This is a genomic window from Stenotrophomonas sp. GD03819, assembly GCF_029841665.1.
Lineage (GTDB): Bacteria > Pseudomonadota > Gammaproteobacteria > Xanthomonadales > Xanthomonadaceae > Stenotrophomonas > Stenotrophomonas geniculata.
Map to the genome: position 1 here is coordinate 1 of NZ_JAOCEW010000008.1, position 57,671 is coordinate 57,671.

The following is a 57,671-nucleotide window of genomic DNA, read 5'->3' on the forward strand; positions in this document are numbered from 1 at the left end:
GGTTGGCCTCCCGCAGGGGTCATGAACCCGCAACGGAGAGCAGTCGAGCATGGCTCGACTCTACAAAAAGCGAAGGCCGGCGCAAGCCGGCCTTCTGCTTCTTTATTTCGCCTTGCCCTGGTTGGCCACGGCCTCAGCAGCCTTGCGTGCCGCTTCCGGGTCGCCCAGATAGCGGAACGACTGCACGGTCAGATCATCATTCAGTTCGAACAGCAGCGGAATGCCGGTCGGGATGTTCAGCTCGAGGATTTCCTCGCGCGAGACATTGTTGAGGTACTTGTACAGCGCGCGCAGCGAGTTGCCGTGAGCGGTGACCAGCACGGTCTTGCCGTCCTTCAGCTGCGGCGCGATGGCGTCATGCCAGTACGGCAGCACGCGGTCCAGGGTCGTGGCCAGCGATTCGGTGCCCGGCAGCGCGTTGCGGTCCAGGCCGGCGTAGCGGCGGTCGTGGATCGGGTGGCCCGGATCTTCCAGGTCCATGGCCGGCGGCGGGATGTCGTACGAACGACGCCACACCTTGACCTGGTCTTCGCCGTGCTTGGCAGCGGTCTCTGCCTTGTCCAGGCCCTGCAGGCCGCCGTAGTGGCGCTCGTTGAGCCGCCAGGACTTGTTCACCGGCAGCCAGTCCTGCTCCAGCTCGGCCAGCGCACCCTGCAGGGTGTGGATGGCGCGCTTGAGCACGGAAGTGTGGGCGACGTCGAACTGCAGGCCTTCCTCGCGCATCAGGCGACCGGCGGCAGCCGCTTCCCGGCGCCCCTGCTCGGTCAGGTCGACATCGACCCAGCCGGTGAAGCGGTTGTCCAGGTTCCACTGGCTCTGGCCATGGCGCAACAGTACGAGTTTACGGGTCACTGCAAGGTCTCCAACGCGAGGAAAGGCAGGCCGCCATTGTAGCCCCGGGCGCCACTCACCGGGCCGTGGCGCCGCGCATGCGATGCTGCGGTCAATGAATACGGTGATCGACCCCGGACGCTGGGAAGGCAGCGTCGCCACTGCCCGAGCGCAGCAGATCCAGCTGGCCGGCCGCGTGGAGCGCCAGGACCGCTTGCCCCGCGACATGCGCTGGCTGGCCGGGCTGGATGTCGGCTTTGAAGACAACGGCGCGATCACCCGCGCCGCGGCGGTGCTGCTGGATGCGAAGACGCTGCAGCCCGTGGCGCAGGAGATCGCGCGGATTCCTACGGTGATGCCCTACATCCCCGGCCTGCTCAGCTTCCGCGAACTGCCGGCACTGCTGGCCGCGCTGGCGCTGCTGCCGCGGGCGCCGGATCTGGTGTTCGTCGATGGCCACGGCATCAGCCATCCGCGCCGGCTGGGCGTGGCCGCGCATCTGGGCGTGGTCACCGACCTGCCGAGCATCGGCGTGGCCAAGTCGAAGCTGGTGGGCCGGTTCGTCGAGCCGGGCGCCGAGGCCGGTGCACATACGCCGCTGCTGGAGGGCGATGAACAACTGGGCTGGGTGCTGCGCAGCAAGGTGCGCTGCAAGCCGCTGTTCGTGGCCGGCGGCCATCGGGTCAGTGCCGATACCGCGCTGGCCTGGGTGCAGCGCACCCTGCGCGGTTACCGGCTGCCGGAGCCGACCCGGCTGGCGGATCGGCTCGCCTCGCGACGGGATGAATAGCTGCGCCGGGGATCTCCCGGCACGCGCGTCATCTACGATCAGCGATGCACGTGACCGCGATGGCCCTGCGCGTCCTCGCCGTGGTCATGGCCTTCATGGCCCTCGTGCTCGCCGCCCTTGGCCGGCACCGGCTCACCACAGGCTTCGCCGCAGTGGTCCGCTTCGATCTGCAGTGTCACGTGCTCGATGCCGAAGTCATCGTGCAGGCGCCCGCCCAGTTCACGGCGCAGCGCATCGGCATCGGTGCCGTCGCGCATCACGATGTGCGCGGTCAGCGCCGGCGTGCTGGAAGCAAGCGCCCACACATGCAGGTCATGCACATCCAGTACCGCAGCGTGGCCGGACAGGCTGTCACGCACCCTGGCCACGTCCATGCCCTTGGGCACGCCTTCCAGCAGCACGTTGATCGCCTCACGCATCAACACATAGGTGCGCGGCAGCACCCACAGGCCGATCAGCACCGCCAGGATGGGATCGATCGGCTTCCAGCCGGTCCACTTGATCAACAGCGCGCCGGCGATCACCGCCACCGAGCCAAGCATGTCCGCCCACACTTCCAGGTAGGCGCCCTTCACGTTGAGGCTCTCGCCGCTGCCGGCCTGCAGCAGGCGCATCGAGATCAGATTGATGACCAGGCCCGCTGCGGCAATCACCAGCATGCCCGACGAGGCAATCTCCTGCGGCTCGCGGAAACGCCCAATGGCCTCCCACAGGATGTAGCCAGCGACCACGAACAGCATCGCACCGTTGATCATCGCGCCCAGCGCTTCCAGGCGCGCATAGCCGTAGGTCCGGCGCGCGTCGGGCGGGCGACGGCTCAGCCGTACCGCGACCAGCGCGATCATCAGCGCCAGCGCATCGGTGGCCATGTGCGCCGCGTCGGACAGCAGCGCCAGGCTGTTGGTCCAGAACGCGCCCACCACCTCGACGACGAGGAAGGTGGAGGTCAGGCCGAGCGCCCACCACAAGGGTTTCTCGTGGCGGATCTCGGATGGCAGGTGATCGTGGTCGTGGCCCATGGCAACAGCTCCTTTGCGATGCGGTGCAGGCTACGCCGTGCTGGCGGGGGAGACTATTACGGTGTTTATAACATTGCAGGCGTACCGGTCCGGAGCCGCCAGGCATGCCTGGCGAGCCCCGTGGAACGACGCCGGCCTGGGTCAGAACCCGAAGCGCAGGCTGGCCCAGTACGCGCGGCCCGGCTCGTTATACGTCGCCGCACCAGCATCACTGCTGTTGGCCTCGCGGAACAGGCGCTTGTCAGCCAGGTTGTTCACACCGAAACCGAAGCTGACCGTGTCGGTGACCTTGTAGCGCGCGCTCACGCCCCAGATGTTGTAGGCGCCGCGATCCTGCAGCGCCACCGACGGATCGCACGTGCCGGTGCAGCGCGGGTCGTTGTTGATGTTGGTGGTGGCCGGCTTCTGCTTGCCGTAGAACGTGCCGGTCAGCAGCAGAGACAGCTTGTCGGTGGCCTGCCAGTCCAGCATCGTGTTGACGGTGTACTTCGGAATCACCGACAGCGGCTGGCCGGTGCTCTTGTTCTCGTTCTCCACCATGTAGGTGAAGTTGTTGCTCCACTTCAGGCGGTTGCCCTGCTCACCCAGCAGCGGGATCACCAGGTTGCCTTCAAGCCCCTGCACGATCGCCTTGGGCGCGTTCTCCCAGCGGAAGATGCGGCCCCTGGTGTCGGCAGTCAGGCCGATCTGGGTGTAGCCGGCCTGGATCTTGTCCTTGTAGTCGTTGTGGAAGTAGGTCAACGACGCCTGCCAGCCGCTCTGCGGTGCCCACTCGATGCCCAGTTCCTTGTTCAGGCTGGTTTCCGCCTTCAGGTCCGCGTTGCCGCGCATGTAGCAGCCGGCGCCCAGGCTCGGCAGTGCATTCGGGCAGCCATTGCCACGGGTGTAATACAGATAGTCCGGATTCGACTGGTACAGGTTCGGTGCCTTGAATGCACGGGCGATACCCCCCTTCACCACCCAGTCGCTGTTGATGCGGAACTGCGCATTGAGGCTGGGGCTGGTGTTGTTGCCGAACTGGCTGTGATGATCGAAGCGCAGGCCCGGGGTGACGATCCAGCGCTCACCCAGGTAGATATTGTCTTCCACGAACACGGCGGTGGTCTGCGCGTCGGACTTGCCGCGCGCGCGATCGGCCGACAATCCCGGGAGTCCGCCGCCACTGCTGCTGGACTGGCTCATCGAATACGGGTCGGTCAGGCGGCTGTCCAGGTACTCGAAGCCCAGCGTCCAGATGTTCTCGGCACCGCCCAGCGTGGTCGGGAAACTCACTTCGCCATCCAGCTGGTAGTTGCGCAGGCGCGAGGTCGACCAGTCGGTGCCGTTGAAGCTGCCCTCCGGGCCACCGGCCAGGCCTTCGTTGATGCGCGAGTTGTTCACCGCTTCCACCGCGGCCGTCACCCGCGAGGTGACATCGCCCCAGCGGCCACGATGGGTGATCGCGCCGGTGTTGCGGTACATGCGGTTGGTTTCCGCCTTGTCCTCGGCCAGGGCGGCCAGATCGATGCCGGTCGAAGTGCCGGTGGTGCTGACCGCGCGGTCACCCGCATAGATGTTGCCCTGGCGGCTGGTGCCGGCCTCGAACTCGACCACCTGGTTGGCGGTCACGTCCCAGCGCAGCAGCGCGTTGACATCGCGGTTCTTGACGCCCTCGCGGCCAGCCGGCGGCACTGCGTTCGGGTTGGTGGCGTACTGACGGTTGAGGTCCAGCGAGTCGGCGTCGGTCTTGTTGAGATTGCCGTACAGGCGGAACGACAGGGTATCGGTCATCGGCCCACTCAGCTGCAGGCCGACACGCTCGCTGCCACCTTCGGCGCTGTGCTCGGGCACCAGCCCGTACAGGTCGACCGCACCGGTCAGGTCGCCGGTCGGGCGCTTGGTGATGATGTTGACCACGCCGCCAGAAGCACCGGAGCCGTAGCGTGCTGCCGCCGGACCGCGCAGCACTTCGATGCGCTCGATCATCTCCGCCGGCACCCAGTTGGTATCGCCACGGGTATTGCGCTCGCCGCTGCGGCCCATGCGCACGGCATCGCGGGCACCGATGCGCTTGCCATCGACCAGGATCAGGGTGTTTTCCGGGCCCATGCCGCGCAGATCGATCTGGCGGTTGTTGCCGTACTGGCCCGAGGCACTGTTGCCGGTCAGGTTGACGCCGGGCATGGTGCGCAGCAGTTCGGCGATGTCGTTGGCCGGCGGGCGCCGGGCGATGTCCTCGGCGGTGATGGTCGAGGTACCCAGTGCCTGGCGCGCGATCTGCGAGGCGGTGACGTGCACCGTGTCGATATCGGTGGCGTCGGTTTCAGCCTTGGCGGTCAGGGCGCTGCCCGCCAGCAGGGCGGCAACGGCAAGCGCCAGCGGGCGCGGCGAAAGGACAACGGCAGGAGACATGATCAGGACCTTCTGGCAGGGCTACGGGGCCTCTGGCAAAGGGCTTGAGGCAACGACGAGGGGGGAGGCGGAGCAGTCCTGCAGGCACCTGCAGCCCGTTCCGTGCGCGCATTCTCCCACTAATGAGATTGATTCTCAAATGCGTTCACTCATTGCCGCAGCGGTGCCAATGTGGTTTGCGCACCGTGCAACCCTGCACCGCGCGTAAACTGGTCGGCTAACCCGCCATCAACCGTACGCCGCCGCGGCCGATACCCGTGGTTTGCCGTACGCAGTCAGAGATCGACGTGGAACCACCCCAACTGGACGATGCCAGCCAGCCGCTGGCCGAGGCCTGGCAGCATTGCCTGCTGCAGGCCGGCCCTGCCGCCACCGCGCTGCTCAGGGCCGCTGCCACCGATGCCCCACCCGCGCTGGCCCAGCGCTTTTACGAAGTGCTGCTGCAGGACGGGCGTGCCCGCCGCTTCCTGTCCCACGACCAGGTCAAACAGCGCCTGCAGCCGGCCATGCAGCGCTGGCTGGTGCAGCTGCTGACCACCGATGCCGACGGTATTGCCAGCACCGTTGCCTCACAGCGCGTGATCGGCGATGTGCATGCCCGGGTCGGCATTCCGGTCGATCTGGTCACCCGCGGCGCGCGCGTGCTCAAGCACGAACTGTTCGTGCGCCTGCGCGACGACGCGCCCGACAGCGCCACCGCGTTCGCCGCCATCGACTGCCTCAGCGCGATCATGGATATCGCCATGGAAGGCATGACCCTGGCCTACACCCATGCACGCGAGCGCTCCACCCGTGCCGATGCTGCGTACCGGCTGTTCTCGCTGGTGCAGAACGTCGGCACCGAACGCGAGCGCCAGCGCGCACTGCTGCTGGACTGGGAGAACGCCCTGCTCTACGCACTCGCCGGTCATGTGCAGGCCAGCGACAACGCCAGCCTGGCCACCTCGGAGTTCGGCCTGTGGTTCACCCACAAGGGCATCCCCAGCTTCGGCGAAAGCAGCGAAACGCAGCAGGTGGGCCAGTTGATGGCCCGCATTGACGGCCACCTGCAGCGGGCCAGCGGCGATGCCCCGGCACAGCGGCTGGCGGTGCTGCCGGCCATACGCGAGGACCTGGCCGCCATCCGCACCCTGATGACACTGCTGTTCGAGCGCATCGGCGAACTGGATGCCGGCAGCGATGCCCTGACCAATCTGCTCAACCGCCGCTTCCTGCCCACCGTGCTGCGCCGGGAAATCGAGCTGGCCACGCGCAACCGCACACCGTTCTCGCTGCTGCTGCTCGACCTGGATCATTTCAAGGCAATCAACGACGGCCATGGCCACGATGCCGGCGACCGCGCGTTGCAGCACGTGGCTGGCCTGCTGGGGCAGCTGACACGCGGCAGCGACTATCTGTTCCGCTATGGCGGCGAAGAATTCGTGGTGGTGCTGGTCGCGGCCAGTGAATCCCAGGCGGAAGTGATTGCCGAAAGCCTGCGCCGGCAGATCGCGCAGTCGCCGGTGGCACTGGCCAACGGGCAGGTGCTGGCCTTGACCGCCAGCATCGGTGTGGCCGGGCACGATGGCCATCCGGATTACGAGCGGTTGATGGCGCGTGCCGATGCTGCGATGTACGAGGCCAAGCGCAGCGGCCGCAACCGCGTGGTGGTGGCCAGCGACGCGTTGCAGGATGCGCCGGGGCGGCGGGCATTGCAGCGGTGAACCGGCGGAAATGAAAAATCCCGATGGTGGTGGATTCGACTGTTGGTCGACTACCGCGCGCAACGCGGGTTTTTTGCCGTCGGAACGAAGAGCAGTCGACTAACAGTCGACTCTACCGACAGTCGACTCTACCGCTTCGCACCGCGGCCGATGCAGTGAGCGCCGCCACTCGCCACGCCCCCCACCACAGCACTGCCAACAGCGCGATGCCGGCCCCCAGCATGCAGACCGCCGACCAGCCATGGCGCGCCTGCATCCAGGGCCCGGCCGCCGCGCCTGCACCGCTGCCCACGGCATAGAACAGCATGTACAGCGCCACCAGGCGACCATGCTGTTCGCCCGGCGCGCGCAGCAGCAGGGCCTGGTTCGCTACATGCAGCGCCTGCCCACCAAGATCCAGCACCACCACGCCCAGCAGCAATAGCGGCAGCGACTGCGGCAGGCCCAGCAGCGGCCACCACGCGGCAAGCATCAGCAGCAGCGCGCCGAGACTGACGCGATGTGCAAATCCGCAGTCCATCCAATGCCCGACCCGCGCCGCAAGCAGCGCACCCACCACGCCCGCCAGGCCCAGTGCACCGATGGCCGCGGTCGACCAGTGCAATGGCGGTGACGACAAAGGCAGCGGTGCCGCCGCCCAGAACACATTGAGGCCGGCAAACAACAGCAGTGCCAGCGGTCCACGCTCGCGCAGCGTGCGATCAGTGCGCAACATGCCCCACATCGAGCCCAGCAGATCGCGCCAGCGCGGCGGCACCACCGGCACCGGCAGCGCGGGCAGGCGCCGCCACAGCAGCAGCGCCAGCATCGCTGTCACGCTGGCAGACAACAGATAGACGGCGCGCCAGCCCAGCGCGGAGGCCACCCCACCCGATACAACGCGTGCCAGCAGCAGGCCGATGAACACCCCGCCCTGCACGGCGCCGACCACGCGCCCACGCTGCTCGACCGGCGCCAACGTCGCGGTGTACGCAATCAGGCCCTGCGTGAGTGCAGTGCCAAGCAAGCCGGCCAGCAGCATGCCCGACAGCAGCCAACCGGCAGTGCGCGCGGCCGCCAGCCACAGCACCGCCGCCACCAGCGCCAGCAGCTGCAGAAGCAGCAGGCGGCGACGATCACCGCGGTCGGCCAATGGCAGCAATCCCAGCAAGGCCAGCACGCTGCCGGCCTGGGTCGCCGCCACCACCGCGCCCGCCGCAGCCCGATCCAGTGCGAAGGCCTGCGCCAGCTGATCCAGCAGCGGCTGTGCGTAATAGACGTTGGCAACACTGGCACCGGCGGCAACCGCGAGCAGCACCTGCAGGGAACGGGGAACGGGGATGGCGCCCATGATTGTAGTTTCATTTTGCAACTTGATGCAGGTTAGTAGCATTGGTTTTAAACTGCAACCACATTCAGCGGAACCTGCCATGCACGCCAACAGCCCCTGCCCTGTCGCCCGCAGCGCCGACCTGCTCGGTGATCGCTGGGCCTTGCTGGTGATCCGCGACGCGTTCGACGGCGTCACCCGTTTCGGGGACTTCCAGCGCAGCCTCGGCGCAGCGCGCAACATCCTCAGCGATCGCCTGCGCAGGCTGGTCGAGGCCGGCATCCTGCAGCTGCAGCCGGCCTCCGACGGCTCGGCCTACCAGGAGTACGTGCTCACTGCCGCCGGACTGGAACTGTTTCCGCTGCTGGTCGCGCTGCGCCAGTGGGGCGAGCGGCATCGCTTCGGCGCTGGCGAAGCCCACTCTTCCCTGATCCAGCGTGACAACGGCTCAGCCGTGCCCTACATGCAACCGCTGGACACCCACGGGCAGCCACTGCCCGCGCACGCTACCGTGGTGCGCAAGCTGTAGACGCCCCCCCCGAATGGGGGACTCGACAGGGTCACCGGTGTCAAATAGCATTCAATTGCAATTGCATACGGTTCTCATTGACATCGGCGATGGCCGCTCCCACCTCTCCTTCTGCTGCCGGCGCTGCGCCGGCCAAGCGCGTGGCGCGCGGTAACGGCCATGGCCTGCTGTGGGCCCGCGGGCTGCTGGCGCTGCTGGGCGGTTACGCCGTGGCCGCCTGCTGGGCCGGCGCGCTGGCGCGTCTGCTGCCGGTCGCCAAGGCCGATGCCACCCTGGTGGCCACCATGGCCGCGTTCGTGGTCTACGCACTGGCCGCCATCTGGGCCTACGCCGCGCGCAGCACCCTGCGTGCCGCTGTGGGCCTGCTGGCCGCGGGCGCCCTCGCTGCGCTGATCGCCTGGCTACTGCGCGGGACCTACGCATGAGCAGCGCCGACAACCTGGGCGGCATCCGCCAATCGCAATCGGTGCTGCACACCTGGTCGGGCCTGGTGGTCGGCTGGGTGCTGTTCCTGATTTTCATTGCCGGTACCGCGTCGTACTGGAAGGAAGAACTGACCCGCTGGATGCAGCCGGAAATCGGCCTGCCCGCCGACGCCACGACCGCCGTCACCCAGGCCCAGCAGTTCCTGGCCCACACTGCACCCGACGCGCAGCGCTGGAGCATCGAACTGCCGGATTCGCGCAGCAGTGCCACCACCGTCAGTTGGCAGGCGAAGGGCGAAAAGGAACGCCGGCGTGGCCAGCGCAATCCCAACCAGGCCACGCTGGATGCCAACGGCACACCGGCGCAGGTACGCGAGACACGCGGCGGCAACTTCTTCTACCGCCTGCATTTCGATCTGCACTACGTGCCGGTGCTGTGGGCGCGCTGGTTCATCAGTGCCTGTTCCATGCTGATGCTGGTAGCGATCATCAGCGGTGTCATCACCCACAAGAAGATCTTCACCGACTTCTTCACCTTCCGCCGCGGCAAGGGCCAACGCACCTGGCTGGACGGCCACAACGCGCTGGCGGTGCTGTCGCTGCCGTTCCATCTGATGATCACCTACACCGGTCTGATCACCCTGATGACGCTGTACATGCCGTGGGCAGTGGATTCGAACTACCCTGGTGGCCGCGATGCGTTCTTCGCCGAGCTGTTCCCGCGCACGGAAAAGGTCGAGCCCATTGGTATGGCCGCTGCGCCGCCCGCGCTGGCCCAGGTGCTGCGCCGCGCGGAACTGCAGTGGGGCGGTGGCCATGCGGCGTCGCTGCAGATCGACCAGCCAGGTGATGCGTCCATGCGCATTTCCGTGCGCCGCCAGCAGGCCGACCAGATTGCCGGGGCCAACGACACGCTCACCTTCGACGCGCGCGGCGAACTGCTGGATGCTGCCCCACCACGCTCGGCCGCCGTGGTCACCCGCGACGGCATGATCGGGCTGCACGCCGCACGTTTCGCACCCACCACGATGCGCTGGCTGTTCTTCCTGTCCGGCGTGGCCGGCACGCTGATGGTCGCCACCGGGCTGGTGCTGTGGACGGTGAAGCGGCGCACCCAGTTGCCCGATCCTGCGCGTCCGCACCTGGGTTTCCACATTGTGGAACGCCTGAACATCGGCTTCGTCAGTGGCCTGCCGGTGGCCATGCTGGCCTTCCTGTGGGGCAACCGCCTGCTGCCGGTGGAACTGGCCAACCGCAGCGATGCCGAAGTGAAGGTGTTCTTCTACGCATGGGCGGCCTGCCTTCTGCACGCGCTGCTGCGCCCGGCCCGACGCGGCTGGGTGGAAGAACTGGCGTTGGCCGGCGTGTTGGCGCTGGGCCTGCCGCTGTACAACCTGGTGGTCTGGCAGGGTGGCGCGGTCAGTGCGCTGGCCAGCGGTGATGGCGCCCGGGCCGGCATCGACATCGGCCTGCTGCTGATCGGCGCCAGCCTGCTGTGGGCCGCGCGCAAGGTGCATCGTTTCGTGCCGGCGCAACGCAAGCCCCGTACCGCACGCGCGGCCCCGGCTGCCGAGGCCAGCGCATGAGCGTGCTCGCCCTGCTGCTGGCTGCCGTCGGCTTCGTCTGTCTGGCGCTGGCGATGGAACGCCACCACCGCGACGTCACCGGTCAAGCACCCGCTCCGGCGCGCCGCCGCGTGCTACGCCTGCTGGGCGCTGCCGCGGCGGCGGCCAGCCTGGCACCCAGCATCGCGGCGTGGGGCGTAGCGCAAGGGTTTGTGGGCTGGTGCGGCGTACTCGCCGCCGGCGCCGGGGCCATGGTGCTCTGGCTCAGTTTCCGCAGCCCAGCCAAGCCGGCGCCACGCCCGTCTTCCCGTTCCTGAACTAGAAAGGTCATTCCATGAAGCACACGCACTCTGGCGCCCTGCGCCGGAACGCCCTCGCCTTGTCACTCGCCTGTGCCGCCGCTCCGGCGTTCGCCCAGGAAACCGTGCCGACCACCACCGAACTGGACCGGGTGATGGTGACCCAGCGCACAGAGGGCTACCAGGTCTATGGCACCAACACCGCCACCAAGCTGCCGCTGACCCTGCGCGAAACGCCGCAGTCGCTGACCGTGTTCACCCGCCAGCGCATCGAGGATTTCAACCTCATCACGATTTCTGAGGTGCTGCAGCAGACGCCGGGCGTCACCATTCAGTCGTATGACAGCAACCGCACGCTGTTCAACGCGCGGGGCTTTGCCATCAACAACTTCATGTTCGATGGCATTCCCACCAACTACACCACCGGCGCCGGCGGCAACTCGATCCTCAGCGACACGTCCATCTACGAGCGCATTGAAGTAGTGCGCGGCGCCAGCGGCCTGGTCACCGGCTCGGGCAACCCGTCGGCCACGGTGAACATGGTGCGCAAGCGCCCGACCGAAACCTTCCAGGCCAGCACCAGCCTCAGCGCCGGCTCGTGGGATTACAAGCGCGCCGAAGTGGATGTGTCCGGCCCGCTCAGCAAGAGTGGCCGCGTACGCGGGCGCTTCGTCGGCGCCTACACCGACAAGGAAAGCTGGGTGCGCTTCCAGCATGACAAATCCCCCAGCCTGTACGGGGTGATCGAAGCCGACCTGACCGACAGCACCCGTCTGCGCGCGGGCATCGATTACCTGAAGACCGGTTCCGACGGCGGCGCCTGGAGCGCCTCGCCGCTGTACTTCCGCGATGGCAGGCGCGCGCACATGCCACGTTCCTACAGCGCCGCAGCGCGCTGGAACGAATGGAACCGCGAAAGCACCAACTACTTCGCCACCCTGGAACAGCAGTTCGGCGCCGGCTGGAGTGGCCGCCTGGCCTACAACCATCGCGCCACCGACACCGATTCGCTGCTGCTGGCCGGTTCCAACACCGGTAACTGGGCCGACCCGGTCACCGGTCTGGGCCTGCGCATTGCCGATACCTATTCGGTGTCGGAAACCCGCGAAGATGCCTTCGACCTGTACGCCTCCGGTCCGTTCCAGCTGTTCGGCCGTTCGCACGAGCTGGTGATGGGCATCAACCACTACGACCGCGACCTGGACACCATCCGCGCCGGCATCACCTCGCGCCCGTACGACGTGGCTGCCTTCCCCAGCATCTTCAGCTGGGACGGCAACATCGGCAAGCCGACCACCTTCAACTACGGCATTCCGTCGAATACGGTGAACACCACCGAGACCGGCTACTACGCCGCGGTGCGCCTGAACCCGATCGACCCGCTGAAGATCATCGCCGGCGCGCGCTATTCCGATTACCGCACCACCACCGACAGCTACAACACCGACGGCGTGTTCACCAGCCGCAGCGCGCGCACCAGCGCCCATGAGCTGACCCCGTACGTGGGTGTGCTGTACGACCTGAGCAGCAGCATCACCGCCTTTGCCAGCTATTCGGACGTGTTCCAGGCCACCGCCCGGCGCGATATCAACAACCAGCTGCTGGACCCCACCACCGGTGGCAACTACGAGTACGGCCTGAAGGCCGACTTCTTCGGCGGCCGCCTGTACGCGGCGTTGAACGGCTTCTACATGAAGCAGGACAACGTGGCCGAGCTGGACCCCAACGGCGGCGAGATCAAGCTGCCCGATGGCAGTTCGCCGTACATCGCCAGCCGCGGCATCACCACCCAGGGCGGTGAATTCGAAGTCTCCGGTTCGATCAACGACCACTGGAGCATGACCGGCGGCTACACCTACAGCTACAGCAGCAACCCCGATGGCAGCCGCTTCGCCAGCACCAGCCCGATGCACCTGGCCCGCTTCAACACCACCTGGACCCATGGCCAGTGGACGCTGGGCGGCGGCGTGAGCGTGCAGAGCGAGATCTACCAGATGCAGCCCATTCCCACCGGTCGCTTCAATGCCAACGGCACCCCGGTTACCGCCACCGGCAAGATGAGCCAGGGCGGCTACGTGCTGTTCGACCTGATGGGCCGCTACCGCATCAACGACAACCTGAGCGTCGGCGTGACCGTCACCAACCTGTTCGACAAGGTCTACTACCGCAACGTCGGCTTCTTCAACTCCGGCTATTGGGGTGAGCCGCGCCGCGTGCTGTTCAACCTGCGCGCGAAGTTCTGAGCAACGGCGCAGCATCAGAGGCGGGCCTTCGGGCCCGCTCTTTTTTGTTCAACGAATGGAGATTCTCAGAATCTGCGACTGCGCTGGTGGATGATTCTGCTTCATCCACTCAGCACATCCTTCATGACAGAACAGGATCATAAGCCAGCAGTCCCTCGCATCAGCTCCATGTTGGCGCGCATCAAGCGCCCGAAGGTGGCAGCACCTTTCAGTAGGACAGAGAACTATGTGGTCGCCGGAATGGTCTTGCTTTTCCTGCTCTGTGTTGGGTGCATACAGCTGGTGGAAGCTGGCTTGCTGTCACTGGAATCAGGCAGGTCGCTTGCGCTTCCTATGGCAGCGGTGATCATTCTGCTGGGCGCGGTCTTTGCTGTTGTTCAAGTCATCCAGGTTGCCCAGCTGGTGTTGAACGGCTGGAGCGACATGGCCGGTCGGATTGATGTGAATGTCGAACTTGACTCTGCTTTCGTCGAAGATCTTTCTCGTTGCGAGGCAGAAGAACTGGACCGGCACTCCAAGCTCATCGATCAGGAGGCAAAGTTTCTCTCCCGACGTGCCGGGCTGGCCTCAGGTGCCAGTACCATCAGCGCGTTGGTCATCAATCTGCTGAGCGTCGGCTCAGGAAACCAGGCTCTGGAGTGGGTTGATGGTGCAAAACTGATCATCACCTGCTGTAGCTTGGGCATGTTGATTGGCTCGGCAATGGTGATGATATTCGCCGGAAAGCTGGAGAAGATCTCCGGTCTGCTCAAGCTTGCTGCTGAGAGAAGCTCACTGCGGGAAGACCTCACTCGGTGACTCGCAACCAGCACGATTGGCACAGTGACCCCCACCTTCGGCGCATGCTGTCGGGGCGTGCAACGGCGTAGCATCAGGGGCGGGCCTTCGGGCCCGCCCTTATTAATTGCCCGCCAAGGAAACAGCCCATGCTGCACCGTGCCCTGTCCCGCCCTGCCCGCCTGCTGCTGCCACTGGCCCTGCTGCTGGGCACGCCGCTGCTGCAGGCCCGCGAGGTGGCCACACCTGCCGAGCACGTGGATGCCGATGGCCCGTATGTGTTCCGCGTGGGCGACCAGCTGCGCGCGAAGTGGATCTGTGGCGACCAGGTACAGATGCGCACCCTGCCCGCCACTGCCAGCGGCACCGATTTCAGCCCGCAGTGTGGCTACGCCCACAGCGTGCACGTGCCGCCGCCGGCGGCACCATTGGTCTCCGTACTGCCGGCGGTACCTCGCATCGTCGCGCTGTCCGACATCCACGGCCAATATGGGCTGCTGGTGCGCCTGCTGCGCGCCAACCGGGTCATCGACGCACAGGACAGCTGGGCGCTGGGCAAGGACACCCTGGTCATCGCCGGCGATGTGTTCGACCGTGGCCCACAGGTGACCGAAGCGTTCTGGCTGCTTTACGGCCTGCAGCAACAGGCGGCTGCCGCCGGTGGCGCGGTGCACTTCGTGCTTGGCAACCACGAGACCATGGTGCTGTACGACGACCTGCGCTACGTCAACCCGAAGTACCTGCGCAGTGCCCAGCTGCTGGGGCGCAGCTACCCGCAGCTGTATGGCGCCGACTCGGTGATCGGCCAGTGGCTGCGCACCCGCCCGGTGCTGCTGAAGATCGGCGACACCCTGTTCCTGCACGGCGGAATTTCGCCCGAAGCAGTACAGCTGGCGCTGGACCCGGCGCGCACCAATGCGGCCTACCAGGCCTCGCTCGGCCTGCCCAAGGCCGAAGTGAAGGCCGACCCGGACACCGCACCGCTGTATGACGGCAAGACCAGCCCGATCTGGTACCGCGGCTACTTCGATGGCCGCCTCGACACCGCAGGGGTGCAGAAGGTGCTCGACAGCCTGCAGCTCGCGCGCATCGTGGTCGGCCACACTTCGATGCCGCACGTCAGCAGCTTCCATGGCGACCGCGTGATCGCCATCGACAGCAGCATCAAGAACGGCGAGAACGGCGAACTGCTGTTCATCGAAGATGGCAAACTCAGCCGTGGCCTGCTGGACGGTTCGCGGGTGCCGCTGGCGCAGGGCGAGCCGGGCCTGCAGGACTGAATGGCCGGAAAGCGCGAGCGCGACCGACGGCGCCGGCGCGCTCCACCTTCACCCGGTTTGCGGCTACCCTCGGCAGCCGAGAGAGGCCCACCCCGTCCATCCGGCGGGCCAGACCGTTACAGGAGCCCCCGCGCATGCGCGTTCTGATTGCTGAAGACGACCCGGATATCGCCTCCGGCCTGTGCGCCTCGCTGCGCCGGCAGGGCCATGTGGTCGACCACGTCGACAACGGCGCGCACGCCGACGCCGCGCTGGGCTCGACCCAGTACGCGCTGCTGGTGCTGGACCTGGGCCTGCCGCAGCTGGATGGCCGCGACGTTCTGCAACGCCTGCGCCAGCGCGGCGATGGCCTGGCGGTGCTGGTGGTGACCGCCCGCGATGGCCTGGCCGAGCGCGTGCGCGTGCTCGACCTTGGCGCCGATGACTACCTGGTCAAGCCGTTCGCACTGGACGAATTCGAAGCGCGCGTGCGTGCGCAGCTGCGCCGGGTCACCAGCAATGGCAACCCGGACCTGCGCATCGGCCGCCTGCGCATCGACCTGGCCGGGCATCGGGTGTGGATCGACGACCAGTCGCTGGAACTGACCGCGCGCGAGTTCGGCCTGCTGTCGGCACTGGCGGTACGCGCCGAGCGCATCGTGTCGCGCGCGCAACTGGTGGAAGCGCTGTGCGACTGGGGCCAGGACCTCACCGACAACGGCCTGGACATCGCCCTGCACCGCCTGCGCCGGAAGTTGCAGCCCGGCGGCATGGGCATCCGCACCGTGCGCGGGCTGGGCTACATGCTGGAAGACGCGCAGGACGACGGCACCCCGTGATCAGTGGACCGCCCAGCCTGCGCCGGCGCCTGCTCGCCTTCCTGGCGTTGCCGATGCTGGGCCTGCTCACCTTCAACACGATTCTGGCCTATTACGTTGCGCTGGACTATTCCAACCGCATCCACGACCGCAACCTGATCGACGACACGCATTCGTTCGCGCAGATGCTGAGTACCATGCCGGTGACCAGCGACCTGTCTCCGCAGGCGCGCTTCCTGATCGAGTACGACCCCGACGGCCATCGCTATTTCAACGTCGACAGCAGCCGCATGGGTACGCTCAGCGGCAATGCAGACTTCAGCCCGTATGCCCCTTCGCAGGACTGCACCGGCGTGCATCCGGCGCTGTACGACGGCAACCTCAATGGCCAGCAGGTGCGCATGGCCACCGTCTGCACGCAGGCGATGAACGATCCGCAGGACCAGCTGGCGGTGACCGTGGCCGAGAGCATGGCCGACCGCCGGCAGCGTGCGCGCGAGATCCTGATGATCATCATCCCGCTGATGACCATGCTGGCGCTGGGCACCGCCGCGCTGGTCTGGTTCGGCGTGACGTACGGCCTGCGCATCCTGACCCCGCTGAGGACCCGCCTGGCGCAGCGCCGCGGCGAACTGGCACCGATCTCCGATGCCGACGTGCCGGAGGAGATCCAGCCGCTGATCAGCACCATCGACGATCTGTTCGCGCGCCAGGCGGAAATGATCACCCTGCAGAACCGCTTCATCGCTGATGCCGCGCACCAGCTGCGCTCCCCATTGGCGGGCATGGCACTGCACGTGGACCAGGCGCTGGCGCACGGCGACCCGGACACGGTGCGCGAGGCACTGCAGCACATCCGCCGGCTCAACCAGCGCACGGCACGGGTCAGCACCCAGCTGCTGGCGCTGAGCCGGGCACAGACCGTGCCGGAAACGGTCGAGGCATTGGATCTCGGCGTTCTGGTACCGCAGTGGGTCGGCATGCGGGTACCGGAAGCGATCCGTGATGGCATCGATCTGGGCTACCGCGGCAGCCCCCATCCGCTGCGTGTACTCGGCAACGGCGCCATGCTGCAGGAGGCGCTGGACAACCTGATCGACAACGCCCTTCGTTATGCCGGCCGCAATGCGACGGTCACGGTGGGCGTGCATGCGCTGGACGACAATGATGTCGAACTGTATGTGGAAGACAACGGTCCCGGCGTGCCCGACGACGTGATGCCACGGCTGGGCGAGCGCTTCTTCCGGGCGCCGGGCACCGCTGCCAGCGGCACCGGCCTCGGCCTGGCCATCGCGCATGAGGCGGTGGAGCACTTCGGCGGCCGCCTGAGCTTCCTGAACCGCCCCGGTGGCGGATTGAAGGTCGCCATCACGCTGCCGCTGCTGAAGGCGCCCTGACCCGGCCCGGGGCGCTGAAAGGCTGGCGAAAATCGCGCTTGCGATCCTGCCATCCCCACTGCCGTCCCGGAGCCGCCAGGTGACCGAATCGCACGACTTCTTCCTCCCCGGTGGCCCACAGGGCGTGCTGCTGGTCCATGGCCTGACCGGCACCCCGGCGGAAATGCGCATGCTGGGCAAAGGGCTGAACAACGCCGGTTTCACCGTGCACGGTGTGCAGCTGCCCGGCCACTGCGGCACCGTGGATGACCTGCTGGCGACCACCTGGGAACAGTGGTACCAGGGCGTGGAAGATGCGGCGGAAACCCTGCGCGGCAAGGTTGACCAGCTGTTCGTCGGCGGCCTGTCGATGGGCGCGGTGCTGTCGCTGGCCCTGGCTGCCCGGCGCCCGGAATGGGTGTCCGGGGTCGGCGTGTACGGCGCCACGTTCCGTTACGACGGCTGGAACATTCCCGCCGTAGCCCGCTTCTCGTTCCTGCTGCCGTGGTTCAAGCGCTTCAACATCGGCCGCGACCGCATGTTCATGGAAGAACCGCCGTACGGCCTGCGTGACGAGCGCCTGCGTGCGCAGGTGAGCGCCGCCATGCTGTCCGGCGACAGCGCCGCCGCCGGCCTGCCGGGCAACCCCTGGCATGCGCTGGCCGAGATGCGTGCGTTGAGCAACTGGACCCGACGCCATCTGCACCAGGTCACCGCACCATGCCTGGTGATGCACGCCCGCGAAGACGACGTGGCCAGCATGGGCAACGCCGAACTGGTGATGTCGCGGGTCAGCGGTCCGAAGGAACTGGTGGTGCTGGAAGACAGCTACCACATGATCACCATCGACCGCGAACGCCGCGACGTGATCCGCCGCAGCGCGCGCTTCTTCACCGAGATCGGTGAACGCACGGGCGTGCTCAAGGCGGTGGCCTGAAATGGGGGCACTTGCCACGCTGCTGTGGCTGGCCAATGTGGTACTCGATACCGGTGGCCAGCTCGCCTTCAAGGCCGCCGCCAGCGATCCGCAGGAAGGCGAAGGACTGCAACGCTGGAAACACATGCTCAGCCGCCCCTGGCTGTGGATCGGCATCGCCTGCTACGTGCTTGAGTTCGTCGCCTGGATCGCGTTCCTGTCGCTGGTGCCGTTGTCCAAGGGCGTGCTGCTCGGCTCGATCAACATCGTCGCGCTGATGATCGCCGGCCGTTTCCTGTTCCGCGAGAAACTCACGCCGCTGCGGGTGACCGGCATGTTGCTGGTCACGGCGGGCGTGGCGGTGGTGGGGGCCGGCTCATGAGGCGCCTGTATGTCATCGGCTTCCCGCTGCTGATGGCCTTCGACACGCTGGCCCAGCTGTGCTTCAAGTACGCCGGCGATGCCGCGCTGCCGGTCGAGGCCAACACTGCGTGGCTGCTGCGCGTGCTGTCGCAGCCGTGGGTGTACGGCGCCATCCTCGGCTACGTGGGTGCGTTCTTCACCTGGATGAGCCTGCTGCGGCATGCGCCGATCGGCCCCGCATTCGCCGCCTCGCACCTGGAAGTGATCAGCGTGCTGCTGCTGTCGGCGTGGCTGTTGAACGAGCCGCTGACGCTGCACCATCTGCTCGGTGCGGTGTTGATCGTGGCCGGCATCGTCTGCCTCGGCCGCGCGGAAGCCGACGACCCGCACAGCCCCGCCGAAAGCGCCGCGTGAGCACCCTGCGATGAGCCTGTTCGCGCGCGAACTGCCACCGACGGCTGGCCTGCCGATGCAGGCCAGCGATTTCCTGCCCGGTGGTGGCGACCTGCGCGCGATCCTGGCCAGCCAGCTCGGCACACCGCCGCTGCAGTTGACCTGTTCCGGCACACACGCGCTGCTGATCGCGCTGCGTACGCTGCGCAAGCGTGCGCCCAAGCGCGACACCGTGATCCTGCCGGCCTATACCTGCCCGCTGGTGCCGATCGCGGTGCACAGCCTGGGCCTGCGCGTGCAGCTGTGCGATACCCGCCACGGCCATTTCGACTTCGACTCCGGCCAGCTCAAGCGCCTGGCCGACGCACGCACGCTGGCGATCCTGCCGACCCACCTGGGCGGGCGCATCGCCGATGTCGAGCTGGCCTGCGAGGTTGCGCGCGGCGCTGGCGCCTGGGTGATCGAGGATGCCGCGCAGGCGCTCGGTGCACGGGTCGGCAGCAGCAGTGTCGGCCTGCGTGGCGATATCGGATTCTTCAGCCTGGCCGCCGGCAAGGGCCTGAGCTTGCACGAAGGCGGCCTGCTGGTCAGCCGCGATGACGAGCTGCGTGCCGCGCTGGCCGGACATGCCGCCGAACAGGTGCGTTCCAGCCTGCGCTGGGAACTGCTGCGCAGTCTGCAGCTGCTTGGCCTGGCCGCTTGCTATCGGCCATCGCTGCTGTCGTTGGTGTACGGCAATCCGCTGCGCAGTGCGTTGCAGCGTGGCGACCTGGAAGAAGCGGTCGGTGACATTTTCCCGCTGCAGATTCCGCAGCACCGGGTCAGCCAGTGGCGGCAGAACATCGGTGCCCATGCCGCGCGGCGCCTGCCGGCCTTCCTGCAGGCAGGGCGCCTGCGTGCATTGCAGCTGCGCGTGCAGCTGGCACAGCTGCCAGCCGTTGAGGTGGTCGACGGCCTTGCCGGTAGCGGTGGCACCTGGCCGATGCTGATGCTGCTGCTGCCCAGCCAGCGCGCCCGCGATGCCGTAATGAAAGACCTGTGGCCACGCGGGCTCGGCGCCAGCCGCATGTTCATCCATGCCCTGCCCGACTACGCGTACCTGCGCGGCATCGTGCCGCAGGACGACATGCCCAACGCACGCGACTTCGCCGCACGCATGCTGACCCTTGGCAACAGTGCCTGGCAGACCCGTGAAGAGACGGCCGAAATACTGCAGGTGCTGGCCCGCGCGTGACTTCAAGACGCACGGATGGACTGCACCTCACGCATTCATCCATGCACCTTCCTGAACGCTTTCCCAGCCCGTCAATGAAGCCTTTCAACAGGAAAGGAACGAGAAAGGCGGCCTGCCTACATTGAGTCTGCCCCGGCATCGGGCCGGGCGTTTCTTTCATCGACGGACCCGCCCATGCACTGGAGCATCCTGTGTGACTTCGATGGCACCATCAGCCTCGAAGATGTCATCGACTCGCTGCTGGAAAAGTACGGCCAGCCGGGCTGGCAGGAACTGGAAGACCAATGGAAGGCTGGAAAGATCGGCTCGCGTGAATGCATGCAGGGCCAGGTGCGGCTGCTGAAGCTGGACCCGGCCACGCTCGATGCGCACCTGGACCAGGTGCAGATCGATCCGGGCTTCGTCGCCTTCGTCGCCCGCGCCGAGCAGCTGGGCGTGCCGCTGCGCATCGTCAGCGACGGCCTGGATTATGCGATCCACCGCATCCTCGCCAACCATGGCCTGTCGCGACTGCCGGTGGTGGCCAACCACCTGCGCTGGTGCGGGGACCACTGGGAACTGGAATCGCCCTACCAGGCCGAAGGCTGCCGCAGTGGCACCTGCAAATGCAACTGCGCCGCGCAGGCGCGCGCCAACGAAGCACCGCGCGTGCTGATGATCGGTGACGGCAGCTCGGATTTCTGCGTATCCGAAGATGCCGACTTCGTGTTCGCCAAGCGCCGCCTGATCACCCATTGCGCCAATGCCGGCATCGGGCATGCCGCCATCGCTACCTTCCACGATGCAATCGCGCTGTTGCCGCGTCTGCTCGATGGCAGCCTGCTGCAGCCACGCCGCATCGACGCCAGCCCGCAGCCCACCGCACTGCCCCTGCTGCTGGCCACCGCCTGAGCACGCCCCCGCCACCTCTTTCGAACGTCCTTCACGGAACCGAACTGCATGAACATTTTTGACAAGAACGCCGACGCCGCTGCCTCCGACGCGCAGCTGCTGGCCGACGAAGCCCGCTACAGCTCCTTCGGCGACACCGTCCACTACGTCGACCCGCCGAAGATCTTCCAGCGCGGCGAAGGCAGCTACATGTTCGACGGTGCGGGCGTGCCCTACCTCGACCTGCAGATGTGGTACTCGGCCTGCAACTTCGGCTACAGCAACAAGCGCCTGAACGACGCGCTGAAGGACCAGATCGACACCCTGCCGCAGGTCGCCAGCCAGTACCTGCACCCGACCCGCGTGCAGCTGGCCAAGACCATTGCCGTGGACATGCACGAGAAGTTCGGCCTCGACGGCCGCGTGCACTTCAACGTCGGCGGCGCGCAGGCCATTGAAGACTCGCTGAAGATCGTGCGCAACGCGCGCGGCGGCAAGAGCCTGATGTTCGCCTTCGAAGGCGGCTACCACGGCCGCACCCTGGGTGCGTCTTCGATCACCTCCAGCTACCGCTACCGCCGCCGCTACGGCCACTTCGGCGAGCGTGCGATGTTCATCCCGTTCCCGTACCCCTTCCGTCGCCCGAAGGGCATGACCCCGGACGAGTATTCCGACCACTGCGTGTGGCAGTTCGAGCGCCTGTTCGAAAGCGAGTACAACGGCGTGTGGGATCCCAAGGTCGGCCAGGCCGAGTACGCCGCGTTCTACGTTGAGCCGATCCAGGGCACCGGCGGCTACGTCATTCCGCCGCGCAACTTCTTCACCGGCCTCAAGCGCGTGCTGGACAAGTACGGCATCCTGATGGTCGTCGATGAAATCCAGATGGGCTTCTGGCGCACCGGCAAGCTGTGGTCGATCGAGCACTTCGGTGTCACCCCGGACGTGCTGGTGTTCGGCAAGGCGCTGACCAACGGCCTGAACCCGCTGTCGGGCCTGTGGGCTCGCGAAGAGCTGATCAACCCGACCGTGTTCCCGCCGGGCTCCACCCATTCCACCTTCAACTCCAACCCGCTGGGCACCCGCCTGGGCCTGGAAGTGCTGAAGCTGGGCAAGGAAATGGACTACGAGCGCACCGTGCCGGAGAAGGGCGCGTACTTCCTCGACGGCCTGCGTGGCCTGCAGAAGCGCCACCCGGAAATCGGCGACGTCGACGGCCTGGGCCTGGCCCTGCGCGCGGAAATCTGCGAGGCCGACGGCTACACCCCGAACAAGGAACTGCTGGACCGCATGGTCGACATCGGCCTGGCCGGTGACCTGCTGCACGACGGCAAGCGCATGGGCCTCGTGCTCGACGTGGGTGGCTGGTACAAGAACGTGATCACCTTTGCGCCGTCGCTGGACATCAGCTACGAAGAAATCGACCTGGCGATCACCCTGCTCGACCAGGCGCTGACCAAGGCCAAGGGCTAAGGTCGATGCGCTGCTGGTTCCCGTGCCGATGGAGATGACGTCACGCGCATCCAGCACCGCGCTGGAACCGGCCGCGCTGCTGGAGGGCTTCCTGGCCCACCCGCCGCTCGGATTCGAGGCAGGCCGCCTTCCCAGCGGCCTGCCGACCTTCCGTGCACCGCTCGACCTGACCACCACGATGGACGACGAACTTCGCGGCAGGCTGCTCGGCCTGCCGCTGTCGCGCCTGTGGCGGCCGTGGATCACCTGGAAGACGCGCTTCGTCGGTGCCACCAGCACCGAGTACACCCCGCTGCCGGCACACGTCGCGCCGGAGGCGCTGGCCGAGGACGTGACGCGTCACGCGATCGGCGATACCCGGCTGCTGGTGGTGAAGGACCTCGCCATCGATTCACCGCTGCTGGACGACGCGGCCAATGCGCACAGCGCTGCCTTCCTGCAGGCATTGCTGGCGCGCGGCTTCGTTGAGCTGGAAGGCATGCCGCTGGCCTGGGTGGCGATCGATTTCGATTCGATCGACGGCTATCTCGGCCGCCTGTCGTCCTCGCGCCGCAAGAACATCCGGCGCAAGCTCCGTTCGCGGGATGACCTGCAGATCGACTGCATCGCCACGGGAGATCCGGCCCTGGCCGACCCACGGCTGCAGGCCGAACTGCATGCACTGTACCTGGGCGTGTATGCGCAGAGCGCGGTGCATTTCGACCAGCTCGACCTGCCCTATTTCCAGTACCTGCTGGCCGACAGCCAGGGCCAGGGACGGATGTTCCTGTACCGACACCAGGGCCAGCTGATCGGCTGGAACCTGTGCTACGTGCATGCCGGCAAGCTGGTGGACAAGTACATCGGCCTGGCTTACCCGCAGTCGCGCGAGCACAACCTGTACGCGGTCAGCTGGATGCACAACCTCGAGTACGCGCTGCAGCACGGCCTGAGCCACTACGTGGCCGGCTGGACCGACTCGCGGATCAAGGCCGAGCTGGGCGCCTGCTTCACCTCCACCCGGCACGCGATCCATGCCCGTTCCCCGCTGCTGCGTGCCGCCCTGCGCCGGCTGGCCCCGTACCTGCAGGGCGAACCTGATGGAGGTGGCTGAGCGATGCTGGTGCGTTCCCCGCTGATCCTGGACCTGGACGGTGGCGTATTGCCGCTGCAACAGGCGCAGACCCTGGCCCTGCCGCAGTGGCACGATCCACTGCGCTTCGCCTGCAGCAATGCCACCCTGGACCGTTTCGCCGCCGAAGTGCTGGCACCGCTGCCCGCGCAGCTCGGCACGGTCATGCTCGGCAGTGGTGACTTCCACCATCTCAGTCTGCCGCTGCTGCGCCGCATGCGCGCGCAGGCGTCGTTCCAGCTGGTGGTGCTGGACAACCATCCGGACAACATGCGTTTCCCGTTCGGCATGCACTGCGGGTCGTGGGTCAACGCCGCCAGCAAGCTGCCGCATATCTCGCACATCCATGTACTCGGCATCACCTCCAGCGACATCGGCCTCGGCCATGCCTGGGAGAACCACTGGCGTCCGCTGATGGGCGGGCGCCTGACGTACTGGTGCATGGACGTGGATGTCGACTGGGGCCATCGCCTCGGCATGGGCCACGCCTTCCGCCGCTTCGAGCACCCCGAAGCCCTGGTGGCCGCGTTCGCTGCCGAACAGGCCAAGTCGCCACAACCCACCTACCTGTCGATCGACAAGGACGTGTTCGCCGAGGACGTCGCCCGCAGCAACTGGGACCAGGGCCGCTTCCAGCTGGAGGACGCGCTGGTGGTGATCGAGGCACTGCGCGCCGGCGGCCTGGTCGGCAGTGACATCACCGGCGAAGTGTCGTTGGCCAACTACCAGAGCCGCTTCAAGCGCTGGCTGTCGTCGCTGGATGGCCAGCCGGACGTCAGCGCCGATGATCTTCCTGCCTGGCAGGCCCGGCACCAGCAGGTGAACCGCGAACTGCTGGCGGCAATGGCTGCCGTGCCGACGGCCTGCTGACCACTGTCCGGCAATGCCAACCAAGGTTGGCAACTACCAGAGCCGGGTAGAGCCGAGCCCACGCTCGGCTGGCGCCTTCTGTAGAGTCAAGCCATGCTCGACTGCGGGCACCGCGAACAGCAGCCGAGCATGGCTCGGCTCTACACTGGGTTCCCACCTCGGAGCCCTCGCCATGCCCCAGACCGTCATCCCGCAGCTGCGCATGCGCCACGCCGACACCACCCTGCCGTTCTACGTGCAGGGGCTGGGATTCGTGGTCGACTGGGAACACCGCTTCGAACCCGGCTTCCCGCTGTTCGCCCAGCTCACCCGCGACGGCCAGACGATCTTCCTCACCGAACATAGCGGCGACTGCGAGGTCGGCGGCGCGGTGTATTTCATCGTCGACGACGTCGACAACCTGCACCGCGCCTTCAGCGCCGCCAACGTGCCGATCGAACAGCCGCCGCATGACACCGAGTGGGGCAGCCGCGAGATGCTGCTGCGCGACCCGGACGGCAACCGGCTGCGCTTTGCCACCCACGTGGACTGAACGACACCGGCTTGAGAGGGATATACGAAACATATACGCTTCGTATATTGAACCCTCCAGGACCGCCCATGGGCATCGTCAACATCGATGACACCCTGCACGACCAGCTGCGCCGTGCCTGCACCGTCTCCAGCCGTTCGATCAACGCCCAGGCCAACTTCTGGATCCGGGTCGGCATGCTGTGCGAGCTGAACCCTACGCTGAGTTTCCAGGACATCGTCGCCAGCGAGCTGCGCGCGGCCGGCGTGCAGCCACCGTTGCTGCCCCCGGGCCAGGTCTGAGCCGATGGGCATCATCAAGCGCCCCGACGAGATCGCGCTGATGGCCGAATCGGGTCGCCTGCTGGCGCAGGTGTTCGCCGCACTCGACCAGCTGCCGCTGCAGGGCCGCAGCACGATGGAGATCAACGATTTCGTCGAACGCATGATCGTCGATGAGCTGCAGGCGCGGCCGGCCAGCAAGGGCCAGTACGGCTTCCCGTACGTGCTCAATACCTCGATCGACAACGTCATCTGCCACGGCGTGCCCAGCACCACCGACGTGCTGCACAACGGTCAGATCGTCAACCTCGACATCACCCTGGAGAAGAACGGCTACATCGCCGACTCCAGCACCACCTACCTGGTCGGTGAGGTCGACTACGCCGCGCGCCGGCTGGTGCAGACCACCTACCAGGCGATGTGGAAAGGCATCGCCGCGGTGCGCCCCGGCGCACGCCTGGGCGACATCGGCCACGCCATCGCCCGCCACGCGCGCAGCCACGGCTACAGCGTAGTGAAGGAATACTGCGGCCATGGCATCGGCCAGGAAATGCACGAGGAACCGCAGATCCTGCACTACGGCCATCCCCACACCGGCATGGTGCTGGAAGAAGGCATGGTGTTCACCATCGAGCCGATGCTCAATCAGGGCAAGCCGGCCATCCGCCAGCAGCCGGACGCATGGCCGGTCTACACGCGCGACGGCAAGCTGTCGGCGCAGTTCGAACACACCGTGGCAGTCACCCGCAGCGGCGTGCGCGTACTGACCCTGCGCCCCGGCGAGACGCCGTTATGCGCGGTGGATGGCGCCTAGAGTGGCCGTTGCTGCATCCCGGCGTCCTCATGCACGGTGCGCTTGCGCGCCGTCAGCGGCTCGCGCACCCGATGTGCCACATAGCCGACGCTGGCTGCGAGAATGAAGGTGTAACCAAGAAGCTCGGTGGTCTCCTCGATGGTGTTCTTGAACACACGGATGTACTGATCACCCAACAGTCCGGTCCACAACGACGTCATGCCGATCAGGCGCGAATAGAACAGCAGCAGGACCAGACCAATCGTCATCACGGTACCCGGCCGGGATACGAGAAAACGCACCAGCGCCTGCATGGCCCGGCGCCAGTCGCGGCTGGCCCAGGCCAGTGAGCCGATGATCAGCACACCCACCGGATACTTCCAGAAGCCGTGTGCGATCAGGTCCAGCGCCTCATCCATCTCACGCAGGAGCATGCAGGCGAACAGCGCTGCCGCCAGCACGGCAAAGGCCCGATCATCGGCACGCCGCAACGCAAGCCGGACGAAGGCAGCCACGCTGGCGACCAGGAAGCCTTCCTGGGTCAGTTCGACCAGCGACCACTCGCCGACGGCATTGCCCAGCCAATGGATGTCGAGCCAGGCCAACGCAGGCGGAAGCGCCATCATCAGGCCGAACAGGGAGGTGCGCCCCAGGTGGGACAGGAGCAGCTGTAGATTGTCTTTCATGCAACACCGATGCCGCACCGTGGCGGTCGTACAACGAGAACACAGGCGACCGGGGGGCTGCCGAACAACGGCATGCGCGGCGGGGTCGCGACCAGGCGCGCATTATCCGCGCTGTATCCGGCCACGTGAACTGTATCGGTGGAACACATACGCAACACCGGCGTGCGTCACGCACTCATGGCGATAAAGGACGCAACGGCAGCAGCGTGGCCAGGCAGAACATGAAAACCGCCACGCCGGCGTCCAGCATCCGCCAGGCGCCCGATCTGCGGAACACCGGCTGCAACAGGCGCGCGCCATAACCAAGAGAACAGAACCAGGCCACGCTGGCCACGCACGCACCGGCGGCGAAGGCCCAGCGCAGATCGCCCGGGTAGCGCGTGGACAGACTGCCCAGCAGTACCACCGTATCCAGATAGACGTGCGGGTTGAGCAGGGTGAAGGCCAGGCAGGTCAGCAGCACCTGGCGCCCACTGCCGCCCTGCGCCTCGGCGGCGGCCAGCGCACTGCCACCGCGCCACGCGCGCAATCCCGCCTGCAGGCCATACCAGAGCAGGAAGGCCGCACCACCGAAACGCAGCACCTGCAGCAGCAGCGGCCACTGCAGCACCAGCGCCCCCATGCCGCCGACACCGGCCAGTATCAGCGCGATGTCCGCACCGGCGCAGGCCAGCACCACCCTCCCCACATGACGCTGCTGCAGACCCTGGCGCAGCACGAAGGCGTTCTGCGCGCCGATGGCGATGATCAGGCCGGCACCTGCGAACAGGCCGGCGGCGGTAGCGGCGATCCACATCAGGACAGGCCAGGCAGCGGGGGGACGCGCAGGGTGCGGCCAACGGACACGTTAAGACAAACTGATTATTCTTTATCCTGTGCAGAAATACTGAAGAGGTGCTGGTGGACCTGGTACATCCGCAACTGTCCGCATTTGCCGCAGTGCTGGAAGAAGGCAGCTTCGAGGCTGCGGCGCGCCGGCTGTCGATCAGTCCGTCGGCACTGTCGCAGCGGATCAAGGCCCTGGAGGACCGGCTTGGCCAGGTGCTGGTGGTGCGCCAGGCACCGTGCCGGCCCACCGCCGCCGGTGAGGCACTGCTGCGCCGCGTCCGGCCGATGCAGGCACTGGAGGCCGAGGCAGTGGCCGAACTGCTGCCCGAACGCGGCAGCGACGCCGCACGTACGCCGATCCCCTTGGCGGTCAACGACGACTCGCTCGATACCTGGTTCGTGCCGGCCATCGCCGACCTGCACCAACGCCATGGCTACCTGTTCGACCTGCGCATGGACGACCAGGACCACACCCTGCAGCTGCTGCGCGACGGCAGTGTGCTGGGTGCAGTGACCGCCGAAGGACAGCCGGTGAAGGGCTGCAACGTACACCCGCTCGGCGCGATGCGCTACCACGCCATCGCCTCGCCCGGCTTCGCCCGCCAGTACTTCAGTGACGGCATGCAGGCCGCGGCCCTGGCGCACGCCCCCATGTTGGTGTTCAACCGCAAGGATGAACTGCAATGGCGCTTCGTGCGGCGCCTGACCCGCGCGCGGCTGCAGCCACCGCTACACTACCTGCCCTCCTCCACCGGTTTCGTCGAAGCCGCCGCGTGCGGACTCGGCTGGGGCATGGCCCCGGAAACGCTGGTCGCACCCGCCGTGCGCGCCGGCCGCGTGGTGGTACTGGAACCCCGCCGCTGGCTCGATGTGCCGCTGTACTGGCAGCATGCCGCCGTGCGTTCAAGCACGCTGCAGCACATCACCCAGGCGCTGCGCACTGCGGCCAGCGGCACCCTTCGTTGAGGACAATCCGATGACCGCAGACCCGGGCTTCACGCCGCGCGCACTACCGTTTGCGCACTTCTTCACCACTGGGACGGCATGGGCGTGATCGGCCGACGTACAAGGATGCACCGCGCGAAGCCCGCGCTGGCGCTGGCGCTGGCGACCTGCCTGCCATTCGCTGCGTACGCGCAGAACAACACCGACGCACCTGCATTGGACTGGGAACAGGCGCGGCAACGCCTGGAGCAGGTCTCCGATGCACTGGCGGCCGCTGACGCAGCGGTACGCAACAAGCAGGACCTGCAGGACGCGACCCGCCTGCTGCGCCTGCCGGAGATCACCGGCGAAGTGCGCCGCCTGCAGTTCCAGAAGACCCTCACCCTGCCACTGGGCTCGCTGGCCCCCGTGGCTGAAGCCTTCGGCATCGATTCGCCGCTGTCGTTCACCGAGCGCGACTGGAGAACGCGACCGGTGGTGACGGCTGTGCTGCCGCTGTACACCGGCGGCGTGATTCCGGCCGCACAACGTGCCGCCAGCGCCGCCCACGAACAGGCCAGTGCCGAACGCGAAGCACAGCGCCAATCGCTGACCGTGCAGCTGGCCCAGGCCTACTTTGGCCAGCGCCTGGCCGAGCAGGCAGTGGACGTACGCCGCGACGTGCGCGATGGCCTCAACCAACATCTGTCCGATGCGGAGAAGCTGGAGCGCGAGGGCTTCGCCACCCGTGCTCAGCGCCTGCAGGCCACCGTGGCCCGCGACAAGGCCGAGCGTGAGTACCAGAAGACGGTGAACGATCTGGCCACGTTGAAGGCTGCGCTGGCCACGCTGCTGCGCAGTGGTGGCGAAGTACAGCCCGTATCGCCGTTGTTCGTGCAGCGCGTGCCGCTGGAGCCGGTGGCCAGCTTCGAGCGCACCGCGCAGGCGCGCCAGCCGCAGATCGCACGCCTGCGGGCGATGGTGGCGCAGGCCGAACAGGGCGTGCGCGTGCAGCAGGCCAAGCTGAAACCGCAGATCTTCGCCTTCGGCCAGTACGACTTCCGCCGCCGCGACGAAATGCTGACCGACCCGGACTGGGCGTTCGGCATCGGCCTGAAGTACACCTTCCTGTCGCCGAACTCGCGGCCGGCGCAGATCAGCGCTGCGCGCGCGCAGCAGGAGCAGGCCGAAGCCGGCCTGCGCGAGGCCGAAAACCAGGTCGCACTGGGCGTGCGCAAGGCCTGGAACGAACTGGAAACCGCGCGACAGCAGTTCGTACTGCTCGACAGCAGCATCGCCCAGGCACAGGAAAACCTGCGCCTGCAGGAGCTGGCGTTCCGCGAAGGCCAGGCGACTTCGCTTGATGTAATCGACGCGCGGCTCGGCCTGGGCGGTGCCCGTGTCGAGCGTGCGCAGGCCGCCTACCAATACGATATTGCGCTGGCACAGTTGCTGGAGGTCAGTGGACAGATGGACCGTTTCGAAGAGTTCCGGCGGCGTGCGGACGAGGTGATCGACCATGAGTGATGTGCTGCACGACGAAGCGAAAACGCCCCCCGGCAAGCGCCGCTTGGGCCCGATCCTGATAGTGGTGCTGCTGATCGTGGTGGTGCTCGGCCTGTGGCTGGCCTGGCGCAGCCCGGCCGACCAGATCCAGGGCATGGCCGATGCGGACACCATCAACGTGGCCGCCAAGATCACCGCGCGCGTGGCCGAACTGAAGGTGCGCGAGGGCGACCGTGTACAGCCCGGCCAGGTGCTGTTCCTGCTCGACAGCCCCGAAGTGGCCGCCAAGGAACAGCAGGCGCATGGCGCATTGGCCGCCGCGCAGGCGGTGGCCGACAAGGCCGACGAAGGCGCGCGCAGCGAGGACATCCGCGCCGCCGAAGCCAACTGGAAGCGCGCCGAAGCTGGTGCGACGCTGGCCGAGGCCACCTACCAGCGCGTGCAGAACCTGTTCAACGAAGGGGTGATGACCCGGCAGAAGCGCGATGAAGCGCATGCCCAGGCCACCAGTTCGCGTGAACTGGCCCGTGCCGCCCGTGCGCAGTACGACATGGCGCTGGCCGGCGCACGCGAGCAGGACAAGCGCGCCGCGCAGGGCCAGGTGCAGCAGGCACAGGGCGCGGTGGCCGAAGTCAACGCTGCGCGTGTCGAAGTCGAAGGGCGCGCGCCGGTGGCCGGCGAGATCAACAAGCGCATGGCCGACCCGGGCGAGCTGGTGCCAGCCGGCTATCCCGTGTTCACCCTGGTCGACATCGACCGCATGTGGGTGGCGATGAACCTGCGCGAATCGCAGATGCAGGGCCTGAAGGTCGGCAGCAAGCTGCAGGGCAGCGTGCCGGCACTCAACCAGGACGGTGAGTTCGAGGTCTACTTCATCAATCCGGCCGGCGACTATGCAACCTGGCGCACCACCCGCCAGTCGTCCGGCTACGACGTCCGCAGCTTCGAGGTGCGGGTGCGCCCGGTACGCCGCATCGAGGGCTTCCGCCCCGGCATGAGCGTGCTGTTCGCATGGCCCCAGCACTGAGCCCCGACCGCAACGGCTTCGCCGCTTCGTGGCGGCGCGAGCTGCAGTCGCTGCGCGGTAACCGTGCCGACCTGCTGCTGGTGACCCTGCTGCCCCTGCTGATGCTGGCAGTGATGGCGTGGATGTTCACGCCGTCGGTGATGCGCGATATCCCCATTGCTGTGGTCGACCTCGACCACAGCAGTGACAGCCGCCTGCTGCTGCGCATGCTCGATGCCAGCCCGGGCGTGCGCATCGCCAGCCAGCCCGTGGACATGGAAGACGCCCGTTCGCAGCTGCGCCGCCTGGATGTGTTCGCCATCGTACTGGTGCCGCGTGATGTCACCCGCCAGGCGCTGCGCGGGCGCCAGGGCACGGTGTTCGCCTATTACAACGCCACCTACATGACCACCGGCCAGTCGGCGGCACGCGATATCGGCGATGCGGTCGCGGCCTGGAACGCGGGCCTGCTGCGCGAGCGCATCGGCCTGCAGGTCGGCCCGGGCAAGCTGCGTGCGGCGCCGATCGCGGTGCAGTCGGACATCCTGTACAACCCGGCACGCAGCTACGAACTGTTCCTGCTGCCACTGATCTTCCCGGCGGTGCTGTCGCTGGTACTGGCGCTGGCCGTAGCCGGCAGCCTTGGCCGCGAGATCCGCGACGGCACCCTGCCCGCCTGGCTGGGTCGCACGCCGTGGTCGGCGATTGCCGGCAAGGTCGCGCCGTACACTCTGCTGTTCTCGTTGTATGGCGCGCTCGGCATTGGGTACCTGGCCTGCCTGCGCGGCGATGGTGTGGCCGGCAGCGCGCTCGTGCTGCTGCTCGCACAGCCACTGTTCTACCTGGCCACGGCCGCCTACGCGTTGTTCTTCGTCGGCGTCACCCGCGACATGGGTACCGCGCTGTCCGCGGTCGGCCTCAGCATCGGCACCGCACTGGCATTCTCCAGCGCCACCTTCCCGGTGCTGGATGGCCCCCTGTTCACCCGTATCTGGCATCAGTTGCTGCCACTCAGCGCCTACATCAAGCTGCAGACCCAGCAGCAGTTCATCGGTTCGCCGCTGCAGGTTTCGATATGGCCGCTGACCACGCTGTTGTTGATGTCAGTGGTGGCTGGCGGCATCGGCGGCCTGCGCCTGATCGCCTTCGCGCGTACCCCAGAAGCCGCACAGCCGGCGGGGGGCGACGCATGAGCGCACTGTGGCGCAGCCTCCGGCAGACCCTGATGGCGGTCCTGTGCGACCGCTACGCGATCGTGGTGATGGTCGGCGCGGTGATCCTGTATTCGTTCTTCTACCCGGCCGCGTACCGCCACCAGGTGGCCGGCAACCTGCCGGTGCTGGTGGTGGACGAAGACCACAGCGCGACCAGCCGCGCGCTGCTGCGAAAGCTCGATGCACTCCGCGTTGCACGCGTGGTCGGGCAACCGGCAGACATCGACAGTGCACGCCAGCAGCTGGAAGCCGGCCACGCCGAGGGCATCGTACTGATCCCGGCCAACCTGGAACGCGACATCCTGCGCGGCCATCCGGCCAAGCTGGTGCTGCTCGGCAACGGCGCCTACCTGGGCCGTGCCAGCTGGGTGCTGGGCAGCGTGGCCGATGCACTGGGCGCGTTCGGGCGTGAGGCGGTAGTCGGCCAGGCGGCCTTCATGGGCGCACCGCAGGCACCGCCGGTCACCCTGGTGCAGCGCCCGCTGTACAACACGCAGGAAGGCTATGGCAGCGCCATCGTGCCCGGCGTGGCCGAGCTGATCGTTCACCAGACCCTGTTGATGGGCATCGGCGTGCTGCTCGGTGGCCGCCGACTCGCGCTGGGCCGGCGCCTGCGCTTCGACCTGCCAACGCTGGCGGGCATGGCATTGGGCTTCAGCCTGATCGGCCTGTTCGGTCTGTTCTGGTACGCCGGCTTCACCGCGTGGGTGCAGGACTATCCGCGCGGCGGCAATCCACTGGGCCAGTTGTTGGGCGGCCCGCTGTTCATCGCCGCCACGGTGGCGTTCGGCCTGTTCGTCGGCAGCTTCTTCCGCACCCGCGAACGCGCCTTCCAGTACATCATCGCCACCTCGATCCCACTGTTTTTCCTGGCCAACCTGTCGTGGCCGGCGGTGATGACGCCGCAACCGCTGGTCTGGCTGGCGCAGCTGCTGCCGACCACCTCGGGCATCAACCTGATGGTGCGCCTGAACCAGATGGACGCCCGCCTGGCTGAAGTCGGCCACGAACTGATCACTCTCACCGTCCTGCTGCTGCTCTACGGCAGCCTCGCCGCCTGGCGCCTCCTCGAAAAAAAGGGGACGAAGGGGATTGAGTCGTAAACGGCAAGGTCGGGGGATGCGGCTCAATCCCCTCCGCCCCCTTTTCAGGGGTCGGGCGCGTACCAGAACGGGATGCGGTACTCGCGGCGTCGCTCCGGGCCGCGTTCGCCCCCTTCGGCATTCCAGACCAGGCTCAGGTCATGGCGACCCGGTGCCAGCGTCGCCATGGGCAGATAGCCCACCAGGCCACGCATGTCGAGATCGCGGCGCTCCATCGGCATGAAGGCGTGCAGGTCAACCGGCGTGCCATCCAGCTGCACCCGCCACAACCGGGACAGGCACTCCACCGCTGCGCTGGCAGCCTTTGCGCCAGTCGCTTCATTGCGTGCGGCGGGCAAGGCGGTGCAGTGCTGGCGCGCCAGCGGGTTGTCGCGCTGGGGGCGGTGTGGAATGAACACACGCAGGCGTGAACCACTGATAGTGTCCGACGGGATCATCGGGTACGGCAGCAGCTGATCGTGCGCCGAACGCATCGATTCGTAATGCGCGCTCAACATGCCGTGTTCGACGGCCTCGTCGGTCATCACCTGGTAGCGGTTGAACAGCGAGAACTTCACCGAACCCAGCACCTGCACCCCGCCCAGCACCATGGCCACCATCACCGCCAGCAGATAGACCGCCATGAACGAACGCGAGCGCAGGTTGCTCTGCAGGGTCAACTGCATGGTCTGCATCAGGCGCAGCAGGGGAATCCGTTGCAGGCCCGCCAGGAAGCGCTGCAGCCACCGCTGCACGCCGTCATAGGGCTGGTCGCGCCGCTGCCGGCGCGCAATGACACGCTCCAGCAGTGCAGGAACCAGTGCGAGTACAAGCAGGCTGGCCAGCACGGTACCGACCACGATCATGGCCACACGATCGGAACCACCGGCAAGCGCACTGATCGCCATCGCCACGCACAACGTCAGCACGGCCATCACCAGGGTGCCGGCCAGCGTCTGTACCGCCAGCAGCGTGGTGGAGAAGAGCATGGTGGCCAAACGATCAGCGCGTTCGATGCTGCCGTCCAGGCCACCGTCGCGCGCCTTGAGGAAAGCGCGCGATACCGGGCCCATCTGCGGCAGCCGTTCCCAGTCGATGCCCTTGGGAAAGTGCGATTTCAGCCCGATCAGGCCTATCCAGTACCCGCGCACGGTCAGGTGCGCGATCAGCGCTACCGCCAGCACGTAACACATGCCCACGCTGATGCTGAAACCAAACCACAGCACCTGGAAGTACATGCCTTCCGTGTGCAGGCTGCTGCGCGCCCACGCATCGAACAGGTAGCCAGGCACCGCCAACAGTGCGAACGCCAGCAGGCCGGAAATGAACAGTTCCAACTCATCGGTACGCTCGCGCAGCCGACCGAAGCGCGTGCTCGCCTCGGGTCCGGGCTCGGCAACGGGCACGTGCGACTCTGCGACGGGCAATTCGTTCACAGGGCATTCATCCTTGGAGGTCGGCGCAGTATAGGCGCGACACAGCGGCCGGCGATACGGGGCCCCACAACGAGGAACGCCGGCACGAGGCCGGCGTTCGAGGAACTGCGTTGCGGAAGGGGGATTACGCTGTGGGCATCATCGGTCAGCGGTAAACGCGTTCGCAGCGGCGCTCGACCACGCGGTCGCCGTTCTTCTGCTGGCTGTTGCCCTGGATCTGGCGGCCGGCAGCGCCGCCCGCTACGGCACCGGCCACGGTGGCCAGCTTCTTGCCGTTGCCACCGCCCACCTGGTTGCCCAGCAGGCCACCAATCACGGCGCCAGTGGCGGTACCGGCGATGCGGTTGGGATCGCGCGAATTACGCTGCACTTCCACGTTCTTGCAGACCACGCGGCTGCCGTCATTGAACTTGCGTCCCTCATCGCGCGGCCCGTAGGTCTGCGCGCCGGCCACCGACGAAGCCGCCAGCAGGGTGCCCAGCACAAGCAATCGGGTCGAGGTCTTCATGGCCATCTCCTGAGTTCCGGTATGGCATCAGTGTCCTCCCGCGGTTGGCAACCGGAAGTGAAATGCGCGTGTCCGCCACTTCATCGGCCATCGCACGTTCAGGAAGAAGATCCTCGCCCATCGCGACCAGCCGTCGCGATGGGCGCCGTCTCCCTGCCGGCATTGCCCTCTGCTAGAACTCTTCCCAACCACCCGCATTGGCGGCCAGCGTCGGCTCAAGCCGCGGCGACAGCACCGCAGGCCGGCGTACCGGCGCAACCGATGCCGCCACGGCTGCCAGCGCCGGGCGTACTGCGGCGGCGGCGGTCACCGCCCCCGTGCGGAACACCGACACGGCTTCGGCCAGCAGGTTCGCCTGCTCCTCCATCGAGCGCGCTGCGGCACTGGCTTCTTCGACCAGCGCGGCATTCTGCTGGGTGGTCTCATCCATCTGCACCACCGCCTGGTTGACCTGTTCGATGCCCGAGCTCTGCTCCTGGGAGGCAGCAGAGATATCGGCCATGATGTCGGTCACGCGCTGCACCGAGGCCACGATCTCGCCCATCGTGGTGCCGGCCTGGCGGACCAGCGCCGAGCCGTCTGCGACCTTGCCGACCGAATCCTCGATCAGGCCCTTGATCTCCTTGGCCGCGCCCGCCGAGCGCTGCGCCAGCGTACGCACTTCGCTGGCCACCACTGCAAAGCCTCTGCCCTGCTCGCCAGCACGCGCAGCTTCGACCGCCGCGTTCAACGCGAGGATATTGGTCTGGAAGGCGATGCCATCGATGACCGAGATGATCTCGGCGATCTTCTTCGACGCGGCTTCGATGGCCGACATCGTGGTGACCACCTGCCCGACCACTTCACCGCCCTGCGAGGCAACACCATGCGCGCCGATGGCCAGCTGGTTGGCCTGGCGTGCATGCTCGGCGTTCTGCTTCACGGTAGAGGTCAGTTCTTCCATCGACGCTGCCGTTTCTTCCAGGTTCGCCGCCTGCTGTTCGGTACGCCGCGACAGGTCGGTGTTGCCCGAGGCGATCTCGCCCGCTGCCAGGTTGATGCTGGAAGCACTGGCCTGGATACGGCCCACGATCTGCTTGAGCTGATCGACGGTGGCGTTGCAGTCATCACGCATGCGCGCGAACACGCCGTGGAAATCCCCCTGCATGCGCACGGTCAGGTCGCCGCGCGAGATGGCCTGCAGCAGGGTCGAGACCTGCACCAGGTTCTCGTCGGTGGTCTGCATCAGGCGATTGAGCCCTGCCACCATGTCGCGGAAATCGTAGGCGAAGCGATCTTCATCACCGCGCAGGCTGAAGTCGCCTGCCGCGGCCGCCGTCGCCAGCCGGCGGATCTCGCTGTTGATCGCCGACAGGCTGGACTTGGTTTCGTCCATCGCCTGGGTGATCGCCGCCTTCTCGCCGGGCAGCGGGTCCATGTCCACCGACAGATCGCCGCGTGCGTAGTGCTTCATCACCTCGATCAGCCGGTTCTGTACCTGCACGTGCGATCCAACCAGCGCATTGGTCTCATGCACCATGCGCCCGTAGTCGCCGGGGAATGCGCTCTCGTCCATGCGGTAGCTGAGGCTGCCGGCATCGTGCTGGCGTGCCAGCTCGCCCTGTGCCGCCATCACCGACTGCAGCTGTGCCTGCATGCGCTGCATCGACTTCAGCAGCTGGGTCACCTCGTCGTTGCCGGTGGCGTCGATGCTGCTGTCCAGGCGGCCACTGGCGATGCCGTCGGCCAGCTTCACCGCGCCTTCCAGCGGACGGGTCAGGCTGCGGGTGATCGCCCAGGCCGCCAACGTGCCCAGCAGCAGGCTCAGTGCCCCGAACGCGATCGACAGCGTGCCGGTCCACGATTCGGTTGCGCGGTACTCTTCGCGGCTGCGTTCGGTCAGTGTTTCCTGGTGGCGCAGCAGGGCCGAGATGGATTCATTCCAGGCCGTTGCCAGACCGTGCTCGGCCAGCAGCTCCTTCGCTGCCCCATCAAAATCCCCCACCTTCATGCGCTCATGCAGTTGCTGGGTTGATGCATCGGTGGCCTTTCGTGCCGCCTCGATGCGCGCGACCAGGGTATCGCCGGTGGCGTCACGCGGAATCTTGATGTACTTGGCCCAGATACCGTCATAGGTCCGCGACAACTCCTGGGCATGCTGGTAATCCCTGTCGAACTCATCACCCCGCTTGATCACCATCAGGCGGCGATGCATCAGCACCGCGTTGTTGGTATCAAGCATGTCATTCAACAAACGCATCTTGACCATGTTGACGTCCACCACTTTCTCGAACTGGGCGGATTTCCGCTGATTCCCATACAGCACCAGGCCAACGATGGCCATGATGAACAGCAGCAGCAGACCGAAGCCGGCGCCAAGCCGGGATCCCACACGGAGATTACGTAAGGCAAGCATCTCAATTCCCTTGATCGTGGCCGTACGTTCGATGGCGGCGCAGCGAAGGGAAACTTTACGGGACTTTATATATGGACCGATCCAAATATATGGAACTGTGCAGGCAGTCAGAAAACAAGGCGACAGATAATGGCGCCATATCATTATCGAATACCGCTGACACGCCAGCGCCCGATGAAAATCACGCAGGTTTAACACCATAATCATGCCAACTCCATCCGAAGCGGCCCTGGATTATCTGCGCCGGACACAACCGCCGCCCGGGAGGGCTACAGTCTGCAGATGACACGGATCCTGCACATCGAAGGCGCGTCCATCAACGACATCGCCAGCCTCTACGTGGAAATCAATCGCGTGTTCATGGCCGACGAAGACTGGCAACTGGGCGCAAGCCTGGATGCGCTTGATGACCTGCTTCACGGCGGCTACGGCGCTCTCGCAGGCCATGCCATCGCCACGGTGGTGTGGCGTGACATCGCCCACAGCCGCGATGCACTGGGCCGCGAGACCACGCGCGCCTGGCTGCAATCGAAACTCGCTCAGGGCGGCAGGTTCAACGGTGCGGCCATCCACGCTCAGTTGACGGCACTGGCGCTTGGCCAGGGACAGACCTACTTCGAGATCGTCATGGAGATCTTCGGCAGCCATCCGCAGATCACCCTGGTGCCTGGCTGAGCGGGCTGCAGCGACCAGCCCCACATCAGCTCAGAGCTCGGCCAGGGCATCGCCCAGACGGCGCGGGAACGCCACCTCGCTGGCCAGGTGCCATGCGCGTGCATTGGCGCCCAGCCGGGTCCACTCGGCCTCATCCATCGCCAGCGCGCGCTCGACGGCCTGTTCCAGCGCCTTCTCATCCACATGCCAGGTCCTGGACAGATGGCAGGGCTCGCCCTCGTGCGCGGCAACCAGGATGCCGCGGCTGTCGTCGATCATCTGATTCATCGGCGCGCCGTCACAGGTGATCACCACCGCCCCGCAGCTCATCGCTTCCACCAGATAGTGGCCCCAGCCTTCGGTCTGCGACAGGCACAGGTGGAACGCATGTTCGTTCTGCAGGCGCTGCACCTCCTGGTCGGGCAGCCGCTCGCGGACGATTCTCAGGTTCGCGGCACCGCCCTCATCTTCGTCCGAAGGGCCGCCGCGCAGGATGGTCAGCAAGGGCCATTCGGGGTGCCGTTTCCAGACATTGACGAGTGCAGCCGTTCCCTTCATACGGCTGGTACCGGCCGCATGCAGGAAGCTGCGCGGCCTGCGCGGCACTGCCGGGTCGTAGCGGTCACGGCTGCAGAAACCGACTTCCAGCGCGCGCATGCCCAGCGCGTTGAAGATGCGCGTGGCTTCTTCGGTCTTGGTCAGCAACGCATCGAACCGCGGCAGGATCCGCAGGCTGCGTGCGGACACCCATTCCGGATTCGGGATCAACAGATTGACGTTGGCCAGTCCGAAGCTCGCCGGCCGGACATGTTCCAGCGAGATGTTGACGTCGAACCGGGCCGGCGTGCGCCCCAGGCTCAGCCACGAGGCCAGCAGCCTGCGCAGGCGCATTCCGCGGAGTTTCCAGGCGCCACCATTGCGGACCGCGTCCAGGCGGCTGACCGTCACCGTGTGCCCGAGCTGCTGCAACGAGCGCTCGATCACCTGGATGTCATGGGACAGCCCACGCTGGTTGTCGGCGGCCAGCAGATGGATATGCGCCATCAGGAGGGACTCCCTGGCCGGAGCAGGTCACGCGCCGGCAAGGCGGTCGCCAGCATGAAACCCAGCACCAGGTAGAAATAGAACGAATGCGGCATCGCCCGGTAGAACACGTTGTCCGTGAACGCCGAAAGCGCATAGACGATGACCACGGCAAGTCCGGCGGTGGCGATCATCGCGGTGATGTCGTCGGCGTGGCCGAGACGTCGCACGAAATGGATGCCGGGCAGGATGAAGACCAGCAGCATGATCAGCAGCAACGGCACGCCACCGGTCACCGCCGCTTCCAGGTACTCGTTGTGTGGGTGGTTGTAGCGGAAGATCGACTCGGACACCTCGCCGCGGGCGATGCCCTCACGTGCATAGGTACCGAACTGGTTCAGGCCCACCCCCGCCACGGGATGCTCGGCGAAGGCGTCGACCGCCACGCCCCACATGGCGATGCGCTCGCGGACCGAGCCGACCTCGTTTTCCTGGTTGAAACCGGAGATCTCGCCACTGACCTCACCGAAGCGCTGGATCACCTCATGGTTCAGCACCGAGGTGGCGCCGACCACGCCAATGACCAGGGCACCGACGAAGGCCAGTGCCCCCCGCCAGCGCCGGGTGCGACGGACGTGCACCGCAATCACCATCAGCATGGCGGGAATGAACGCCAGGATCGGCCCGCGGCTCTGCGCCAGGATCGAACCATAGACGCCGACGGCGATGGCCACGCCGTGCAGCCAGCGTTCGGCCGGGTGGACATTGGGCTGGATCAACCGGATGACCGAGAACAGCGCCATGCACAGCGTCACCATGGTGAACTCGATGGCCGTCCATTCGCCGCCACTGAAACCGTGCGCGCGTTCAAGGCCCATCACGTGGTGCTGCACGATGCACGACCCGCCGAAGACCAGGGTGGACAGGGCGAAGATCTTCCAGATCAGGCGCCAGTCCAGCGCAGTGGCGAACACCGCAGCGGTGCCCAGGTAGAGCAGTGTCTGTGCCGGAAGGTCCAGTTCGTTCCAGCGCAGCCCGTGCCAGAGGATGCTGTAGAAGGCATAGGCCAGGCGCAGGAAGCAGACGATCACGATGAACCGGGCGATGCGGTAGCGCAGGCGGACATCGGGCTGGCGGCGGATCAGAACCACGCCGGTGACCAGCAGGGCCAGCAGCAGCACCGCCTTCAGCAAGGTGTAGGGTGCGGAGCCGGCAAGCGGAACGATGGCGACCAGGATGCTCAGCAGGACGGTACGCCAGGTGTAACGAGGTTCGGCGGCCATGCAGGCTGCAGTCATGCTTGTTCTTTCCATCAACGCCCGCCCGGGATGAGTCGCCCCGGTTTCCATGGAGGCCGCTTGGCGGAAATCGCCGGGGCTGACACTACCGTGGGGCCCCGTGGAAATCAACCAAACCGCAGGTGTACGGGGGCCTGCGTTGGCGTACGGACAGTCGCGGGCAACCGCCCTTGTCTCTGGGCTTCCGGTCGGGATCATCGACCGCCCCAGGTCGCTACACTAACGATCTCTCCGGCCATGCCTGCGCGTGGCCACGCCCCGACGCCCTGCCAAGACGCGAAACGCCCCAAGTGACTGATACAAAAGACAACACCAGCAACGCCAAGGCGTCCAAGGACCACACCCCGCTGATGAAGCACTATTCGCGTGTGGTTGCGTATATCCTCAAAGCCCTTGAACTGTAAGGCTTTCGCTGACCTTGTGTCCAGCTAAACAACCCATGGACACACGATGGACACACTTTCTGCCGCCTTGTGTCCCAACCTGTCTTAAGACGCCCCAGGCTCTTTCTTAACCCCTCAAAGGCCACTTTCCCGTGGACACAGCAAACTCCCTTTGGTCGCTCGGGTGACCATGCGGACGTTTAATCGTTGACGCAGAAACGATCAATTGTTTAATGCGCCCAATTGAATCAGCTTGCCAAAAGTAAAAAGCCTCGTAATGTGATTTCAATTGAAATTATTTTTATGAGGGCGCAATGACACAAAGAGGCTTTAATTTATTTGAATTGACCCTGGTTATGGCGCTCATTGTCGGACTGGGGGCAATGACCTATAAGTTGTTCAAGCCATCAGCTTCAATGGCTGCGGTCCGCACAGAACAAACACGTGCAGGACAAATCGTCCAATCGCTGACGGATCTCTACGTACTGCAACCCTCGTACGCCGGCTTGTCCACGGCGACCCTTGAAAGCACGTACAACTCAAAATTCATTGTGCGCAACGACACATTGGACACGCCATCAAGCATTGGCGCCTCGGCCGTTGTGCAACCCGGTACAGCTTTTGGAAACAACGACTCAATTGACCTGATTTATCAGGCCGTACCAAGTGGCTCGTGCGTGAAGCTGGCAACAGCATTGGCCCGCTCGGCGGATTTTGTCCGCATCAACAGTATTGAGGTACAAAAGCCCTACTCCAAATTGCGTGAGGACTTGTTGGCAACGCAATGCGCCACACGTGATCGCAATGAAGTTCTGTTTCGCTACACCAACAAGAATGTTTCGACTCAAGCAACAGACATGTTGGCTTGTGAGTGTTCGCCTACGATTGAAACCCAAACTTTAGCCTGCGCGGACAACGCCAGCGGTTCTATTACCCAACGGCGCAACGCCACATGCCCTGCGACGACCTGCCCTAGTCGCCAATGGACATCGTGGGTGACCACAAGCAACACATGTGCGGCCAATGCTGCGCCTATACCCGTCATTGATCCCCAAGTCCCACAAGCCATTTGCACGCCAATCACCGAGCAGCGTGTATCGAACTGTCCAAGCGATCAAATTGGATTTGTTGTTGAGGGACGTACCCGCGCGTGTCCAAGTCAACAATGGGGAGCGTGGACGCTTGTTACTCGGAATTGCATCGATCCGACTCCACCTCAAAGAACGTGCGAATTTGACCCTGCAACGGACAAAGGCATGGAAACGACTGCCTGTCCTGCCGGTCAAGGCGGAAACATCATTCGTGAGCGCTACCGCAATTGCAAAGCGGATGGAACAAAAGAATGGGGTGAGTGGCAGACAATGACAAACACATGCAGCGCGTCGTGCACAACAACGGGCACCTGCTGCGCGCCTGGACGCATGCAACGCGCCACAGCAGTTGCCTGTCCTATTCGCACATATGGCGAGCGCAATGGTGTTGAACAGCAATTCTCCCGATGCACCAACGCAACATCTGCTCCTGTGTGGAGTGGCGTGTGGGAATTGAATGCGTCTACGGTTGTCGGTCAATGCAACGCATGCCCCGCTGACACCTCCACGACATTGACCCGCACAGAACCCCGCTCGGGCTCCTGCCCTGCTGGAACGTTTGGTACACGCACGTGGCAAGCGGTCTTTACTCAGACCGTGGGCGTTTCGTATGCCTGCAATTCTTCGGCAGGGCACACGACACCTGGGCGAACTGAAACCACATCAGCATGGCGGGAAACTGGCACCATTGGGCTGACTGAGAATTGCAGCGGTTGCCCTGCATCGACATCAGAAGCTCAAGAACAGTGGGTGGGTGTAAACGTTGGCTGCCCCAGTGGCCAAAGCGGTCAGAACACGTATGAGAAGCGCCAAACCCGCACCCGCACGGTGAGCTATTCCTGCGCTGTTGGTCAGACAACATCTCCTTCCCCGCAATACGGCGAATGGACCGGATGGGCGGACACGGGGGCCACACGCAATGCAGTTAACACCTGTGTCAACGCCGATACCTACCCAACGCCCCTGCCCGCTCGCACCATTCGTGGCGCCTGGGCGCGAGCTGGTGAGGGTGGCTTTGGATGGGCGGTGCCGTGTGATATCCCAACCATGATGTCCACATACGGCAATCAGTCGTACAACGCTGGATTGTGTATCCGCAATCCCAATATGAGTGAGAACTTTGGCGACGCAACATGGGCGCCTGAATATTACGGCCCCATAGCGTTCAAGCGTTCGGGAACAATCACACCCGAAGTAACGGCCTGCCTCAACACACTCACCTCGCAAAACTACGGAAAGAGTATGAGCGCTATTGGGGGCGCACCCATGGCATGGCCCGCGCAATGCTCGTGTCAAAAATTGAACAACGCCAGTGTGGTTGTTTACAGCTACATGATGATGGGTTGGGATGGTGACGGTGCCCGCATGGAACTGCACGAATACACGTGCAACTAGAAGAAAAGGGGCCAAATGGCCCCTTTCTTTTATCGTTCAATTTCGCTCACTTTTTGTGTCTTACCTCGTTCGTCTTTTCGCAACAAATTGCGGCCAGCAACCAACCAACTCACACCCGGATACTGGTAATCGACTTTGGAGAAGCCAGAGGTGCCGTCATTGCGCACCGTTGTGGATCCAATGGAGTGGCGGTGTTCACTTGCCCAATTGCGCTCAGCCGATCCTATTGTGAGAATTTTTTGGGTTGGATGCGAATGAATGATTTCACCCGTAAATGACGTTTGAGGTTCAATGTCCGCTGTGTTGATCGTGCATCCAATGGACACCCCATCAGTAAAGACTTGAACGCTGTACGCATTGGTTTTGTCGATTGCTATGGCCGCGCAAGCTTCATGACCGGTCCTGTCTGTATATGTCCGAAGCTTGGCCCCGACCACTTTAAGAAATTCACTGAGTTCTTGATTGGGCTCAGAATGGATGGTCTCAATTTTTTCGCGGGCTTGGCAGTGCATGATGGACGCCACACTCAATGCCATTACAAGACTTGTTGACACAATTAGCTTCATAGTTTCCCCAAATATGGAAGAGATATATTTGGGTTAACAAAAAATCCAATTTAGTCAATACATCAAGCTTGATTATTCATTTTGATTTGCTAGTTTGAATGTGCCGGCAGCGCCCACCCCCTTCGCTGCTCAGGCAAGCCCCCACAATGGGGGCTTTTTATTTGGAAAACGTGCTGACAAAAGCTGTCGATAGTGGACTATCTCCGTCGGTATTGGACTAGCCGAGTCACTTTTTAGATTCAGTAATGGAAAAGAAACAGCATCTTCTGATAATGGGCCTTGACAAAGCTGCAATGTCTGTTTTCCTAAATTCACCATTAACCCAAAGGAGGCTCAATGAAACGCCGCAAGAATTCATTTATTTTAATAGCTCTTTGCATTGCTACAGCATTGAGCGGACCGGCGCTTGCCCAGTCCACAATCAACCTCGGTGGAGGAAATAGTTCCACCGATGACTCACCGGGGTACGCGTCCGGAACCATATTGATTGGGTATGACAACAACAATAGCGGAGTTCAAAACAATCTTAATGGTTTTGGTAACACAAGTATTTGGTCGTCAACAGTTGTTCCAGATCCATCGATCATGTACGGACTCACGCGAAACACCGCGCTTGGAAATTTCAATTACTTGCAAGGATACGGCTTGTACGCATCAGGAATATCAAACCGTGTCTTTGATGGAACCAACATTTTCGTATCGGGCCGTGAAAATACTCTGCGAGGACAAAATGTCTTCGTGTCAGGTGATCGAAATGTCAGTGACGCCTCTAGCAATGGAGCAACCGGGTACGGCACGGATAACGGGCTGTACGGAAACGCAGTGGTTTATGGATCAAGCAATAATGGTCACAGCGGCTTCATCGCAGGAACAAACAACTTCATTCTTTCGGAAAATGGAGGCGCAGTATTCGGCATATCGAACTACGAGCGCGGAAACAGGAACTACATTCTGGGGTACGAGAATCGTACTACCGAAACGGCCAGTGCCAATCTGTTGGCCGGCACGTACAATCAAGCCAGCGGAACAAACAGCACCTTGGTTGGCCACTTCGGAAACGCTGTCGGTACTGGCGGTTTGGGATTGGGCAACAACACCCAGGTCAACGGCCCTTGCGTGTCACTCGGAAACTATTCTGAGTGTAATGAAGCCAACACTGTGTCGTTCGGCAATGAACGCGCAAACGGCACAAAACGTTTGTTATATGTGTCAAATGGAATTAGCAGCACCGACGCAGTAAACCTCGGCCAATTGTCTGCTGTAAGCCAATCACTTGGCGGCACTGCTGGCTTCACCAACGGCGTTTACAACGGCTGGAGCGTGAACCTGGGCGGGTCAACCTACGGCAACGTTCACGACGCCTTGGTGGGCCTGGACGGCCGCTTGACGGCTGTTGAAAACAAACCCAATGGCGGAGCAGGAACGCCAGGTCCGAAAGGTGATAAAGGCGATCCCGGAGTGCCTGGCACACCCGGCCGTGACGGTGTTGACGGGGTTGCCGGACCCAAAGGCGATAAGGGCGACAAAGGCGATCGCGGCGAAACTGGTTTGGCTGGTCGGGATGGCAAGGACGGAATTGACGGTTCTACCGATCCGTTGGCTGTGAAATACGACGACGAAAGCAAATCCATAGCCACGCTGCAAAGCGCTTCCGGTGGATCCACCCGCGTGAGTGGCGTTGCTTCGGGGCGTATTGCTCAAGGATCCACAGACGCGGTGAACGGTGGGCAGTTGTGGGATATGGAAAACCGCTGGAACGATCGTTGGGAAGACACCAACCGGCGCATCTCGCAGCAAGACAAGCGCATCAACAGTCTTGGGGCGCAATCGATGGCGATGTCTCAGATGGCAATGTCCAGCCAAAACCTGCCGATCGGCAAGGTCTCGATCAACGTTGGCGCGGGCTTCTATCGTTCTGAGCAAGCTATCGCCGTTGGGTTCAGCACTCAGTACAACGAGCGCATCCGGTTTAACGGTGGCTTGACCGGTGGAAGCGGTGGAGCCGGTTTCGGTGGCGGTGTGGGCGCATCGTTCGTTTTTGATTGATCAACCCTTGCGGGTGACCCCCGCGTACAACTCGGCAGTACCAAAGGGGGCGCCGAAAGGCGCCCCTACTTTTTTCTTAGAACAAAAGGAGATTACTTATGATGAAAACAATAATTCTTACGCTGGCGCTTATGCTGTCTGCAGCTTCGGCGCAAGCCGCACACGTTCTTGCATCCGATATCACAGGCGTAGTTGTGGACGGTCAGGGCAAGCCGATTGCCGGCGCTGTGGTGCGGGCCTACCACCACGACACCAACAGACTGATTGAACGTCGAACCAACAACAAAGGACGCTACCACTTCAACAATCTGCGTCCGGACGGTGAGTACACCGTGTCGCACGCTGCTACGTCGTATACCGGCCGTGTCCTGTTAGGACAGACGCACCGCCAAAACTTCGTTGGAGAGCCCTTGCGCGCCGACTCACCAAGCGTTCTCTACTCCTGGATTTGGAGAGGGCCACGAAGTGAACGACAAACAATCACATGGTTATCCAATAAGGAGGGGTAATGGTTCAATACTTCAACGTCCCTTTCAGCGAAAAGGATAAAGCATATGATTTAGGAGCACGTTTCGACCGAGACTGTAAAACGTGGTTCGCCGATCAACAGCCCGTGATCGACTCCATGAAGCTCCACTTCGCCCCCGTCACCAACCCCAATCCCATTACCGATCTTGAGGGTGAAGACCGCACTTTCGGTGGAAACCATTTGTACATCCATTTGGTTCCCATGTCGTGCTGGTTCCACAAACTTCGACCAAACATCGATCCCAGCGATTGGAAACGATTGAACGCGGGATTGCTTTTGCGCTCTGAGCACAAGTGTGAAATCTGCGGCGCACAACAAGACCCCAAACGGGAAGAGTTCTTGGATGTGATTTTGCGTTGGGATTACTGCGATTCAAGTAAGACTCAGATTTTAAAACGCTTGGTGAGCGCGTGTCCTCTTTGCGTCAAGGCAACAAACTACGGCTACTCCAAACTTGTCGGTGAAGAGGATATTGTTCGCCAACACTTCCGCAAGGTCACATCAACGGACGATGTATTTTTAGATCAACACATCGTTGAAACTTTCGGCTTGTGGGCGCAACGGTCGGCCAACCATCAAAAGTGGTCGCTGGATTTGTCGTTGTTGACCAACAACGGCATTCGGTTGGCGCGTCGGGAACGGGTTGCTCCCGCGCATGTCTCGGACGCTCAGGGGGACAGTTGACGGCGCAGCCGGCCCGGTACGGCCGGTCTGAAAAGTACCATCCACGGGAGCGGCATTTGTATGCCCTCCTGTTTGAAAATGGATGCTGCTACATCGGGCAGTCCACCGATCTAAAACGCCGAGAGCATCAGCACCGGCACCACAGTGGAGGTTGGCTTGGACAACCCTTCACCATGGTTCCACTGTCCACTATCAATGGAACCAAAGCTCAGGCTGAGGATCATGAGTACGCGTGGCGTTACGTGGCCGTGCGCAATGGCTGGCGGGTGTACGGCAAGCCGCCGAACATCCGAGTCAACACAGTATTGCGTATGAACTCCCGTCGCCATGCGATCGCTCGCCAGTGCTCCTGGCCGGCCCAACAGCGTGGTGGTGGGTTCTTCAAGTGGATTGCTCTGGCTGCGGGGCTTGTCGGATCTCTGATCTTCCTAGCCCGCTTCTAACACACTGCGAGAGCAAACAAAATGGCCCCCGATGGGGGCCGATTTGCTGAGTGTGGTCCAGTCAAAAATAGGAACGTTCGGCGGCGTCTCGGCGCCGCTGCTGCTCTTCCTCGGACGGGAAGCCGCGATGCCGTCGTGAAACGTAAACCAAACCAATGAGAGCTAGAACAATCATCCCAGAAATTAAAAGCATGGCCGTTCCCCCTGTCATATCGATCTTCCCGGCAAGCTAGCACGCCGCTTCTGCCCACTCAAGCTTTGTTCTTTGTTGGCGTCAAATATTTTTGCAATATGCATATTGACCCATTCTTCCATTTCACTGGATTGCTTGATCTTACGCTTGTTCGCCACGTCGGGATTTGGCGGTTTACGTGAGGAAACCTGAGGCTTTGGGGCTTCCTTCACCATTTTGTCAAACATCTCTTGCACCTGGTCGCCCCAGTCGCCTTCGATCCCCGCGTGCAGAAGGTTTTCCTTGTTTCGGTCCAGCCCCATGCGATCGCGGATCGTCTCGGCGTCGTCGCTGCTGACGTACATGCAGTAGCGGCCTTTGGTCAATCGCGACAAGGCCACCATCATGGAACTGTTGTCGGTCATTCCCGGATTGCCCAAATGGAAAATGTCGGTCTTGCCCTGCCCTTGCGCGCCGTGAATGGTGGTCGCGTAGTTGTGGCGGATGGCGTTCCACTCTTCCGTATTAAAGGTTAACTTCCGCCACTTGCCACCCAACTCCGGGATCTCAACAGCGACATCGTATCCACCGCGCTTGTGGTTCGGCTTGATTGCTGTGATCTCGGCCGTTGTTCCGTTGATCACGCCCATCACGCTGTCCGATGCGGTGAAGCGAATGCGGTCACCCACGGCAATGTCCATGCCTTCAAAGTAGTTCTTGCCGATGGCTTGGATATGGAATTGCTCGCTTTTGACAATGCCGTTGTCTTGGAACCCTTTGCGGATCGCTGCGTTCAACGCTTTCAAATCGGCGTTGGTGTGCGCCAACACCAAGCGCTCTTCAACGGGTGCCTGCGAACTAAAATAGTCTTCAACCAGCACCTTCATAGCCTGATCGCGGGTGTTGTACTCGTCAATGCAGCCGGCGTCTTCCAACGCCTCCCACAAGCGGGCGGACTTGTCCAGGACATCATCGCGGGACTTGGGCGCGCGTGATTTTATGAGCAACCCGTCTTTGTCGTAGTCGTAGAACATGTTGACGATCCGGCGCATCTCTTCGTCCTTTTGGCGTCGGATCTCCAACAGGTTGCTCTCTCCCAAAACGTCGGAAAGAATGGACATGCCCTGCCCTGCACCCACGGGCTTTAGCTGTTCTTCGTCGCCTTGCAAAATCAGTTTGGCGCCAGCCTTGTTGCACCACGCCGACAACGCACGGATTTGAGGCACGTCGATCATTCCGGCCTCGTCCAGAACAACCACGTCCTTGTCGGTCAAGGTCAGTTGCTTCTTCTTAAGGTCGGAAAGGATCTTGGAAACAGAACGGCATTCCATTTTGCTTTCAAACTCAAGTTTCATGGCCGCCTCGTTTGAGACTGCACACCCCAACATGCGGTAGCCCTTGTCCCGATACACTTGGGAATAGAAGTCTGAAACAGTGGTCTTGCCCGTACCAGCAAGGCCAGCGGCGATGCACACACCACCGGTGTTCATGGTGATGTGCTCCAAAGCTCGGCGCTGTTCGTCGGTGACGGTAAACCCTTTGATCTTCTCGAGCTTGGCAATGCTGGCTTCGGCTTCTTTACGGTCCATCTTCCACCAGGTCTCTTTTTCACGCGACTTGGCCAGTTGAACCAACTGAACTTCAAAATCCGCCATCCACTTTGCCGCATAGCGGGCCTCAGTGTGCCGGCGAGCGAGCGTTTCGCCCATGTCGTCCACATGCAATTTGAGCGCTTTGATACACAGTAGATCGGACTCGTCTTCGGTGAACTTGTTGCACATGTTGAACAGTTCATCAGCGGACACGTAGCCGATGTTCTCCATCCCCAGTTGCTTCAACAGCGTGGGGTATGAGAACGCCGAGTCGTTCTGGTGCAGGTACTCCAACAACTCCTCACGGGTTCGCGGTTGAGCGCGCGTCCCCTGCTCCTTCATCAGTTCGTCCACTGTCGGGATGGATCGGTGCTTGCGCACATCGGCGACCAATTTATCAAAGTGGTCCATCAACTCTTCGTACGATGGCTCGTCTTTGTTTTTGCGGGTTTTTCGCCACGCTTCGGCGTCGGATGTGCCGTTGCTGCGCTCGTGCATGATCTCCAAGTGCCGCGTGGAGAACTCATCGATCAGATCACGGTCGTGCAATCCCGCCACTTCCCAAAAGCGTTGCCCAGTCTTCTCACCATGGGCGTTGATCTCTTCGGACTGGACTATGGACAGACCCGCTTTGCGAAGTTCGGTCGCTATAACGTTCTGGTAGGTCATGTCGCCCGCGTAGCGGAAGCGGAATATTTCCGACGCATCAAACGTGCTGTACTGCTTATCCTCCCCCTCGCACACGTTGTACAGCAGTGTGTGGGTGTGAATATGAGGTTCCAGGTTGCGGTTGCCGAACTGCAAGTGGTGTGAGTAGATCAACGATTTCACGTCAATCACATCCTTGCCGCCCTTACCGCGTCGGCATTGCGTGTACGCCTCAAAAATCTTCGTCATCGCGGCTTCAACGGCCTTCCGCTGCGCTTCTATGACAATCGATTTCATCTTGTCATCGCCCAACGCGTACAACAGCGACACCGACTTGGGTGGTGAAAAGGTCAAGTCGTAGCCTCCGCGACGGCCACCGGTCTCAACCATCATCACTGTCCCGTCTTCGTTCAAACGGGGCTTGCCCGTTCTGCGGTTGATCTTCGGGGTGAGTGTGGGCTTTGCGCCCGCGTTCTGACACAGCGGTTTCCCCGATGGGGAGAACCCATCGAACAAAGCCATCATGTCGCTTTTTTCAACCGTTTGTCCGATCAGCCCCAACTTGGCTGCAAGCTTGCCGGCCCAGTAGGACGTTTCAATGGTCCGTTTGGTCCCCTTTGCATAGTAGTCCGTTGCTGGATTGCTGCTGTCTTGAACCTGTGGCTTCTTTGCATCGTCCAACGCCAGTTCAATGGATGTGCTGGCCAGCAAGTATTCAACAACATCATCGCCTTTGGCGTTCTTCGCATTCGCTTTTAGTAATTTTATTCCAATCAAGATTGGCCCTCCGCTTTTCCAATCCTTATCGAAGCAAAAACAAATCTTTTGTCAAGCTGAAAGCCCGCCATTTGGCGGGCTTCAATATCACATGGCGTGGCGTCGTGATCTCATTTGTGGTTGTTCGTCACCACGACCCACTACGTAAGTCAAACTTGCGTTGTTCAACAGCCGTTCTTTGTAGGAACGTGACTCCTCGTCCGTGATCGTGACTTGCTTCTGCTCAGGCGCGTGTTGGAAGTTATTGGCTGCCAAAAGTGCAGCAGCCTCATCTCGTCCATTAGCCACCGCAACGTCAAGCGGCGATCGTTGCAAGATGTCAATCGAGTTCATGTCCGATCCTGTGTCAATCAGGGCTTGTATGCATGCAATGCTTCCGGACTCCGCAGCAAGATGCATGGCGGTTCGATGCAACGGATCTTGTTCGATGGGGTTTGCGCCCGCATTGAGCAGCGCCACCAAAGCGTTTAGGCTCCCACTTTTAGCGGCCAAGTGAACGGCAGGCGTAGTTCGCCGATGTGCGTTGATATCTGCTCCTGCCGCGATCAAGTCAGTCACAACCTGGCTGTGGCCGGCGTTGGCTGCGTGCTGTAAAGGGGTGAAATCTCCGTGGTCTGTTGCTTGAAGGTCGCCACCCAAGGCGATGTAGGCTTTGACTTGTTCCTGATTGCCAGCCGCTGCAGCTTGGTGAACGGTCAAACGGTGCTGTTCGCGCTTCTCCACCACGGGCTTACGCAAATCAAATGGCTTCATGCCTTGGGCATCCTGCGCTTCGGGATCGGCACCGGCTTCCAGCAAAAGTGTGGTGATTTTTGTACGCTCGCCAATAATTGCGTAGTGCAATGGGGTTACTCCGTATTCGTCCGCCGCATTCGGACCAACCGTCTGTATGAGTTCTTTAACCTGAGGAAGATCATCATCAATGATTGCCCCTTTGAATAATTGATTGAAATAGTTCACAACGCCCCCTTGATTGATCGAATGCACTCAATCAAGCAAAATTCGCGTCATTGTCAAGCTAAATGCCCGCCATTTGGCGGGCATTTGTTCTACATTCGACGTTTCATCCTCTGCGCCACTTCTTCCACGTGGCATTGGGACGCTTTGAGTTCTGAGAACAACATTTCTTTTTGAATGAAACTTTCCATGGCCTCTGCCACTTCGCTTTCACCACGGGTCTTGATTGTCTCCAGTGCCGTGCATGGAATGCAGCCACCCTTACCCGCTTTCAACGTGTGGTCGGCCCCCGCTTCCAAAAGCGCCAGAGCAACATCAGGTGTTTCAGCGTTGTGCAACGGAGTGAAGCCATCACATTCATAATTGTATTCACTGAAATTGTTCGGCACGGACATCACAGCGTTGACATTCGCTCCCCATTTGACTAACTGCTCCACTTGGCTGCGTGATCCTGCGCAGTGCAAAGGGGTACAGCCATTTATGTCGCAATCGTATTGTTCTAGCGTTACGGGCGCGTTGACATCGGCACCCATCTCGATCATTTTGCCTGCAAGCGTTGAGTCCTTGCGCTGAACTGCCTTGTGGAACTCCCCACATTGCGTGTGCATGTCCGCACCCCTCGCAATCAGCTCAATTGCCACGTCATCTTTCCCACTGGAAATGGCATACGACAAAGCGGATTGCTTCCAACCATCCTTGTCACTAAAGTGGTCGTTGTATCCAGCCGCATCGATCAATGCCCAAAATGCTTCTTCGTGCCCATTGTCCAATGCGGCTTTCCATGCGGGCTCGGGATGTGTGAAGTTACTCAGTGACATTCCATAAACCGGACAGTATTCGTCGGCGTTCCTATACTGGTTTACGGCCGCCCTCGTTGGATACCCCTCATCCATCAACTCCTTCACTTTATCAAGATCGCCGCTCCTGGCCGCATCAAAAAGATCAACATCCATTGCAATGTCGTACGGCGTCCGGCCCTCTTTGTTCTTCAACAATGGATCGAACCCGAACTCATCTATGAGAATTTTGGCCATTTCGTGGTCTGAGGTACGCGCCGCGTAATGCAAAGCGGTATCTGACATCTCACCCAATCCATCTATGCTGCAACCGTGTTTGTAAAGGATCTTCATTGCTGGAATATTGTGATGCTCGGATGAAATGAAAAACTCCTTATCAATATCGATTTGATCCTTCGCCTCCTCCAACATCATTTCAACAACCTCGGGCTTCTCTTGCGCTAATATCGACCCTTGCAAATAGAAAAAAACAAGAGAGCGTTCGTAATCTGATTTTCCAATCTTAAGGATGTCTCTTACAACATCGATATTATTTGCCCGCTCTTCAACTGACATATCTTGAATGATGCCGGCCATTTCATGTAAAACCGAATCATCCAAAAGATAATTTTTTGATTTCAATTCCTCAAAACGTTCTCTTGGATCCATAGTCACTCCCACACACTGAAACATCCAGCGAAACAGAAATGCAAGCTTTGTCAAGACTACCTAAACAGGTCTTGTATTTCCTCTTGAGTCATTGCGCCGCTTTGTCGATTTACATTCTCAGTGTTGGTAACAATATCTTTCGGTGGTGCTTTAGGTCTTTTTACCGCTGCGGGCTCGGTCACCCACTTCGCTTGTATCTGCCCAGGACGTTTCACCGGCAATTTCTGGCCCGGAAAGGCCAACAGAAGTGGGTTGTAGCCTGCCGATGCAACGATCGCTCGGACTTCAAACGCACCTTTACGCAGTTTGCGCGGGCCAAGCTCATTAGTGAGTTGATGTTCAAAGACAACTTGCCGCCCATCCTGGTGAACATTTGCGTTTTCATCATGCGACAAGGTAGCGGTGATGTTCGTTCCAAACATCTCTGCCACCTGCTTGCGAGTTTCAGACATCTGAAGCTGACAAATGATTTGCGTACCAACGATGGTTGGCAGGATCTTGGCGTCCTCTGGCGAATACACTTTTGCCAGTTGGCTGAGTTCCTGAATACCGGCAATAACGGTCACCCCTTTTGAACGGCCCTTGTCCACCAATGGAAGAATGTTCAAGCGGCCTGCGCTGGTCAATTCGTCAAATATGATGTAAATGCCACGATGGGTGTTGTCTGGAAGTTTTGGCGAAATCACTTCCCCAACCAAGATATTCACCATTGCTGAAATGTATGCACTGGTAAGCAACTCCATCCCTCCCCCCTGCACAATCACTTGCTTACGCCCCCTGTAACTGTCTTTGCTCCATTCAACGATCGAGAACCGTCGCTTTGTTACAGCCGGCCACGCGGCGGCTAGATAATCAATGGCTTGGGTGTTTGACATGATTGTTGACATGATAGAACTTGTTGTTTGCGACTCTGCATTTTCGATCAACGGAAACGCTTTTTTGTAATTCTCTAGAACAGTTTCCTGCATCTCTACGGCTGTTTTTGATAATTGATCACTCAAATCTTTGAACGTCCATCGCTTGGGCATCTCGGCAATCAATGTGCGTAACGCACCGACCACCAACATGCGCGCAGAATTCGTGAAGAACGAGTTGGCGCTCCCGGTTTCCTCGGGGATCATGCTTTTGGCAAACTCTTCCACTTGGACAGCCGTGTGGATGTCGCAGGCAACGTCCCAAACGTAGCTTCTTTTGTCGTACGGGGACAAAATAATCGGGCGCGGAAAAACAGCGTCGCTGGTCTTCACAACGGCCCGCTTCCACCACGGTAAAGACGGATCGACCCAATCCCCAGCGGAAAAATCTTCGTAGGAAGTGAAGTCACCTTTTACGTCATAAGCGAACATTTTTTTGCGAAAGCGGATGATCTGTCGAATGATTGCAATTAGGATTTGGGTTTTGCCAGAGCCCACCGATCCATAGATCAAGATGTGTCGGTTCAAACGCTCCTGGGCGAACCGCAGCAATGGGTGCAGCAAAATGGTGTTGCGCGACTTCCCCACCTCCAAGGCTGTGATCCGTTTTGCTTCCCGTATCGCGTCCTTACCTGTGAGCACACGCGGACCATCGATTACGTACATGTTGCGTGTCGGCTTCAAGCCGTAGAGCAAAGCCGCGATAAAAGCTAATACGGCGAGTGAAAAGCCCACCATGACAGGCCAGACCACGGATAAGGAACGAAGTGCTTCCCCGTATTCGGCGGCCTGCTGAATGAACATCGTGGTGAGGGTGAGGTAGTGCGCGCCCAAGTACAGCCCGGCAAGAGCGTGGTATCCCAATCCGAATGCCTCGGTGGGGTACGCCAAACGGGCAATGGCAATGGATGTGATGTAGACAACCGCAAACGCCGCTGCGGCAAAAAGCAGGGCTGTGTCCCAGCGCCGCACCAATGTGTGTGGTGCAACACTTTTTGACACTCGACCAAAAGCATTATGGATTTGTTCTGTCACGTAAAAGCCCCCAATAGTTCAATGCAATCAAACTAAAGAGGGCTTTTGAATAGTCAAGCTCAGACGGTGCCGGCGCCGAACATGTCGTATTGGAATGGAGTCCACCACGTCGGGAACTGCTGTTTGGCTGGGCACATCATTGCGTACATCAGGACAGCCTCGCAGGGCTGGTCAAATCCACAGATCTGGCTTTCAGTTGGTGCAGGGTTTTGGTAGGTGTACAGCATCATTTGCACTGTGTCTTCGCTCACACTTGCAACCATTGCTGGAGCCTTCTGACCTGTGCGCTTCGCGCGAATGGCTGTGCGGCATTCGGTCTTCATCTCAACGTGTGGGTAGTCTTGGAGAGTGGTCCAGTTCCCGCCCCACTCCAGATCAACAGCCTGCACCAACTCACCAAACAGTTTGTAACCGTCCCGTACGTGCGGATCATGCATGTTCCAGGTCGGCTTGCCGTTGACGTGCATCACGCTGTCCACTGCGTAGCCGTGGTTGTGGCAACTCATTCCGGCCCCCACGGATGTGACACCGGCGTTGCTGGCCAGCAATGCAGCTTGACGGGCTTCTGAGCGCATCCCTTCCATCGGGCGCATGTCGTAGCCCCGCTCTTTCATCACGTCGTAGACCGCTTCCAACTTGACCCGCAAGTCTGGGTGAACGCCTTTCAGCACCTTCTCGTTTTTGCTCTTTGGTTTGAACAACTGCCACCATTTGGCTGTTGTTGTGGGCACACCAATTGCCCCGTCTTGCGCTTGAATAATTGGTGTTATTAGTGGTGTTTCATTCTTTTGAACGTTGGCGAGTGCGGATGTCGATAGCAGAATAAGCGTGATAAATGTTAATAAATGTAATGGTTTCATTCGGCCTCCATTTCAATGGGATATATTTATTGAAAAAGAGACCCCAACTTTGTCAAGCTAACAAAAGAAAAGGCCGGGGTATACCCCGGCCTTTTCATACAAACTTGTCACACTGTTTGGCGTTGCTTCTGACGTGGATAGTCCATTTCCATGTTTTCGCTCGCGGATTGAGATTGATCCTGGGTTTGCTCTTGTCCCTGCGATTGCCCTGCATTCTTGTGGGCACTGATCAAGGCGTCCATTTCCTTTTCTTTGGGCCACCGGTTGTTCTCGTATACGAACTTGTGTTGCAGTTCGCCCAATAACTTCTCTTCCTCGCTGGGTTTGGCCAAGGTTTCAGCGGCCCAGGCTGGTCCGCCAACGCGGTTCTGAGCACTTCCAACTTGACCCTGACCACCTTCCGTTTGATCGCCTTGCCCTTCTTGCTGACTGCGACGCTGGGTAATGCGATCACTCAAGGAAAACTTGCCCTCGCCGTTTTGCATCAGCGTGTATGCGTCCTGGGCTGCTTGTGCGCTGATCAACTGCTCGCTGGGAAGTTCGCCCAACTTTTGACGGTCCCCAGTCGCCTTCAACAACTCCTCAAATTTCTGCTCTCGGCGTTGCTGCAAGACCGATAAAGCGCTTTGACTGGACTTCTCTTGCCACTCGTCAACCCTGTTCTTTGCAGACTGCACTTGAGTTTGGAACGCGTCGTACTTCTCTTGCCATTCGTCTTTCCCAACCATCTTAGGCTTAGAGTTGTTCGCCAACCAATCGGCTCGGGCGGTGATGGCCGTTTGATAGTCGTCTTCCAGTTGAAGCAACTTTGTTGGATCTTGCCGGCGGTTAATCTCGTTGTCGTATTCACCAATACGTTTTTGAAGCGTGTTTGTGCTCTCATCTTGTTTCACCCAAGCTTGCGCTTGGGTGTCGCCGTTCTCGGCAGCTTGCTTTTTCTCCTCGCGGTACACATCATCCGGCGCTGCAACGATGTCGGCTGCGTTAGTGCTAAACAAACTGTCAACGTACTTTTGTTGGTCTTTGATTTGATTATTCATATTTTAGTCTCCTTTGTTGTTGTTATTGGTAGTTACGCAACTTCGACGTTCAGTTCTTCAATCATGCCCGCTTCCTCCTTGAAGCGGTCCATGTACTCATCAACCTTTTCAGGTGTCACGGGAATGGTTCGGGCAAAGTCCACACGGCGGATGTTTCCACGATTGAGACAGACCAAAGCACGTGCTCCACCGCTGGTGTTCAACTCTTGGCCCATCTCGGCAAGTGTGACTACTGGGCCTTCTTGCATTTCGCCGGCACCCCCAACCAGGATCGCCGAACGAATGTTGGCATTTGCCTTGACGTTGGTTCCGTTCAACGAGGACCATTTCTGATCCCAGCGTTGTCCGTAATCGCTGTAGAACATATCTGCTGAAACCACCTTGTTCA

At 62.5% G+C, this 57,671-nt stretch carries 52 protein-coding genes (1 of these 52 running past the window's edge); 33 read left to right on the forward strand and 19 right to left on the reverse strand.

Features of this window, described 5'->3' with window-relative positions; translation table 11 throughout:
• Positions 1-102 precede the first annotated feature (102 nt).
• Positions 103-852, reverse strand: coding sequence for a 2,3-diphosphoglycerate-dependent phosphoglycerate mutase (gene gpmA, locus N5D45_RS06390; protein ID WP_019337589.1), 750 nt, complete (start codon positions 850-852; stop codon positions 103-105).
• A 94-nt stretch (positions 853-946) separates the two neighbouring features.
• On the opposite strand from gpmA, the gene nfi reads away from it, so the two are divergent.
• Complete coding sequence (nfi, locus tag N5D45_RS06395) at positions 947-1,621, forward strand: deoxyribonuclease V (RefSeq protein ID WP_057502524.1); 675 nt, start codon at positions 947-949, stop codon at positions 1,619-1,621.
• A gap of 38 nt (positions 1,622-1,659) precedes the next feature.
• On the opposite strand, the gene N5D45_RS06400 is transcribed toward nfi, so the two are convergent.
• Positions 1,660-2,640 (reverse strand): cation diffusion facilitator family transporter, encoded by a 981-nt coding sequence (locus N5D45_RS06400; protein ID WP_010483164.1) that lies wholly within the window; start codon positions 2,638-2,640, stop codon positions 1,660-1,662.
• A 141-nt stretch (positions 2,641-2,781) separates the two neighbouring features.
• Positions 2,782-5,031 carry a TonB-dependent siderophore receptor gene (locus tag N5D45_RS06405; RefSeq protein WP_010483166.1) on the reverse strand — a complete coding sequence of 750 codons (2,250 nt, stop codon included), beginning with the start codon at positions 5,029-5,031 and terminating at the stop codon, positions 2,782-2,784.
• Between the two features lie 287 nt (positions 5,032-5,318).
• On the opposite strand from N5D45_RS06405, the gene N5D45_RS06410 reads away from it, so the two are divergent.
• Positions 5,319-6,734: a GGDEF domain-containing protein gene (locus N5D45_RS06410; protein WP_057502526.1), complete on the forward strand. Its 1,416-nt coding sequence runs from the start codon at positions 5,319-5,321 to the stop codon at positions 6,732-6,734.
• A gap of 112 nt (positions 6,735-6,846) precedes the next feature.
• On the opposite strand, the gene N5D45_RS06415 is transcribed toward N5D45_RS06410, so the two are convergent.
• Positions 6,847-8,064: an MFS transporter gene (locus tag N5D45_RS06415; protein WP_057502527.1), complete on the reverse strand. Its 1,218-nt coding sequence runs from the start codon at positions 8,062-8,064 to the stop codon at positions 6,847-6,849.
• A 79-nt stretch (positions 8,065-8,143) separates the two neighbouring features.
• Between N5D45_RS06415 and N5D45_RS06420 the strand changes: the two genes are divergently transcribed.
• The 20 genes from N5D45_RS06420 (at position 8,144) to map (ending at position 26,167) form a co-directional block, all read left to right on the forward strand.
• The gene (locus N5D45_RS06420) at positions 8,144-8,572 is read left to right on the forward strand and encodes a helix-turn-helix domain-containing protein (RefSeq protein WP_057502528.1); all 429 of its coding nucleotides are present in this window, start codon (positions 8,144-8,146) and stop codon (positions 8,570-8,572) included.
• Positions 8,573-8,661: 89 nt separating this feature from the next.
• A complete protein-coding gene (locus tag N5D45_RS06425; protein ID WP_064968320.1) occupies positions 8,662-8,997 on the forward strand; it encodes a hypothetical protein in 336 nt (111 codons plus the stop codon).
• Entirely contained in the window at positions 8,994-10,583 is a 1,590-nt protein-coding gene (locus N5D45_RS06430; RefSeq protein ID WP_057502529.1) for a PepSY-associated TM helix domain-containing protein, read from the forward strand. Before N5D45_RS06425 ends, N5D45_RS06430 begins: the two co-directional genes overlap by 4 nt.
• A complete protein-coding gene (locus N5D45_RS06435) occupies positions 10,580-10,879 on the forward strand; it encodes a DUF3325 domain-containing protein (protein WP_064968321.1) in 300 nt (99 codons plus the stop codon). The genes N5D45_RS06430 and N5D45_RS06435 overlap by 4 nt, the downstream gene beginning before the upstream one ends.
• A 17-nt stretch (positions 10,880-10,896) precedes the next feature.
• Positions 10,897-13,104, forward strand: coding sequence for a TonB-dependent siderophore receptor (locus tag N5D45_RS06440; protein ID WP_057502531.1), 2,208 nt, complete (start codon positions 10,897-10,899; stop codon positions 13,102-13,104).
• Positions 13,105-13,272: 168 nt separating this feature from the next.
• A complete protein-coding gene (locus N5D45_RS06445; RefSeq protein WP_057502532.1) occupies positions 13,273-13,902 on the forward strand; it encodes a hypothetical protein in 630 nt (209 codons plus the stop codon).
• Positions 13,903-14,030: 128 nt separating this feature from the next.
• Entirely contained in the window at positions 14,031-15,161 is a 1,131-nt protein-coding gene (locus tag N5D45_RS06450; protein WP_228355163.1) for a metallophosphoesterase, read from the forward strand.
• Positions 15,162-15,295: 134 nt separating this feature from the next.
• Positions 15,296-15,979 carry a response regulator gene (locus N5D45_RS06455; RefSeq protein ID WP_019337583.1) on the forward strand — a complete coding sequence of 228 codons (684 nt, stop codon included), beginning with the start codon at positions 15,296-15,298 and terminating at the stop codon, positions 15,977-15,979.
• Complete coding sequence (locus N5D45_RS06460; protein ID WP_010483178.1) at positions 15,976-17,355, forward strand: sensor histidine kinase; 1,380 nt, start codon at positions 15,976-15,978, stop codon at positions 17,353-17,355. Before N5D45_RS06455 ends, N5D45_RS06460 begins: the two co-directional genes overlap by 4 nt.
• A 79-nt stretch (positions 17,356-17,434) precedes the next feature.
• Complete coding sequence (locus tag N5D45_RS06465; protein ID WP_134958249.1) at positions 17,435-18,271, forward strand: alpha/beta fold hydrolase; 837 nt, start codon at positions 17,435-17,437, stop codon at positions 18,269-18,271.
• 1 nt (position 18,272) lies between these two features.
• Complete coding sequence (locus N5D45_RS06470) at positions 18,273-18,632, forward strand: EamA family transporter (RefSeq protein WP_012479558.1); 360 nt, start codon at positions 18,273-18,275, stop codon at positions 18,630-18,632.
• Entirely contained in the window at positions 18,629-19,027 is a 399-nt protein-coding gene (locus N5D45_RS06475; RefSeq protein WP_019337581.1) for a DMT family transporter, read from the forward strand. The genes N5D45_RS06470 and N5D45_RS06475 overlap by 4 nt, the downstream gene beginning before the upstream one ends.
• A gap of 10 nt (positions 19,028-19,037) precedes the next feature.
• The gene (locus N5D45_RS06480; RefSeq protein WP_228355162.1) at positions 19,038-20,240 is read left to right on the forward strand and encodes a DegT/DnrJ/EryC1/StrS family aminotransferase; all 1,203 of its coding nucleotides are present in this window, start codon (positions 19,038-19,040) and stop codon (positions 20,238-20,240) included.
• Between the two features lie 174 nt (positions 20,241-20,414).
• On the forward strand, positions 20,415-21,131 hold the full coding sequence (locus N5D45_RS06485) for an MtnX-like HAD-IB family phosphatase (RefSeq protein ID WP_164191024.1): 717 nt from the start codon (positions 20,415-20,417) through the stop codon (positions 21,129-21,131).
• A 48-nt stretch (positions 21,132-21,179) separates the two neighbouring features.
• Entirely contained in the window at positions 21,180-22,580 is a 1,401-nt protein-coding gene (locus N5D45_RS06490) for an aminotransferase class III-fold pyridoxal phosphate-dependent enzyme (protein WP_228355161.1), read from the forward strand.
• Positions 22,581-22,608: 28 nt separating this feature from the next.
• Positions 22,609-23,673: a GNAT family N-acetyltransferase gene (locus N5D45_RS06495; protein WP_228355160.1), complete on the forward strand. Its 1,065-nt coding sequence runs from the start codon at positions 22,609-22,611 to the stop codon at positions 23,671-23,673.
• A gap of 3 nt (positions 23,674-23,676) precedes the next feature.
• Positions 23,677-24,561: an arginase family protein gene (locus tag N5D45_RS06500; protein WP_109814367.1), complete on the forward strand. Its 885-nt coding sequence runs from the start codon at positions 23,677-23,679 to the stop codon at positions 24,559-24,561.
• 172 nt (positions 24,562-24,733) lie between these two features.
• A complete protein-coding gene (locus N5D45_RS06505; RefSeq protein ID WP_043396624.1) occupies positions 24,734-25,093 on the forward strand; it encodes a VOC family protein in 360 nt (119 codons plus the stop codon).
• A gap of 68 nt (positions 25,094-25,161) precedes the next feature.
• Positions 25,162-25,374, forward strand: a complete 213-nt coding sequence (locus N5D45_RS06510; protein WP_005412680.1) for a ParD-like family protein — start codon at positions 25,162-25,164, stop codon at positions 25,372-25,374.
• Between the two features lie 10 nt (positions 25,375-25,384).
• Positions 25,385-26,167 (forward strand): type I methionyl aminopeptidase, encoded by a 783-nt coding sequence (map, locus tag N5D45_RS06515; protein ID WP_029550766.1) that lies wholly within the window; start codon positions 25,385-25,387, stop codon positions 26,165-26,167.
• On the opposite strand, the gene N5D45_RS06520 is transcribed toward map, so the two are convergent.
• The gene (locus N5D45_RS06520; RefSeq protein WP_010483204.1) at positions 26,164-26,832 is read right to left on the reverse strand and encodes a hypothetical protein; all 669 of its coding nucleotides are present in this window, start codon (positions 26,830-26,832) and stop codon (positions 26,164-26,166) included. The genes map and N5D45_RS06520 overlap by 4 nt on opposite strands.
• Before the next feature lie 175 nt (positions 26,833-27,007).
• Positions 27,008-27,628 (reverse strand): LysE/ArgO family amino acid transporter, encoded by a 621-nt coding sequence (locus N5D45_RS06525; RefSeq protein ID WP_279938619.1) that lies wholly within the window; start codon positions 27,626-27,628, stop codon positions 27,008-27,010.
• Between the two features lie 104 nt (positions 27,629-27,732).
• Here N5D45_RS06525 and N5D45_RS06530 point away from each other — a divergent pair, with 104 nt between their 5' ends.
• The 5 genes from N5D45_RS06530 (at position 27,733) to N5D45_RS06550 (ending at position 33,413) form a co-directional block, all read left to right on the forward strand.
• Positions 27,733-28,626, forward strand: a complete 894-nt coding sequence (locus tag N5D45_RS06530) for a LysR family transcriptional regulator ArgP (protein WP_010483208.1) — start codon at positions 27,733-27,735, stop codon at positions 28,624-28,626.
• A gap of 78 nt (positions 28,627-28,704) precedes the next feature.
• Positions 28,705-30,111, forward strand: a complete 1,407-nt coding sequence (locus N5D45_RS06535) for a TolC family protein (RefSeq protein WP_228355157.1) — start codon at positions 28,705-28,707, stop codon at positions 30,109-30,111.
• Positions 30,104-31,117 carry an efflux RND transporter periplasmic adaptor subunit gene (locus N5D45_RS06540; RefSeq protein WP_010483213.1) on the forward strand — a complete coding sequence of 338 codons (1,014 nt, stop codon included), beginning with the start codon at positions 30,104-30,106 and terminating at the stop codon, positions 31,115-31,117. Before N5D45_RS06535 ends, N5D45_RS06540 begins: the two co-directional genes overlap by 8 nt.
• The gene (locus N5D45_RS06545; RefSeq protein ID WP_197656408.1) at positions 31,102-32,289 is read left to right on the forward strand and encodes an ABC transporter permease; all 1,188 of its coding nucleotides are present in this window, start codon (positions 31,102-31,104) and stop codon (positions 32,287-32,289) included. The genes N5D45_RS06540 and N5D45_RS06545 overlap by 16 nt, the downstream gene beginning before the upstream one ends.
• The gene (locus N5D45_RS06550) at positions 32,286-33,413 is read left to right on the forward strand and encodes an ABC transporter permease (RefSeq protein WP_164191005.1); all 1,128 of its coding nucleotides are present in this window, start codon (positions 32,286-32,288) and stop codon (positions 33,411-33,413) included. The genes N5D45_RS06545 and N5D45_RS06550 overlap by 4 nt, the downstream gene beginning before the upstream one ends.
• A gap of 44 nt (positions 33,414-33,457) precedes the next feature.
• On the opposite strand, the gene N5D45_RS06555 is transcribed toward N5D45_RS06550, so the two are convergent.
• The 3 genes from N5D45_RS06555 to N5D45_RS06565 form a co-directional block, all read right to left on the reverse strand.
• Positions 33,458-34,828 carry a hypothetical protein gene (locus tag N5D45_RS06555; RefSeq protein ID WP_043396641.1) on the reverse strand — a complete coding sequence of 457 codons (1,371 nt, stop codon included), beginning with the start codon at positions 34,826-34,828 and terminating at the stop codon, positions 33,458-33,460.
• A 145-nt stretch (positions 34,829-34,973) separates the two neighbouring features.
• The gene (locus tag N5D45_RS06560; protein ID WP_005415760.1) at positions 34,974-35,342 is read right to left on the reverse strand and encodes a glycine zipper 2TM domain-containing protein; all 369 of its coding nucleotides are present in this window, start codon (positions 35,340-35,342) and stop codon (positions 34,974-34,976) included.
• A 166-nt stretch (positions 35,343-35,508) separates the two neighbouring features.
• Positions 35,509-37,731, reverse strand: a complete 2,223-nt coding sequence (locus tag N5D45_RS06565; RefSeq protein WP_228355155.1) for a methyl-accepting chemotaxis protein — start codon at positions 37,729-37,731, stop codon at positions 35,509-35,511.
• A 282-nt stretch (positions 37,732-38,013) separates the two neighbouring features.
• Here N5D45_RS06565 and N5D45_RS06570 point away from each other — a divergent pair, with 282 nt between their 5' ends.
• Positions 38,014-38,406 (forward strand): barstar family protein, encoded by a 393-nt coding sequence (locus tag N5D45_RS06570; protein WP_049451902.1) that lies wholly within the window; start codon positions 38,014-38,016, stop codon positions 38,404-38,406.
• A gap of 30 nt (positions 38,407-38,436) precedes the next feature.
• On the opposite strand, the gene N5D45_RS06575 is transcribed toward N5D45_RS06570, so the two are convergent.
• A complete protein-coding gene (locus N5D45_RS06575; protein WP_164190997.1) occupies positions 38,437-39,429 on the reverse strand; it encodes a glycosyltransferase in 993 nt (330 codons plus the stop codon).
• Positions 39,429-40,706: an O-antigen ligase family protein gene (locus N5D45_RS06580; protein ID WP_043396651.1), complete on the reverse strand. Its 1,278-nt coding sequence runs from the start codon at positions 40,704-40,706 to the stop codon at positions 39,429-39,431. Before N5D45_RS06580 ends, N5D45_RS06575 begins: the two co-directional genes overlap by 1 nt.
• 766 nt (positions 40,707-41,472) lie before the next feature.
• Here N5D45_RS06580 and N5D45_RS06585 point away from each other — a divergent pair.
• On the forward strand, positions 41,473-43,575 hold the full coding sequence (locus N5D45_RS06585; protein ID WP_180863359.1) for a type 4 pilus major pilin: 2,103 nt from the start codon (positions 41,473-41,475) through the stop codon (positions 43,573-43,575).
• A 29-nt stretch (positions 43,576-43,604) separates the two neighbouring features.
• On the opposite strand, the gene N5D45_RS06590 is transcribed toward N5D45_RS06585, so the two are convergent.
• Entirely contained in the window at positions 43,605-44,111 is a 507-nt protein-coding gene (locus N5D45_RS06590; RefSeq protein WP_141650978.1) for a hypothetical protein, read from the reverse strand.
• Between the two features lie 366 nt (positions 44,112-44,477).
• On the opposite strand from N5D45_RS06590, the gene N5D45_RS06595 reads away from it, so the two are divergent.
• The 4 genes from N5D45_RS06595 to N5D45_RS06610 all read left to right on the forward strand — a co-directional run bounded on the left by N5D45_RS06595 (position 44,478) and on the right by N5D45_RS06610 (position 47,843).
• On the forward strand, positions 44,478-46,187 hold the full coding sequence (locus N5D45_RS06595; protein ID WP_004149671.1) for a YadA-like family protein: 1,710 nt from the start codon (positions 44,478-44,480) through the stop codon (positions 46,185-46,187).
• Between the two features lie 101 nt (positions 46,188-46,288).
• Positions 46,289-46,696 carry a carboxypeptidase-like regulatory domain-containing protein gene (locus N5D45_RS06600; RefSeq protein ID WP_176698898.1) on the forward strand — a complete coding sequence of 136 codons (408 nt, stop codon included), beginning with the start codon at positions 46,289-46,291 and terminating at the stop codon, positions 46,694-46,696.
• Positions 46,696-47,400, forward strand: coding sequence for a DUF5710 domain-containing protein (locus N5D45_RS06605; protein ID WP_279938620.1), 705 nt, complete (start codon positions 46,696-46,698; stop codon positions 47,398-47,400). Before N5D45_RS06600 ends, N5D45_RS06605 begins: the two co-directional genes overlap by 1 nt.
• Before the next feature lie 56 nt (positions 47,401-47,456).
• On the forward strand, positions 47,457-47,843 hold the full coding sequence (locus N5D45_RS06610) for a GIY-YIG nuclease family protein (RefSeq protein ID WP_154354657.1): 387 nt from the start codon (positions 47,457-47,459) through the stop codon (positions 47,841-47,843).
• Between the two features lie 207 nt (positions 47,844-48,050).
• Here the strand turns inward: N5D45_RS06610 and mobF are convergent, their stop codons facing one another.
• The 7 genes from mobF to N5D45_RS06645 form a co-directional block, all read right to left on the reverse strand.
• A complete protein-coding gene (gene mobF, locus N5D45_RS06615; RefSeq protein WP_279938621.1) occupies positions 48,051-51,032 on the reverse strand; it encodes a MobF family relaxase in 2,982 nt (993 codons plus the stop codon).
• 87 nt (positions 51,033-51,119) lie between these two features.
• Entirely contained in the window at positions 51,120-51,992 is an 873-nt protein-coding gene (locus N5D45_RS06620; RefSeq protein WP_279938622.1) for an ankyrin repeat domain-containing protein, read from the reverse strand.
• Positions 51,993-52,081: 89 nt separating this feature from the next.
• The gene (locus tag N5D45_RS06625; RefSeq protein WP_279938623.1) at positions 52,082-53,434 is read right to left on the reverse strand and encodes an ankyrin repeat domain-containing protein; all 1,353 of its coding nucleotides are present in this window, start codon (positions 53,432-53,434) and stop codon (positions 52,082-52,084) included.
• Positions 53,435-53,490: 56 nt separating this feature from the next.
• Complete coding sequence (locus N5D45_RS06630; RefSeq protein WP_279938624.1) at positions 53,491-55,383, reverse strand: type IV secretion system DNA-binding domain-containing protein; 1,893 nt, start codon at positions 55,381-55,383, stop codon at positions 53,491-53,493.
• 59 nt (positions 55,384-55,442) lie between these two features.
• A complete protein-coding gene (locus N5D45_RS06635; RefSeq protein WP_164160776.1) occupies positions 55,443-56,243 on the reverse strand; it encodes a M15 family metallopeptidase in 801 nt (266 codons plus the stop codon).
• 107 nt (positions 56,244-56,350) lie between these two features.
• Complete coding sequence (locus N5D45_RS06640; protein ID WP_279938625.1) at positions 56,351-57,283, reverse strand: hypothetical protein; 933 nt, start codon at positions 57,281-57,283, stop codon at positions 56,351-56,353.
• A 32-nt stretch (positions 57,284-57,315) separates the two neighbouring features.
• Positions 57,316-57,671 carry the 3' end of a hypothetical protein gene (locus N5D45_RS06645; protein ID WP_279938626.1) on the reverse strand. It continues 2,611 nt past the right edge of the window, so the window shows 356 of its 2,967 coding nt (coding positions 2,612-2,967); the start codon falls outside the window, past its right edge; the stop codon is at positions 57,316-57,318.

What these genes read in the sequence shown, in the direction of transcription:
- N5D45_RS06430 (WP_057502529.1), top strand. Translation starts at nt 8,994, where the DNA reads ATGAGCAGCGCCGACAACCTGGGCGGCATCCGCCAATCGCAATCGGTG.
- N5D45_RS06595 (WP_004149671.1), top strand. Translation starts at nt 44,478, where the DNA reads ATGAAACGCCGCAAGAATTCATTTATTTTAATAGCTCTTTGCATTGCT.
- N5D45_RS06585 (WP_180863359.1), top strand. Translation starts at nt 41,473, where the DNA reads ATGACCTATAAGTTGTTCAAGCCATCAGCTTCAATGGCTGCGGTCCGC.
- N5D45_RS06540 (WP_010483213.1), top strand. Translation starts at nt 30,104, where the DNA reads ATGAGTGATGTGCTGCACGACGAAGCGAAAACGCCCCCCGGCAAGCGC.
- N5D45_RS06495 (WP_228355160.1), top strand. Translation starts at nt 22,609, where the DNA reads ATGGAGATGACGTCACGCGCATCCAGCACCGCGCTGGAACCGGCCGCG.
- N5D45_RS06580 (WP_043396651.1), bottom strand. Translation starts at nt 40,706, where the DNA reads ATGACTGCAGCCTGCATGGCCGCCGAACCTCGTTACACCTGGCGTACC.
- N5D45_RS06590 (WP_141650978.1), bottom strand. Translation starts at nt 44,111, where the DNA reads ATGGCATTGAGTGTGGCGTCCATCATGCACTGCCAAGCCCGCGAAAAA.
- N5D45_RS06490 (WP_228355161.1), top strand. Translation starts at nt 21,180, where the DNA reads ATGAACATTTTTGACAAGAACGCCGACGCCGCTGCCTCCGACGCGCAG.
- nfi (WP_057502524.1), top strand. Translation starts at nt 947, where the DNA reads ATGAATACGGTGATCGACCCCGGACGCTGGGAAGGCAGCGTCGCCACT.
- N5D45_RS06560 (WP_005415760.1), bottom strand. Translation starts at nt 35,342, where the DNA reads ATGGCCATGAAGACCTCGACCCGATTGCTTGTGCTGGGCACCCTGCTG.
- N5D45_RS06575 (WP_164190997.1), bottom strand. Translation starts at nt 39,429, where the DNA reads ATGGCGCATATCCATCTGCTGGCCGCCGACAACCAGCGTGGGCTGTCC.
- N5D45_RS06425 (WP_064968320.1), top strand. Translation starts at nt 8,662, where the DNA reads ATGGCCGCTCCCACCTCTCCTTCTGCTGCCGGCGCTGCGCCGGCCAAG.
- N5D45_RS06420 (WP_057502528.1), top strand. Translation starts at nt 8,144, where the DNA reads ATGCACGCCAACAGCCCCTGCCCTGTCGCCCGCAGCGCCGACCTGCTC.
- N5D45_RS06400 (WP_010483164.1), bottom strand. Translation starts at nt 2,640, where the DNA reads ATGGGCCACGACCACGATCACCTGCCATCCGAGATCCGCCACGAGAAA.
- N5D45_RS06480 (WP_228355162.1), top strand. Translation starts at nt 19,038, where the DNA reads ATGAGCCTGTTCGCGCGCGAACTGCCACCGACGGCTGGCCTGCCGATG.
- N5D45_RS06440 (WP_057502531.1), top strand. Translation starts at nt 10,897, where the DNA reads ATGAAGCACACGCACTCTGGCGCCCTGCGCCGGAACGCCCTCGCCTTG.
- N5D45_RS06450 (WP_228355163.1), top strand. Translation starts at nt 14,031, where the DNA reads ATGCTGCACCGTGCCCTGTCCCGCCCTGCCCGCCTGCTGCTGCCACTG.
- N5D45_RS06545 (WP_197656408.1), top strand. Translation starts at nt 31,102, where the DNA reads ATGGCCCCAGCACTGAGCCCCGACCGCAACGGCTTCGCCGCTTCGTGG.
- N5D45_RS06505 (WP_043396624.1), top strand. Translation starts at nt 24,734, where the DNA reads ATGCCCCAGACCGTCATCCCGCAGCTGCGCATGCGCCACGCCGACACC.
- N5D45_RS06525 (WP_279938619.1), bottom strand. Translation starts at nt 27,628, where the DNA reads ATGTGGATCGCCGCTACCGCCGCCGGCCTGTTCGCAGGTGCCGGCCTG.
- N5D45_RS06640 (WP_279938625.1), bottom strand. Translation starts at nt 57,283, where the DNA reads ATGAATAATCAAATCAAAGACCAACAAAAGTACGTTGACAGTTTGTTT.
- N5D45_RS06625 (WP_279938623.1), bottom strand. Translation starts at nt 53,434, where the DNA reads ATGGATCCAAGAGAACGTTTTGAGGAATTGAAATCAAAAAATTATCTT.
- N5D45_RS06550 (WP_164191005.1), top strand. Translation starts at nt 32,286, where the DNA reads ATGAGCGCACTGTGGCGCAGCCTCCGGCAGACCCTGATGGCGGTCCTG.
- N5D45_RS06405 (WP_010483166.1), bottom strand. Translation starts at nt 5,031, where the DNA reads ATGTCTCCTGCCGTTGTCCTTTCGCCGCGCCCGCTGGCGCTTGCCGTT.
- N5D45_RS06605 (WP_279938620.1), top strand. Translation starts at nt 46,696, where the DNA reads ATGGTTCAATACTTCAACGTCCCTTTCAGCGAAAAGGATAAAGCATAT.
- N5D45_RS06535 (WP_228355157.1), top strand. Translation starts at nt 28,705, where the DNA reads ATGGGCGTGATCGGCCGACGTACAAGGATGCACCGCGCGAAGCCCGCG.
- N5D45_RS06510 (WP_005412680.1), top strand. Translation starts at nt 25,162, where the DNA reads ATGGGCATCGTCAACATCGATGACACCCTGCACGACCAGCTGCGCCGT.
- N5D45_RS06565 (WP_228355155.1), bottom strand. Translation starts at nt 37,731, where the DNA reads ATGCTTGCCTTACGTAATCTCCGTGTGGGATCCCGGCTTGGCGCCGGC.
- N5D45_RS06600 (WP_176698898.1), top strand. Translation starts at nt 46,289, where the DNA reads ATGAAAACAATAATTCTTACGCTGGCGCTTATGCTGTCTGCAGCTTCG.
- N5D45_RS06435 (WP_064968321.1), top strand. Translation starts at nt 10,580, where the DNA reads ATGAGCGTGCTCGCCCTGCTGCTGGCTGCCGTCGGCTTCGTCTGTCTG.
- N5D45_RS06445 (WP_057502532.1), top strand. Translation starts at nt 13,273, where the DNA reads ATGTTGGCGCGCATCAAGCGCCCGAAGGTGGCAGCACCTTTCAGTAGG.
- N5D45_RS06485 (WP_164191024.1), top strand. Translation starts at nt 20,415, where the DNA reads ATGCACTGGAGCATCCTGTGTGACTTCGATGGCACCATCAGCCTCGAA.
- N5D45_RS06520 (WP_010483204.1), bottom strand. Translation starts at nt 26,832, where the DNA reads ATGAAAGACAATCTACAGCTGCTCCTGTCCCACCTGGGGCGCACCTCC.
- N5D45_RS06475 (WP_019337581.1), top strand. Translation starts at nt 18,629, where the DNA reads ATGAGGCGCCTGTATGTCATCGGCTTCCCGCTGCTGATGGCCTTCGAC.
- N5D45_RS06455 (WP_019337583.1), top strand. Translation starts at nt 15,296, where the DNA reads ATGCGCGTTCTGATTGCTGAAGACGACCCGGATATCGCCTCCGGCCTG.
- N5D45_RS06500 (WP_109814367.1), top strand. Translation starts at nt 23,677, where the DNA reads ATGCTGGTGCGTTCCCCGCTGATCCTGGACCTGGACGGTGGCGTATTG.
- N5D45_RS06470 (WP_012479558.1), top strand. Translation starts at nt 18,273, where the DNA reads ATGGGGGCACTTGCCACGCTGCTGTGGCTGGCCAATGTGGTACTCGAT.
- N5D45_RS06570 (WP_049451902.1), top strand. Translation starts at nt 38,014, where the DNA reads ATGACACGGATCCTGCACATCGAAGGCGCGTCCATCAACGACATCGCC.
- N5D45_RS06415 (WP_057502527.1), bottom strand. Translation starts at nt 8,064, where the DNA reads ATGGGCGCCATCCCCGTTCCCCGTTCCCTGCAGGTGCTGCTCGCGGTT.
- N5D45_RS06635 (WP_164160776.1), bottom strand. Translation starts at nt 56,243, where the DNA reads ATGAAACCATTACATTTATTAACATTTATCACGCTTATTCTGCTATCG.